The organism is Lentzea flava, assembly GCF_014648475.1.
Classification (GTDB): domain Bacteria; phylum Actinomycetota; class Actinomycetes; order Mycobacteriales; family Pseudonocardiaceae; genus Lentzea; species Lentzea flava.
Window position 1 is genome coordinate 1 of the sequence record NZ_BMRE01000048.1, and the last position, 57,671, is coordinate 57,671.

At 69.3% G+C, this 57,671-nt stretch carries 49 protein-coding genes (1 of these 49 running past the window's edge); 25 read left to right on the top strand and 24 right to left on the bottom strand.

Annotated elements, in window-relative coordinates; all coding sequences use genetic code 11:
* Together IEZ09_RS36085 and IEZ09_RS36090 are read right to left on the bottom strand one after the other, a co-directional pair.
* Window positions 1–709: DUF222 domain-containing protein (locus IEZ09_RS36085; protein ID WP_189258312.1), on the bottom strand; the 709-nt coding region annotated here is incomplete at its 3' end.
* Window positions 710–854: 145 nt separating this feature from the next.
* Window positions 855–2,024: a glycosyltransferase gene (locus tag IEZ09_RS36090; protein ID WP_229813282.1), complete on the bottom strand. Its 1,170-nt coding sequence runs from the start codon at window positions 2,022–2,024 to the stop codon at window positions 855–857.
* A 167-nt stretch (window positions 2,025–2,191) separates the two neighbouring features.
* Between IEZ09_RS36090 and IEZ09_RS36095 the strand changes: the two genes are divergently transcribed.
* Window positions 2,192–2,941, top strand: coding sequence for a PIG-L family deacetylase (locus tag IEZ09_RS36095; protein WP_189258314.1), 750 nt, complete (start codon window positions 2,192–2,194; stop codon window positions 2,939–2,941).
* A gap of 53 nt (window positions 2,942–2,994) precedes the next feature.
* On the opposite strand, the gene IEZ09_RS36100 is transcribed toward IEZ09_RS36095, so the two are convergent.
* From IEZ09_RS36100 to IEZ09_RS36115, 4 genes are all read right to left on the bottom strand, one after another.
* On the bottom strand, window positions 2,995–3,594 hold the full coding sequence (locus tag IEZ09_RS36100; protein ID WP_189258315.1) for an LPXTG cell wall anchor domain-containing protein: 600 nt from the start codon (window positions 3,592–3,594) through the stop codon (window positions 2,995–2,997).
* Window positions 3,595–3,727: 133 nt separating this feature from the next.
* Complete coding sequence (locus tag IEZ09_RS36105; protein ID WP_189258316.1) at window positions 3,728–6,586, bottom strand: bifunctional RecB family nuclease/DEAD/DEAH box helicase; 2,859 nt, start codon at window positions 6,584–6,586, stop codon at window positions 3,728–3,730.
* Between the two features lie 92 nt (window positions 6,587–6,678).
* Window positions 6,679–7,341, bottom strand: coding sequence for a non-homologous end joining protein Ku (gene ku, locus IEZ09_RS36110; RefSeq protein WP_189258317.1), 663 nt, complete (start codon window positions 7,339–7,341; stop codon window positions 6,679–6,681).
* 106 nt (window positions 7,342–7,447) lie between these two features.
* Window positions 7,448–8,833 (bottom strand): SDR family NAD(P)-dependent oxidoreductase, encoded by a 1,386-nt coding sequence (locus IEZ09_RS36115; protein ID WP_189258318.1) that lies wholly within the window; start codon window positions 8,831–8,833, stop codon window positions 7,448–7,450.
* 36 nt (window positions 8,834–8,869) lie between these two features.
* Between IEZ09_RS36115 and IEZ09_RS36120 the strand changes: the two genes are divergently transcribed.
* Genes IEZ09_RS36120 through IEZ09_RS36135 form a run of 4 tightly spaced genes read left to right on the top strand, consistent with a single transcriptional unit; the run spans window position 8,870 to window position 11,403 of the window.
* Window positions 8,870–9,589 (top strand): HAD family hydrolase, encoded by a 720-nt coding sequence (locus tag IEZ09_RS36120; RefSeq protein WP_189258319.1) that lies wholly within the window; start codon window positions 8,870–8,872, stop codon window positions 9,587–9,589.
* Window positions 9,586–9,744, top strand: a complete 159-nt coding sequence (locus IEZ09_RS36125; protein ID WP_189258320.1) for a hypothetical protein — start codon at window positions 9,586–9,588, stop codon at window positions 9,742–9,744. Before IEZ09_RS36120 ends, IEZ09_RS36125 begins: the two co-directional genes overlap by 4 nt.
* Before the next feature lie 43 nt (window positions 9,745–9,787).
* Window positions 9,788–10,990 (top strand): TRP family putative cation channel, encoded by a 1,203-nt coding sequence (locus tag IEZ09_RS36130; RefSeq protein WP_189258321.1) that lies wholly within the window; start codon window positions 9,788–9,790, stop codon window positions 10,988–10,990.
* Entirely contained in the window at window positions 10,987–11,403 is a 417-nt protein-coding gene (locus IEZ09_RS36135) for an SLATT domain-containing protein (RefSeq protein WP_189258322.1), read from the top strand. The genes IEZ09_RS36130 and IEZ09_RS36135 overlap by 4 nt, the downstream gene beginning before the upstream one ends.
* A 290-nt stretch (window positions 11,404–11,693) precedes the next feature.
* Here IEZ09_RS36135 and IEZ09_RS36140 read toward each other — a convergent pair whose 3' ends face one another.
* Window positions 11,694–12,386 (bottom strand): DUF2306 domain-containing protein, encoded by a 693-nt coding sequence (locus tag IEZ09_RS36140; RefSeq protein WP_189258323.1) that lies wholly within the window; start codon window positions 12,384–12,386, stop codon window positions 11,694–11,696.
* A 90-nt stretch (window positions 12,387–12,476) separates the two neighbouring features.
* Between IEZ09_RS36140 and IEZ09_RS36145 the strand changes: the two genes are divergently transcribed.
* The 9 genes from IEZ09_RS36145 (at window position 12,477) to IEZ09_RS36185 (ending at window position 25,220) form a co-directional block, all read left to right on the top strand.
* Complete coding sequence (locus IEZ09_RS36145; protein WP_189258324.1) at window positions 12,477–12,692, top strand: RNA-binding S4 domain-containing protein; 216 nt, start codon at window positions 12,477–12,479, stop codon at window positions 12,690–12,692.
* Between the two features lie 365 nt (window positions 12,693–13,057).
* Complete coding sequence (locus IEZ09_RS36150) at window positions 13,058–14,551, top strand: sugar transferase (protein ID WP_189258325.1); 1,494 nt, start codon at window positions 13,058–13,060, stop codon at window positions 14,549–14,551.
* Window positions 14,551–15,588 carry a Gfo/Idh/MocA family protein gene (locus IEZ09_RS36155; RefSeq protein ID WP_189258326.1) on the top strand — a complete coding sequence of 346 codons (1,038 nt, stop codon included), beginning with the start codon at window positions 14,551–14,553 and terminating at the stop codon, window positions 15,586–15,588. Before IEZ09_RS36150 ends, IEZ09_RS36155 begins: the two co-directional genes overlap by 1 nt.
* Window positions 15,588–16,577 carry an NAD-dependent epimerase/dehydratase family protein gene (locus IEZ09_RS36160; protein WP_189258327.1) on the top strand — a complete coding sequence of 330 codons (990 nt, stop codon included), beginning with the start codon at window positions 15,588–15,590 and terminating at the stop codon, window positions 16,575–16,577. The genes IEZ09_RS36155 and IEZ09_RS36160 overlap by 1 nt, the downstream gene beginning before the upstream one ends.
* A gap of 275 nt (window positions 16,578–16,852) precedes the next feature.
* Complete coding sequence (locus IEZ09_RS36165) at window positions 16,853–17,998, top strand: DegT/DnrJ/EryC1/StrS family aminotransferase (RefSeq protein ID WP_229813276.1); 1,146 nt, start codon at window positions 16,853–16,855, stop codon at window positions 17,996–17,998.
* Window positions 17,999–18,209: 211 nt separating this feature from the next.
* Window positions 18,210–22,928 (top strand): DUF4082 domain-containing protein, encoded by a 4,719-nt coding sequence (locus tag IEZ09_RS36170; RefSeq protein WP_229813277.1) that lies wholly within the window; start codon window positions 18,210–18,212, stop codon window positions 22,926–22,928.
* A complete protein-coding gene (locus IEZ09_RS36175) occupies window positions 22,925–23,572 on the top strand; it encodes a NeuD/PglB/VioB family sugar acetyltransferase (RefSeq protein ID WP_189258329.1) in 648 nt (215 codons plus the stop codon). The genes IEZ09_RS36170 and IEZ09_RS36175 overlap by 4 nt, the downstream gene beginning before the upstream one ends.
* On the top strand, window positions 23,569–24,648 hold the full coding sequence (locus tag IEZ09_RS36180; protein ID WP_189258330.1) for a DegT/DnrJ/EryC1/StrS family aminotransferase: 1,080 nt from the start codon (window positions 23,569–23,571) through the stop codon (window positions 24,646–24,648). Before IEZ09_RS36175 ends, IEZ09_RS36180 begins: the two co-directional genes overlap by 4 nt.
* Window positions 24,645–25,220 carry an acyltransferase gene (locus IEZ09_RS36185; RefSeq protein ID WP_189258331.1) on the top strand — a complete coding sequence of 192 codons (576 nt, stop codon included), beginning with the start codon at window positions 24,645–24,647 and terminating at the stop codon, window positions 25,218–25,220. The genes IEZ09_RS36180 and IEZ09_RS36185 overlap by 4 nt, the downstream gene beginning before the upstream one ends.
* A gap of 44 nt (window positions 25,221–25,264) precedes the next feature.
* Here the strand turns inward: IEZ09_RS36185 and IEZ09_RS36190 are convergent, their stop codons facing one another.
* The 3 genes from IEZ09_RS36190 to IEZ09_RS36200 are packed head-to-tail and all read right to left on the bottom strand — an operon-like array spanning window position 25,265 to window position 28,188.
* Window positions 25,265–25,999 (bottom strand): maleylpyruvate isomerase family mycothiol-dependent enzyme, encoded by a 735-nt coding sequence (locus IEZ09_RS36190; protein ID WP_189258332.1) that lies wholly within the window; start codon window positions 25,997–25,999, stop codon window positions 25,265–25,267.
* A 51-nt stretch (window positions 26,000–26,050) separates the two neighbouring features.
* Entirely contained in the window at window positions 26,051–27,373 is a 1,323-nt protein-coding gene (locus IEZ09_RS36195; RefSeq protein ID WP_189258333.1) for an O-antigen ligase family protein, read from the bottom strand.
* The gene (locus IEZ09_RS36200) at window positions 27,352–28,188 is read right to left on the bottom strand and encodes a YveK family protein (RefSeq protein ID WP_189258334.1); all 837 of its coding nucleotides are present in this window, start codon (window positions 28,186–28,188) and stop codon (window positions 27,352–27,354) included. Before IEZ09_RS36200 ends, IEZ09_RS36195 begins: the two co-directional genes overlap by 22 nt.
* 137 nt (window positions 28,189–28,325) lie before the next feature.
* Here IEZ09_RS36200 and IEZ09_RS36205 point away from each other — a divergent pair, with 137 nt between their 5' ends.
* The gene (locus IEZ09_RS36205; protein ID WP_189258335.1) at window positions 28,326–29,294 is read left to right on the top strand and encodes a TolB-like translocation protein; all 969 of its coding nucleotides are present in this window, start codon (window positions 28,326–28,328) and stop codon (window positions 29,292–29,294) included.
* On the opposite strand, the gene IEZ09_RS36210 is transcribed toward IEZ09_RS36205, so the two are convergent.
* Genes IEZ09_RS36210 through IEZ09_RS36220 form a run of 3 tightly spaced genes read right to left on the bottom strand, consistent with a single transcriptional unit; the run spans window position 29,287 to window position 32,932 of the window.
* Entirely contained in the window at window positions 29,287–30,480 is a 1,194-nt protein-coding gene (locus tag IEZ09_RS36210) for a rhamnosyltransferase WsaF family glycosyltransferase (RefSeq protein WP_189258336.1), read from the bottom strand. The genes IEZ09_RS36205 and IEZ09_RS36210 overlap by 8 nt on opposite strands.
* On the bottom strand, window positions 30,477–31,910 hold the full coding sequence (locus IEZ09_RS36215) for a lipopolysaccharide biosynthesis protein (protein WP_189258337.1): 1,434 nt from the start codon (window positions 31,908–31,910) through the stop codon (window positions 30,477–30,479). Before IEZ09_RS36215 ends, IEZ09_RS36210 begins: the two co-directional genes overlap by 4 nt.
* On the bottom strand, window positions 31,907–32,932 hold the full coding sequence (locus IEZ09_RS36220) for a glycosyltransferase (RefSeq protein ID WP_229813278.1): 1,026 nt from the start codon (window positions 32,930–32,932) through the stop codon (window positions 31,907–31,909). Before IEZ09_RS36220 ends, IEZ09_RS36215 begins: the two co-directional genes overlap by 4 nt.
* A 109-nt stretch (window positions 32,933–33,041) precedes the next feature.
* Between IEZ09_RS36220 and IEZ09_RS36225 the strand changes: the two genes are divergently transcribed.
* Complete coding sequence (locus tag IEZ09_RS36225) at window positions 33,042–33,884, top strand: glycosyltransferase (protein WP_189258339.1); 843 nt, start codon at window positions 33,042–33,044, stop codon at window positions 33,882–33,884.
* Here the strand turns inward: IEZ09_RS36225 and IEZ09_RS36230 are convergent.
* From IEZ09_RS36230 to IEZ09_RS36240, 3 genes are all read right to left on the bottom strand, one after another.
* The gene (locus tag IEZ09_RS36230; RefSeq protein ID WP_189258340.1) at window positions 33,856–35,082 is read right to left on the bottom strand and encodes an MFS transporter; all 1,227 of its coding nucleotides are present in this window, start codon (window positions 35,080–35,082) and stop codon (window positions 33,856–33,858) included. The genes IEZ09_RS36225 and IEZ09_RS36230 overlap by 29 nt on opposite strands.
* Window positions 35,083–35,188: 106 nt before the next feature.
* Window positions 35,189–37,012 carry an asparagine synthase (glutamine-hydrolyzing) gene (gene asnB, locus IEZ09_RS36235; RefSeq protein WP_189258341.1) on the bottom strand — a complete coding sequence of 608 codons (1,824 nt, stop codon included), beginning with the start codon at window positions 37,010–37,012 and terminating at the stop codon, window positions 35,189–35,191.
* Between the two features lie 2 nt (window positions 37,013–37,014).
* Window positions 37,015–39,024: a glycosyltransferase gene (locus IEZ09_RS36240; RefSeq protein ID WP_189258342.1), complete on the bottom strand. Its 2,010-nt coding sequence runs from the start codon at window positions 39,022–39,024 to the stop codon at window positions 37,015–37,017.
* Window positions 39,025–39,135: 111 nt separating this feature from the next.
* Here IEZ09_RS36240 and IEZ09_RS36245 point away from each other — a divergent pair, with 111 nt between their 5' ends.
* Both IEZ09_RS36245 and IEZ09_RS36250 read left to right on the top strand, forming a co-directional pair.
* Window positions 39,136–40,467, top strand: a complete 1,332-nt coding sequence (locus IEZ09_RS36245; protein WP_189258343.1) for a glycosyltransferase family 4 protein — start codon at window positions 39,136–39,138, stop codon at window positions 40,465–40,467.
* Window positions 40,467–41,762 (top strand): UDP-glucose dehydrogenase family protein, encoded by a 1,296-nt coding sequence (locus tag IEZ09_RS36250; protein WP_189258344.1) that lies wholly within the window; start codon window positions 40,467–40,469, stop codon window positions 41,760–41,762. Before IEZ09_RS36245 ends, IEZ09_RS36250 begins: the two co-directional genes overlap by 1 nt.
* 263 nt (window positions 41,763–42,025) lie before the next feature.
* Here IEZ09_RS36250 and IEZ09_RS36255 read toward each other — a convergent pair whose 3' ends face one another.
* The gene (locus IEZ09_RS36255) at window positions 42,026–42,721 is read right to left on the bottom strand and encodes a PIG-L deacetylase family protein (protein WP_189258345.1); all 696 of its coding nucleotides are present in this window, start codon (window positions 42,719–42,721) and stop codon (window positions 42,026–42,028) included.
* Between the two features lie 35 nt (window positions 42,722–42,756).
* Here IEZ09_RS36255 and IEZ09_RS36260 point away from each other — a divergent pair, with 35 nt between their 5' ends.
* Window positions 42,757–43,212, top strand: a complete 456-nt coding sequence (locus tag IEZ09_RS36260) for an SLATT domain-containing protein (protein ID WP_229813279.1) — start codon at window positions 42,757–42,759, stop codon at window positions 43,210–43,212.
* A gap of 88 nt (window positions 43,213–43,300) precedes the next feature.
* Here IEZ09_RS36260 and IEZ09_RS36265 read toward each other — a convergent pair whose 3' ends face one another.
* From IEZ09_RS36265 to IEZ09_RS36275, 3 genes are all read right to left on the bottom strand, one after another.
* Window positions 43,301–44,404 carry a right-handed parallel beta-helix repeat-containing protein gene (locus tag IEZ09_RS36265; RefSeq protein WP_189258346.1) on the bottom strand — a complete coding sequence of 368 codons (1,104 nt, stop codon included), beginning with the start codon at window positions 44,402–44,404 and terminating at the stop codon, window positions 43,301–43,303.
* A 270-nt stretch (window positions 44,405–44,674) separates the two neighbouring features.
* Window positions 44,675–45,442: an enoyl-CoA hydratase/isomerase family protein gene (locus IEZ09_RS36270; protein WP_189258347.1), complete on the bottom strand. Its 768-nt coding sequence runs from the start codon at window positions 45,440–45,442 to the stop codon at window positions 44,675–44,677.
* Window positions 45,443–45,455: 13 nt separating this feature from the next.
* Window positions 45,456–46,412, bottom strand: coding sequence for a magnesium transporter CorA family protein (locus IEZ09_RS36275; protein WP_189258348.1), 957 nt, complete (start codon window positions 46,410–46,412; stop codon window positions 45,456–45,458).
* A gap of 69 nt (window positions 46,413–46,481) precedes the next feature.
* Here IEZ09_RS36275 and IEZ09_RS36280 point away from each other — a divergent pair, with 69 nt between their 5' ends.
* Entirely contained in the window at window positions 46,482–47,807 is a 1,326-nt protein-coding gene (locus IEZ09_RS36280; RefSeq protein WP_229813280.1) for a serine/threonine-protein kinase, read from the top strand.
* Here IEZ09_RS36280 and IEZ09_RS36285 read toward each other — a convergent pair.
* Together IEZ09_RS36285 and IEZ09_RS36290 are read right to left on the bottom strand one after the other, a co-directional pair.
* A complete protein-coding gene (locus IEZ09_RS36285) occupies window positions 47,792–48,658 on the bottom strand; it encodes a hypothetical protein (protein ID WP_189258349.1) in 867 nt (288 codons plus the stop codon). The two genes, IEZ09_RS36280 and IEZ09_RS36285, sit on opposite strands and share 16 nt — an antisense overlap.
* Window positions 48,651–49,142, bottom strand: coding sequence for an RNA polymerase sigma factor (locus IEZ09_RS36290; RefSeq protein WP_189258350.1), 492 nt, complete (start codon window positions 49,140–49,142; stop codon window positions 48,651–48,653). Before IEZ09_RS36290 ends, IEZ09_RS36285 begins: the two co-directional genes overlap by 8 nt.
* A gap of 84 nt (window positions 49,143–49,226) precedes the next feature.
* On the opposite strand from IEZ09_RS36290, the gene IEZ09_RS36295 reads away from it, so the two are divergent.
* The 5 genes from IEZ09_RS36295 (at window position 49,227) to idi (ending at window position 55,587) form a co-directional block, all read left to right on the top strand.
* A complete protein-coding gene (locus tag IEZ09_RS36295) occupies window positions 49,227–49,721 on the top strand; it encodes a GNAT family N-acetyltransferase (RefSeq protein WP_189258351.1) in 495 nt (164 codons plus the stop codon).
* A gap of 35 nt (window positions 49,722–49,756) precedes the next feature.
* Window positions 49,757–51,049, top strand: a complete 1,293-nt coding sequence (locus IEZ09_RS36300; protein ID WP_189258352.1) for a YVTN family beta-propeller repeat protein — start codon at window positions 49,757–49,759, stop codon at window positions 51,047–51,049.
* A 116-nt stretch (window positions 51,050–51,165) separates the two neighbouring features.
* On the top strand, window positions 51,166–53,706 hold the full coding sequence (locus IEZ09_RS36305; protein WP_189258353.1) for a glycoside hydrolase family 97 N-terminal domain-containing protein: 2,541 nt from the start codon (window positions 51,166–51,168) through the stop codon (window positions 53,704–53,706).
* 144 nt (window positions 53,707–53,850) lie between these two features.
* Window positions 53,851–54,945 carry an endo-1,4-beta-xylanase gene (locus IEZ09_RS36310; RefSeq protein WP_189258354.1) on the top strand — a complete coding sequence of 365 codons (1,095 nt, stop codon included), beginning with the start codon at window positions 53,851–53,853 and terminating at the stop codon, window positions 54,943–54,945.
* A 54-nt stretch (window positions 54,946–54,999) separates the two neighbouring features.
* Window positions 55,000–55,587: an isopentenyl-diphosphate Delta-isomerase gene (gene idi / locus IEZ09_RS36315; RefSeq protein WP_189258368.1), complete on the top strand. Its 588-nt coding sequence runs from the start codon at window positions 55,000–55,002 to the stop codon at window positions 55,585–55,587.
* Here idi and IEZ09_RS36320 read toward each other — a convergent pair.
* Window positions 55,573–56,559, bottom strand: coding sequence for a ribonucleotide-diphosphate reductase subunit beta (locus IEZ09_RS36320; RefSeq protein WP_189258369.1), 987 nt, complete (start codon window positions 56,557–56,559; stop codon window positions 55,573–55,575). The genes idi and IEZ09_RS36320 overlap by 15 nt on opposite strands.
* Before the next feature lie 47 nt (window positions 56,560–56,606).
* Window positions 56,607–57,671: the 3' portion of a ribonucleoside-diphosphate reductase subunit alpha gene (locus tag IEZ09_RS36325; RefSeq protein ID WP_370467778.1), read on the bottom strand. The gene runs 1,296 nt beyond the window's last position; the window shows 1,065 of its 2,361 coding nt (coding positions 1,297–2,361); the start codon falls outside the window, past its right edge — the gene reads right to left on this strand; its stop codon occupies window positions 56,607–56,609.

Consider the following 57,671-nt stretch of genomic DNA (forward strand, 5'->3'; position numbering starts at 1 on the left):
GATCGGCGCGCAGCATCAGGTCGATCAGTTCGGCCAGGGCGTCGCCCTGGCGCTCGTCGCGCGAGCGCGGGTCCGGGCCCTCGGCGGTGGTCGGCCGGGGCTTGGCCAGCGGGTCCAGCAGCGTCACCAGCGTCGCGCCGGTGACCGCGTCCAGGGTCGCCGCGAGCTTCCAGTCCCCGGCCTTGTTCTGCCGCAGCGTCAGCCGGTTGCCATCGGGCGCGGGTTCGGGGTCACGGGGTTCGGGGTCGTTCTGGTAGAGGCCGTAGGCCAGGTCTTTGCCGAACGTGCGCACCGCGGCGGGCTCGTGGTCGCGGGCGCAGTCCACGACCAGGTTCTCGACCTCGGCGGGCAGGTGCTTCATCGCCTCGGCGACCGCGGCGACGTGGTCGAGCGACAGCGCGCCCTCGGCCGCGGCCGCGGCGGTCACTGGAAGGGCCGGGGCGAGTTCGCTGCCGGTCGGGGTGATCTCACTGCTGAGCAGGACGGCCTGCTCGACCCAGCGCCGGGCGGTCGTCGGATCCCAGCGGAGGGCGTGCCGCAACACCTGCGGCAGAGTTTTGTACCCCAGCTCCGCGGCGGCTCCGCGCCGATTCAACTCGGCGATGTCCTGCATCACCGCATATTCGCGCGCCCGGATTTCCGTCACCTTGCCGACGATGCTGCGCAGCAGCTCGTCAGTGGAGAGGAGTGGAAGCCTGGGGTCGCTCACGTGTTCGACTCTACCGCAAGATCACGAGAATATTACGGTCGAAAATGAACACCATCGAGTGAATCGAACCCGACCCCCCGAAGTCAAGCCCCAATCGCAATTGTCGCGAAACGGCGATGACGCAACCAAAGCTCGGTAATCCCACTCACATGCTCACCAGCCGCCTGTTCCGCTGCACGATCCGCTCCAAATACCCAGCCACGGCCCGGACGGACGGCAACCCGAGCACCTCCCGCTGAGCCCTCCGCACCCCACCCCTAATCTCCCCGCTCCCCAGCCCCCGCCGGCAGGCCGCAGCAACCGCACCCGGCGAAAATCCCTGCACCCGAACCCCGAGCCCCAGCTCACTAACCCGATGCGCGTTGTGCATCTGATCGTGCATCACAGGCAGCACCGCAACGGGCACCCCGGCCCGCATGGCCTCACGAATCGAGTTGTACCCGCCGTGCGACACCAGCAAATCCGCAGCCTGCAACAACAACGCCTGCGGCACAGCTTCGACCAGATGCACGTGCGGCGCGGCGGACACCTCAACCGGCAGCCCGCCGGTGAGCACCACCGCCTCGCAGTCCACATCAGACAGACCGGCGATCAGAACTTCCAGATGCGCCAGCGGTGAGTGCCGCAGCACAGCATCCGGGATCGCGTCGAAGTCGAAGAGCCGCAACGCCGACTCGGAAGCGAACACCCCGCCGGACGTGCTGGTCGACGCAACCACGAGCGGGCGCGCGGGATCGAGATCGGCGAGCCACTGCGGCAAGCGCTCCCCGGCGCTGTGGTGTGAGGGTTGCTGATAGGCGAACGCGGCGGGCATGGGTTGGCGCGCAAAGGAATACGCCGGAGGGAGAGCGTCCAGCCGCCCGTACCGATGTGCTGAGTCGAGCGATTCGTGCAGCGGCAGACGAAGTTCCGCACGTCGTTCGTTCAACGCGCACAGCAGCGTCAGGCGGTCCATGTACTGGCCGACACCGGTGGGTGCGGCCACGTGCGGTACGCCTAGCCGTTCTGCCACAAGCATTCCCGCGAACTCGATGCCCGCGCGCAGCACCAGGTGTGGCCGGAAGTCGGCGGCCACGGGCAGCAGGGCTCGCACTGCCGCGGTGATGTGCGGGCCCGCCGCGAACTCGACGATCATCTCGTCGGCGAACGGGTCGTAGTCCGGGGGGAGCGTGAGCACCTCGCCCTGCAGCAGGTCGGCGAGCTGGTCGCACACCTCGGGCAGCACGCCGGCGCAGCGCACCGGTTCCTGGGCGAAGCCGCGCAGGACTGAGACCGGGCCCGCTACCAGTACTTCGTGGCCCAGTTCGGTGAGCATCGTCACGAGGGGGAGCATGGCGCGCGCGTGGGCAGCCGAGAACGCGACTGTGCACAACACGCGCACGACGAACCTCCCCTGCCGCCAAGGGTCCTGGTTCCCCACAGTAGGGAGCGTTGCGGGCGCGGTGGAATGGGGGAGTTCCACTCACGGGTAACGTCGCGGACATGGCGACACTGGTGACGTTCCACGCTCATCCCGACGACGAGTGCATCGTCACGGGTGGTGTGATGCGGAAGGCGTTCGAGGAGGGGCATCGGGTTGTGCTCGTCGTCGCCACCCGCGGGGAGGCCGGTGAGGTACCGGACTTCCTGGAACCGGGTGAGGAGCTGTGGCAGCGGCGGGTGGACGAGACGTACGCGGCGGCCGACCTGCTGGGGGTGGCGCGGGTGGAGTTCCTGGGCTACCTGGACTCCGGGATGATGGGGGACGAGCGCAACGACCGGCCGGGATCGTTCTGGACGGCCGACGTCGAGGAGGCCGCGCGCAAACTGGCCGCGATCCTGGAGGAAGAGGACGCGAAGGCGCTCACGATCTACGACAGCTTCGGCGGTTACGGCCACCCCGACCACATCCAGGTGCACCGCGTGGGCCAGCGCGCCGCGGAGATCGCCGGTACGCCCGCGGTCTACCAGGCGATGGTGAAGGAGTCGGAGTTCCGCGAGGCGATGCGGCGGGCGGGAGAGGCGGAACCGCCGCCGCTGGGCGAGGACGCCGTGCCGGAGTCGGAGCTCAACGTGGGTGTCGACGTCAGCAAGTACCTGGACGTGAAGCGGGCCGCGATGCGCGCGCACGCCTCGCAGATCCCCGAGCAGTCGTTCTTCCTGGCGCTGGACGACGAGACGTTCGCCCACGTCTTCGGCACCGAGTGGTTCATCCGCGAAGGCCACGGACCGGAAACCGCTCTGGACCTCTAGGAGCGCGGGGGCGGTCCGCAGGGCCGCCCCCGGTTCCGTGTTGCTCAGCTGGTTCAGGCGCTGCGGCGGCGGCGCAGGAACAGCAGGGTGCCGGCACCGGCGCCGACGAGACCCAGGCCCGAGAGCAGCAGCCACAGCGGGGACGCGCCGGTCGCCGCGAGCGGCGGTTCCGGCGTGCTGCCACCGGGAGCCGGCGGCGTCACGGAGGACGAGGGCGCCTCCGTCGTCGTGGTGGTGGTCGTGGTCGTGGTCTCCGACGGCGGCGTCGACTGCGTCGGCGGCGCCTGGACGCACGACTTGACCAGCTTCTCCCAGTTGAAGTCGTAGCTCTTCTTCGGCGTGGTGTCGGACGCCTTCACCTCGACGACGAAGTTGTGGTCGACGGAGGCGTCGAGCTTGTCCCACGTCTTCGACCAGCTGTCGCCGAAGTTCCTGGTCGGCTCGAGGACGGTGGTGCCGTCCTTGACGATCACGGTGTTCTTGTCACCGGGCGCGTACTGGGTGAGCTTCACCTTCAGCACGGTCACTTTGGCGTTCTGGTCGCAGTAGGCCTCCACCTTCGGGGTGTGGGCACTGGCCGGGGTGGCCAGGGCCAGGGAGGCCAGAGTCGCGGTGGCGGTCACCGCGAACGCGCCGAGAACTCTACTTGCCAACGGATTTCTCCTGCTCTAGTTGGTGCGTGGCGGATCGAGCACATCAGGTTTCTTGATCACCCGACCGGGTGAACCGCGCCACGCTAGCAACACTGAGCGGTCGAAAGGTCACTGTCCGGCAACACTTGAATCGTCAATCAGGGAATTTCGTCACCCGTTCGAGGAGGCCGAGCATCCCGGCGACCAGTCGCATCTGGTCCACTCCGCGCACGTCGGCGTCCAGCAGCCGCGGCGAGCAGATCATCACCGCGAGCACCTGGGCACGGGAGAGTGCCACGTTCAATCTGTTACGTGACAAAAGAAAGTCCAGGCCACGCGGCAGGTCCACGGTGGACGACGACGTCATGGACATGATGACCGCGGGCGCCTCCTGCCCCTGGAAGCGGTCCACTGTGCCCACTCGCGTTTCGTCGAACCCCGCATCGGCGAGCCGTCGGCGGATCACCCTGACCTGCAGGTTGTAGGGCGCGACCACGAGAATGTCCGCATCGGTCAGTTCGCGCGTTTTGCCGTTGTCCGTCCACGTACGACCGACGATTCGGCGCACCGTGTCCACCACGGCGTCTGCCTCTTCGGTCGACGACGTGATGTTGTGCCGGTGATCGACCTCACGCAGGTAGATGCCGGGCTCGATGCCCTCGATCGAACGGTTGTGAGCGGTTTCGTGCGAATGGAGCAGTCCCGCGTACGACAGCTCCGACACCGGCTTGCACACCGCCGGGTGCATGCGGCGCGTCTCGGCCAGGAAGTAGCCCAGATGGCCGGGGATGACGTCCGCGTCGCCGAGCAGGTGCCCGAGCGCCGACGCGTCCGATCCCGGTGGGTGCACGCCCTGCACGACCTGCGGCAGCTGCTGCGGATCTCCCAGCAGCACGAGGTTCCTGGCGGCGGTGGCCACCGCCACGGCGTCGGCGAGGGCGAACTGGCCGGCCTCGTCGATGATCATCACGTCGAACGGCTGGGCCTTGATCACGGCGTTGGTGAACGTCCACGCGGTGCCGCCGACGAGGTGCCCCTGGGGGTGCTCCTCCCGCCAGCGGGCCAGCGCGCCGTTGTCCTTCGGCTGGTCCCAGGGGCAGTCCTCCTCCGGCTTTCCCTTGGGGCGCTTGGCCATCGGGATGCCGGGGTCGACGCTGGACAGCACGTTCTCCACGGCCTTGTGCGACGTGGACGTCACCGCGACGGTCTTGCCCTGGTCGATCAGGTGCTTCACGAGCTTGGTCGCGAGGTAGGTCTTGCCGGCGCCGGGCGGCCCCTGCACCGCGAGCGTGCCGCCGTCGAGCTGGTCGACGGCCTTGATCACGGCCTGCACGACGTCCGGGTGCTGCGGCAGCGGCTGTGCGGGCGGGGTGCGCAGCAGCAGGTCGATGCCGGGGTTGCGGGGCAGCAGCGGCAGCAGGTGCACGGCCTGTTCGGCGAGCTCCGCGACCGCCTCGTCCTTCGGCGCCGCCGGAACCGGGCTGCCGGGCAGCACCGCGATCGGCAGTTCGGAGTGCTCCTGCGAGGTGCTTTCGGTGAGCACCAGCTCGTACGGGTTGTCGTCCGCCACGACGGCGTTGCGCGTGACGTTGCCGGGGTAGAGCAGCCTGACCTGCTCGTCCTTGCCGAACGGGTGCGGCCGCTCCGGGTCGATCCGCGCGTGCACCTGGCGCTTGTGCGTGCGGACCCGTCCGCTCGGTGGCACCCAGTCCTCGGCCTTGAGCGTGATCGGCACCGCGCAGTTGGAGTCGGTCTCCAGATCGGAGATCGGCGCGCTCGCCTGCCGGAAGAAGTCACCCCACGCGGGGCTCGCCTCCCGCCGGTGGTAGCCGACCGTCGCCGCGAACAACGTGTGCCCCTCGGCGATCAGCGGCTCGGTCAGGGCGGCCATCCGCCGCGCTCGTTCCGCGGCCTTCTCCAACGCGGCCTCGTCGCGCTCCTCCCGGACCGCCGTCTCGATCCCGTGCTCGCGCTTGATCTTCTCCAGCAGATCCCGCACACCCCTGGTGGGAACGTCGTCGTGCAGCAACGGTTTCAGGGCCTGCAGCGTGTACTCCCGAGTGGACACCCGCAGCACCCGGCGGGTGAGCGCGCCCAGGTCGACGCAGCGCCGCACGAGTTCGTCCACTTCGGACTCCCTCGTCGCGGTGCGCGCCGCCCGCCCGGCGAGGTCGTGCGGCGTGAAGTGGTACACGGTGCCCGTGGGCGTGCGGTCGACGAACTCCGCGAACGTGCCCTCCCAGCCGGGCGTGCGGAACGTGTCGCCGTCGACCTCCAGGAAGACGTCGTCCTCGGCCGGTTCCGGCAGGTGCTGCAACGCCTCCGGGGCGACGACCTCGTAGGTCGTGACGCCGGTGCGTTCCTGCTGCACCTGCAACCGGGCCTGCGCGGTCAGCGCGGTGAAGCTCGCGGGCGACAGCGTGGCTGGCCGTTCCTCGGTGGCCGCGAGCGCGTCGATGGTGTCGATGCCGGCGGACACCAGCTTCCGCCGCTGGTCGGCGCGCAGCCCGGCGACGAGCGACAGGTCACGGGCCTCTTCGCGGCCGGTGGCGCAGTGCCGGGCGAAGCGGCAGCCGGTGCACGCCGCCCTGACGTCGCCCCACGACCGCTTCGGCGCTGGTCCTGGGTTCGCGAGCCGCGCCTTGAGGCGGCTCAGCAGGGGAGCGAAGTCGGCGATCCGGAACGAGGTGCGCCTGCCGTCGACCAGCAGGTGCGCCCGCTCGGCACCGACCGCCTGAGCGGCCGCGGTGAGGCTCAGCACGGCCAGCGGAGTGGCCTCCTCCGCGGACGGCTCGTAGCCGGTGGGCGTGCGGATCAACGTTGCCGAGCAGTGGAAAACGCCGTCGAAGAAGACGGCGTTCTCGATGACGTCCACACCCGCGCGCATCTCGTCGGCGGTGCGGGCGGCCAGGACGCGCAGCTCGGCCGGATCACCCTGCCGATCGCCGCGGCCCAGGTAGCTGCGGTGCTCGCACTCGAGCAGGTCGACGAGGTCGGACGGGCTGGCGAGCATGGGAAGTGATGCTAGCCAGCACCCCCGGCGGCACGGGCGAACGACCCGCGTTCATCCCCGTCACGCGGGTCGTCCGCCCGCGCCGCCAGGAGCTACACGTTCGCCTCGACCAGCTTCAGCAGGGCCTCGGCGTGGGTGTTCGGGTAGTCGTGCGGCCGGAACGGCCTGGTCTGCGCCCGCACCAGCGCCGCCGCCGCGGCCAGTTCGCCGGTGCGCACCTCGGTGTCGCGGTGCAGGAACGGGAAGTGCGGTTCGCGGACCTCGTCGGGCCACAGCAGCGTGTGCAGGACGATCACGCCGTGCTGGGGGCGCAGAGCGGCGAGGGTTTCCTTGCCGCGCAACCCGAACTTCACGATCGCCGCGGTCTTGGTGCGTTCCAGGGTCTCGCGCAGCAGCACGTACGAGCGGACCGAGAGGTCGTCCGGTTCGACGTAGTAGCTGCGGTGCAACGCGATCGGGTCGAGGTCGGTCTGCGGCGCGAACTGCTGGACGTCGATGACGCCGTCCTCGGGGGCCGGCAGGTCGCGCGGGTCGATCTGCACGATCCGGCCGTCCTCCAGCTCGTAGCCGCGGCCGATGTCGTCCGGGGTCAGGCGCAGCGAGCACTCGCCGCACACCTGCTGATGCCGGACGCGGCCGCTGTCCTCGCGGTGCACCAGGTGCACCCTGCCGCGGTGTTCCGTCGACGCGGCCACCAGCCGCACCGTCATCGTCGTCATGCCGAACCGAAGTGCTCCCCGCCACACAGTTCTCATGACAAATGGGTACTCGAACACGTGGTCGAATAGTCGCTCTGCGTGACGAAAGGACTCGTTCGGATGCGTCCGACCGGTACCTCGGACACGTGCGGCGGGACATTCCCTACCAGGGCGCCGGTGCGTAGTCCTTCAGGAAGCACCCGTACAGGTCCTCGCCAGCCTCGCCGCGCACGATCGGGTCGTACACGCGCGCGGCCCCGTCCACCAGGTCCAGCGGAGCGTGGAAGCCCTCGTCGGCGAGCCGCATCTTCAACGGGTGCGGGCGCTCGTCGGTGATCCAGCCGGTGTCGACCGCGGTCATCAGAATGCCGTCGGTGGCCAGCATCTCCTCGGCGCTGGTGCGCGTCAACATGTTCAGCGCCGCCTTCGCCATGTTCGTGTGCGGGTGTCCGGAACCCTTGTAGGCGCGGGAGAACTGACCCTCCATCGCGGACACGTTCACCACGTACTTGCGCCGGAACGCGGACTTCGCCATCGCCGGGCGCAGCCGCGAGATGAGCAGGAACGGCGCGGTCGAGTTGCACAGCTGCACTTCCAGCAGCTCCACCGGGTCGACCTCGTCGACGTTCTGCACCCACGAGTTGGTCGCGGCGGTGTCCGGCACCAGGCCGCCCGCGTCGATGTCCTTCGAGCCCGCCATCAGCGCCAGCGTCGTCACCGAGTGCGCCTCTGGCACCGCGGTGCCGGGCAGGGCGAGCTGGCCGTGGCCGCCGAACGAGATCAGCTCGGGCCTGCGGGCGTCCCCGGTCAGCGCCTCGTGCTCGGCGGCGGCGAGCGGCGCGTAGGCACCGGAGGAGCGGCGCACGGTCTGCGCGGCGTTGTTGATCAGGACGTCCAACGGGCCGTGCGCGGCCACCTCGTCGGCCAGCGCCAGCACCTGGGCCGGGTCGCGCAGGTCGATGCCCACGATCTTGAGCCGGTCGATCCAGTCGGCCGCGTCGGGCATCGAGGCGAACCGGCGGGCGGCGTCCTTGGGGAACCGGGTGGTGATCGTGGTGTGCGCGCCGTCACGCAGGAGGCGCAGCGCGATGTACATGCCGATCTTCGCGCGGCCCCCGGTCAGCAGCGCGTTGCGGCCGGTCAGGTCCGTGCGCGCGTCCCGCTTGCTGTGGTTGAACGCGGCGCAGGACGGGCAGAGGTTGTGGTAGAAGGCGTCGACCTCGACGAACCGCTGCCGGCACGTGTAGCAGGAGCGCGCCCGCATCAGCGTGCCCGCCGTGGCGCCCTGGGCGTTCGACACGAGCGGCAGGCCCTGCGTCTCGTCGTCGATGCGGTCCGGCGACCCGGTGGCGGTCAGCGCCGTGACGGCCCTGTCGTTGGCCGTGATGGCGGCCTTGCGCTCGGCCTTCCGGAACTTCTTCGCGGCCTTGAAGATCTTCGCGGTGGCCCGGCGGACGCGCACCGCGTCCTCGTGCTCCGCTGGCAGGTCCTCGACCTGGGCAAGCACGCGCAGGCAGACTTCCAGCTCTGCGGGGTCGATCGAGGTCATGAGCAGGCATTTTACGGGTGGAGGGGTGGTGGTCCGATGACCGGGCCCGAACTGCTGGTGCTGTGGGACATCGACAACACGCTGATCTCGGCCCGCGGCTTCGGCGGGCTGATGTACCGCGAGGCGTTCCGCGCGGCGTTCGGCAGGGAGCTGAACGGTCCTGTCGACCTCGGCGGACGCACCGAGCTGGACATCATCGCCGAGCTGCTCGGGCAGCACGGGATCGAGCACACGGAGGAGGCCGCGCAGCTGCTGGCCAACGCGCTCGCCAACTCGTTCGAGGGCCGCAGGGCCGAACTCCCCGGCCACGGCGAGGTGCTGCCGGGCGCGCTGCGGGCGCTGGAGCACTTCGCGAACGACCCGCGCGTGCACCAGGGCGTGCTGACCGCGAACCTGCCCAGCGTCGCGCGGATCAAGCTGGAGGAGTTCGGCCTCGCGCATCTCGTCGACTGGGACGTGAGCGCGTTCGGGGACGACCACGCCGACCGCGCGGAGCTGGTGACGTTCGCCCGTGCACGCGCACGGCACATCCGGCCTTTCACGGATGACGAGGTGGTGCTCATCGGCGACACCCCGCACGACGTGCACGCCGCGGTGACCTCCGGTGTGCGCCTTGTGGCCGTCGCCACCGGACGCAGCAGCGCCGAGGACCTCCGCGCGGCCGGCGCGAGGGCGGTCCTGGACGACCTCAGCGACCTCGAAGAACTGATCAGGCAGGTGTGGAGGACCGCCGCGCAGGGAAACCGCACGGCATGAACCCCGAAGCACCCGACGCGGACGTGCAGGAGCAGCAGCAGGAAGTCGTGCCGCAGGAGCCACCTGAGACGCCGGACGCGCCGCTGGAGGCGAACGAGGCGGACGCCTACGAGCAGCTGCAGGAAGTTCCGCTGGACGACGAGGACCGGGGCTGAACGGGTCTGGTCTGGCATCCGTCACAGCGTTATCGTGCGCGGCATGCCCACAGCAGGCGGCCCGACAGTCAAACGGCTGTCCCAGCCGGACGCCGACATCAAACCCAAGGCCCTCGGTTTGCCCAGAGGGCGGGCGGTGATCTCGGTCTTCGGCTCCACCCAAGACATCGAGACGGATCTCGCCGCGAAGTTGTTACCGGTGCTCAGATCCGTCGTGGTGACCGCGGCCCGCAACGGCGCGGTGTTCGTCACCGAAGGAACCGACAGAGGCGTTGTCCACTTGCTGGGCATGGCTTTGCAGGCGTGCGAGCAGCGTTGGCCCGTCGTCGTCGGTGTCGCGCCCAGCAGCAAGGTGCACGACCTCACCGAAACCTCCACCAACGGTCAGGTCGCGCTGGAACCCAACCACAGCGTCGCGGTCATCGTGCCCGGTTCGGAGTGGACGGACGCGACACCCGTGCTGTTCCGCACGATCGACGCCGTCCGGCACCGCAAGCCGGTGATCGCTCTCGTCGTCGGAGGCGAGAACGAGAAGGAGGTCGTCGACCACCTCAGCGGCGACAACCCGCTCCTGGTGCTCGCGGGGACGGGTGGCCTCGCGGACCGCATCGCGACCGGTGACCTCACGGGCGATCTCGCGGTGCTCGTGCGCAGCGGGAAGATCTTCATCGTCCACGTCGACGAGGGCGCGGGCAAGGTCGTCACCGCGCTGGAACGGTTGCTGGGCAAGGAGAAGCCCGTCAAGCCGCCGAGGATCTGGCCCAAGGTCCGCTACCGGGCGCCGGAACCGCGGCCGCTGATCGACCCCGGTTTCGTCGTCGCGTACCCGGCGCTGGCGGACGCCATCCACGACGCCAACGCCGTTGTCGCCCCGGCGTTCCACGAGCTCGACGCGCAGGCCGACGTCGAGCAGAACCGCTACCGGCTGATGGCGGTGCTGGCGATCGGCGGCGGGCTGACCACAACGGTGTTCGGCGCGCTGCAGACGTGGCTCAAGGACACGCCGTGGCCAGGAGTCCTCGTCGTGGCCGGCGGTGCGTTCGCGGCGGCCATCACGATCGTGGCGCGCAAGCGGGAGTCGCTCGACAAGTACCTCACCGCGCGATCTCGCGCGGAACGGTTGCGGGCCCTGTACTTCGCCCACCTCGCCGCCCCGGCGCCCGCCACGGAGGAGGAGCGGCAGGACAAGGTGGCCGATCTGGAAGCCGCGGTCAGCGACCGCAAGCACGAGGTGGTCAGGACGTGAGCGACAAGCAGAGGCAGGCGCAGTTCGTCGAGGCGTACCTGCGCCACCGCTTCCAGGACCGCCTGGACCACTTCGAACGCGGCCGCAAGCGGTACTCCAGCGCTCGCACGTGGACGGTCGCGATCTCGGCCGCCCTCTTCATCGCCGCGGCCGCCGCGGCAGCCGTGGGGATGGCGGACGGGCCGCGCAGGGCGTTGTGGGGCTTCGCCGCCACGACGCTGGCCGCACTGGCCACCGCGGTGTCGCTCTACGAGGCCACGTTCGGATTCCGCCGCCTGGCGCGGGAGAACGCCACCACTTCCGTTGCGCTGCAACGTCTCGCGGTGGACGGTCCCACGCCCGACGACGTGGACGACGAAAGGCTCGTCGCATTTGTGACCGAAGTGGAGTCGGTGCTGCGGTACGGCCGGTGACGCGAATTCCTGGCAACAATCGATCAAGATTGCTGCCGGGAAAACGCTTTCTGGCTTTGCCGGACCGGTTAACGCGCTGTGGGTGGTCGATTACGGAAAGCACTAGATCTGGTGTTTCCGGCAACCCGTTGTCATGATGACCTCATCCCCCGATGCGGAAGCAGGCACGACATGACTTGGGCGCGTCCCGCGATCGCCGAGCCGGAAACCGGCACCTTCGCCGAGGCCAAGGCTCTGGAAAAGGAGCACAGCACGATTCAGAACAGCAAGGCGGCACGGACCGTGGCCTGTCACGCCACGGACGCGCTCGACTGCGCTGACCTGCTCGAAATGCTGGGACTCACCGCTGCGGACGGCAAGGTCCGGGCGTAGCCCCGCGACTGGATCCACCACTCGGCCACCAGCAGGTTCACCACGAACGACAGCCAGTTCGCGGTGGCGAAGACCAGCAGTCCCGCGGCTTCGTCGGCCGGGGACACCAGGGCGCCGAGAGCAAGGCCCCACAACCGGCCGGTCACGGCGGCGCCGGTGAGGGCGAAACCGCGGATCATCCAGATGCGGTGTTCGCCGAACCTGCGCTGCCGTGCGGTCCGCAGCCCCTGCACGGCGCTGACGAACCACAGCGCCGACAGCACCGTCAGCGGTCCCGACGTCGCCAGCCCGTAGAGCGACAGCTGGGCGCACACGAGGCCGAGCAGGGACGACGGAAGCACCGCGCCGAAGTAGACGCGGCCCATCACCCGGTGCACCCGCGGATGCCGGGCGCGCAGACCCGGCCAGAACTGCGAGACACCCGTCAGGATCGCCACTGTTCCGGTGAAGACGTGTGCGACCAGCAGGCCGTAGTGAACCGGCCCGTGCAGTGCGGGCCTGGCCTGACTCATGTCCAGCGTGACGTACGCGCTCGCGGCGAAGATCGTTATCGCGACGCAGACCGCTCCGGACACCGCCAACCAGGCGACATACCCCCGAGAAGTTTTCATGCCGCAAGGCTGTCAACGACGTCACTCGATTGCGCTGGTGTGCGCCCCCGAGCAGGCGGTGGGGTGCGCCCTACTGGGATGATGGCGCTCATGCGGACGGTGGAGATCTCCGAAGAGCCGATCAGGCTAGGGCAGTTCCTCAAGCTGGCTGCGCTGGCCGAGGACGGCGTGCACGCCAAGGAGCTGATCGAGGACGGGGAAGTCCACGTCAACGGCTCTGTGGAGCTGCGCCGCGGTGCGCAGCTGCGCGACGGCGACGTGGTGGTCGTCGAGGGTGAGGAAGTGCGCATTTCCGTTCGGCGGTAACACATTGCTCCGTTCGGCGGTAAGCGTATGCACAAACGCAGACGATCTCACCAGGGTCTGAAGACCTCTTCTGAACGATTCCCGCCAGTCATACGTAACCTTTATGTCCCTTGTGGACACGTGGAATCGTCTTGCGGGACTGCGGTTTCCAGACGGTGAGACGCGCGTCACGTCCAGTCTGCGGGCAGCGGAGAAACTTTTTTCCTGAGCCTGTAACGCGGATGCCGGGACGGGCGAATCACCGGTTGCGAGCTTCGGCCGCCGAGCCTGAAAGAGGCGTTGCCGGAGTTCGACGATTCAAGGTCCTCGGGGTGACCTGCGTACGTGCACGTCCGGAATCGCCTGAGCCGGGGAGATCAGAAACGATGAGTGAGCAGGTCCGTGCTGCCCGTGACGTCGACGGGTTGCACTCCACGCTCAATCCGCTGTCCGAACACAGACAGACACACCCACCAGTTGCCCGCTGGGAGAGCCGCTACCGCTACGCCGTGATCACCGCCGACGTGCTGACCGTTGCCCTGGTCGTCGTCGCCGTCGGTGCGATCATGAGCATGCGCCACGCCGCGTTCGGCCCGCTTTCCCTTGTCCTGCTGGATCTGCTCACCGTGGTCGTCGTCGTGGGCTCGCTCGCGATCAACCGCGTGTGGACGCCCGCGGTGCTCGGTCAGGGGGCCGAGGAGTTCCGAAGACTCGGCCGGGGTTTGTTCGGTGCCGTCGTGGCGCTCGGTCTCGGAGCGCTCGCGGTCGACATCCCCGGCGCCCGTCTGTGGGTCTTCGTCGTAGTTCCCGCGATCGCCCTGGTCGCGTTCCCCATGCGCTACCTCCTGCGCCGCCCGCTGCACCGCGGCCGCAGTGAAGGTCGCTTCCTGCTCTCGGTCCTCGCCGCCGGCAACCTGGACACGGTCGAGGACCTCATCCACCGCACCAGGCGCGTCGCCCACCTGGGCTGGCGCGTCGACGCCATCTGCACCATCGACGGCCGCGGCCGCTCGGGCACCGAGGTCGACGGCGTGCCCGTCGTCGGCCAGCTGCGCGAGCTCGCCGACCACGTCCGCCGCGGCGGTTACCGCATCGTCGCCGTGACACCCGACGCCTACTGGACGCCGCGCCGCCTGCAGCAGCTCGCCTGGGCCCTCGAGGGTTCCGGCGCCGAGATGGTCGTCTCGCCCGGTCTGATGGAGGTCGCGGGACCCCGTCTGCACATGAGCGCCGTGCTCGGCATGCCCCTGCTGCGGGTGAGCGAACCGGCTCTGAGCGGCTTCCGCCGTCTCGTCAAGGAAGTCGTCGACCGCGTGGGTGCCTTCCTGCTCCTGATCCTGCTGGCGCCACTGATGTTCGCCGTCGCCGCGTTCGTGATGATCGACAGCCGCGGTCCCGTGTTCTACCGCCAGAAGCGGGTCGGCAAGGGCGGTCAGCCGTTCACGATCATCAAGTTCCGCACCATGGTCACCAACGCCGACGCGTTGCGCGCCAGGCTCGCCGCCGCCAACGAGGGCCACGGCCTGCTGTTCAAGATGAAGAAGGACCCGCGCATCACCAAGGTCGGCTCGTTCCTGCGCCGCTACTCGATCGACGAGCTGCCCCAGCTGTTCAACGTCCTTTCGGGCAGCATGTCGCTCGTCGGCCCCCGCCCGCCGTTGCCGGAGGAGACCGCGAAGTACTCCTCGGACGTGCGGCGCCGCCTTCTCGTGAAGCCCGGTTTGACTGGTTTGTGGCAGGTGAGCGGACGCAGCGATCTCTCGTGGGAGGAGTCGGTGCGCCTCGACCTGCGCTACGTCGAGGACTGGTCGCTCGCCCTCGACGCCGTGATCTTGTGGAAGACCTTCCGCGCCGTCTTCGGCGGCCAGGGGGCCTACTGATGGAGAAGACTCCTGTGATTGGCATCGCCGTCATCGGGGCCGGGTACTGGGGGCCGAACCTCGTTCGCAACGCCCAGGCCACGCCCTCGCTGCGCCTGCGCTACCTGTGCGACCTCGACGTGGAGAAGGCCCGGCGCGTGCTGGGGGAGTACTCGACGGTCCGCGCCACCGCGTCGCTGGACGAGGTGCTCGCCGACCCCGAGGTGCACGCGGTCGCCATCGCGACCCCCGCGGCCACCCACCTGCCCGTCGCCATGGCGGCGCTGGAGGCCGGCAAGCACGTCCTGGTCGAGAAGCCGCTCGCGGCGAACTTCGAAGACGGCCGCAAGCTCGTGGAGACCGCGGAACAGCGCGGCCTCACGCTGATGCTGGACCACACGTTCGCCTACACCTCGGCCGTGCAGCACCTGCGCAAGATCATCCGCGGTGGCGAGATCGGCGACATCCAGTACATCGACTCGGTGCGCATCAACCTCGGCCTGGTGCAGCCGGACGTGGACGTGCTGTGGGACCTCGCCCCGCACGACCTGTCGATCTTCGAGGCGATCCTGCCCGACGACGTCACCCCGGTGGAGGTCGCCGCGCACGGCTCCGACCCGATCGGCGCGGGCGTCGCGTGCGTCGGCCACCTGACGGTGCGGCTGTCCAACGGGGCGATCACGCACGTGCACGTCAACTGGCTGTCGCCGACGAAGATCCGCACGATGGTCATCGGCGGTTCGCAGCGCACGGTCGTCTGGGACGACAACAACCCGGCGCAGCGACTGTCCATTTACGACCGCGGGGTCGACCGTTCGGAGGAGCAGCAGAAGATCTCCTACCGCACCGGCGACATGGTGGCGCCGGCGCTGGTGGAACGCGAGGCGCTGCGCACGATGATGGCGGAGTTCGCCGCCTCCATCACCGAAAAGCGCCCGCCCCTGACCGACGGCCGCGCGGGTCTGCGCGTGCTGGCCGTGCTGGAGGCGGCGTCGGAGTCGCTGCGCTCCGGCGGAGTTTTCGTTCCCGTTCAACAAGTGGAAAGCAAGGTGTCCTGATGTCGGCCCAGAATGATCCGGCGCAGCCGATCACCGGCCAGCGCGCCCTCGTCACCGGTGGCGCGGGCACGATCGGGTCGTCGGTGGTGGACCAGCTCGTCGAGGCGGGCGCGACCGAGGTCGTCGTGCTCGACAACTTCGTGCGCGGCCGCCGGCAGAACCTGGCCTCCGCGCTGGAGTCCGGTGTCGTGCGCATCGTCGAGGGCGACATCAACGACAAGGCGCTCGTCCGCGAGCTGACCGAGGGCATCGACCTCGTCTTCCACCTCGCCGCCATCCGGATCACCCAGTGCGCGGAGGAACCGCGCCTCGCGCTGGAGTGCCTGGTCGACGGCACGTTCACGGTCATCGAGGCCGCCGCGGCCGCCGGCGTGAAGAAGGTCATCGCGTCGTCGTCCGCGTCGGTGTACGGCCTCGCCGAGCAGTTCCCGACCACCGAGCGGCACCACCCGTACAACAACGACACCTTCTACGGCGCCGCGAAGGCGTTCAACGAGGGAATGCTGCGCAGCTTCAAGGCCATGTACGACCTCGACTACGTGGCGCTGCGCTACTTCAACGTGTACGGCCCGCGGATGGACGTCCACGGCCTGTACACCGAGGTGCTCATCCGGTGGATGGAGCGCATCGCCGACGGCAAGTCCCCGCTGATCTTCGGTGACGGGGCGCAGACGATGGACTTCGTGCACGTGCACGACATCGCCCGCGCGAACATCCTCGCCGCCAAGGCCCCGGTGACCGACACGGTGTACAACATCGCGTCCAGCAAGGAGACCTCGCTCAAGGAGCTCGCCCTCGCGTTGCTTGCCGCGATGGACTCCGACCTGCCGCTGGAGCACGGCCCCGAGCGCAAGGTGAACGGCGTGACCCGCCGGCTCGCCGACATCAGCGCCGCGGCCACCGACCTCGGGTGGAAGCCCGAGATCGAGATGGACGGCGGGCTGCGCGACCTCGTCGCGTGGTGGCGCGCCGAGAAGCAGAACGCGTAGCACCGCAAGGCCGCGTCCGCGGTGCCCGCTGGCTCTTCGGGGGTCGGCGGGCACCGCGGCCGCACTCCAGTAGTTGCGGTCGCGGTGCTCGCTGGCTCGTCTGGGTCGGTGTGTTCCGTGGTCGTGCCGCAGAAGTTGCGTCCGCGGTGCCCGCTGGCTCTTCGGGGGTCGGCGGGCACCGCGGCCGCACTCCAGAAGCCGCGGCGCGGCGTCCGCTGACACCCCCAGGTCGGCGTGGCGCCGCGCCGCAACCCCCACAGATCGAGGTACAGCAAGTGATTCCGGTTATGCGGCCGTTGCTCGGCGAAGAAGAAGCGCTCGCCGCCGCCGAGGCCGTGCGGTCCGGGTGGGTGGCGCAGGGCCCGAGGGTCCGGGAGTTCGAAGAGGCGTTCGCCGCGTCCGTCGGCGCCCGGCACGGTGTGGCCGTGTCGTCGTGCACCACCGGGCTGCACCTCGCCGTGCACCTGCTCGGCGTCGGGCCCGGCGATGAGGTGGTCGTGCCGTCGCTGTCGTTCATCGCGACCGCCAACGCGGTGCGCTACACCGGTGCGACGCCCGTCTTCGCCGACGTCGATGCCGCGACCGGCAACCTCACCGCGGCCACGGTGGAACCGGTTCTCACCGCCAGGACGCGTGCCGTGATGGTCGTGCACCAGGCCGGCGTGCCCGCCGACGTCGAGGCCCTCAAGGCGTTGTGCGAGCCGCGCGGCATCCCGGTGATCGAGGACGCGGCGTGCGCCGCCGGCTCGACGTACCAGGGGAAGCCGGTTGGCACGAACGCGGTGCTGGCCGCCTGGTCGTTCCACCCGCGCAAGCTCCTCACCACCGGTGAGGGCGGCATGGTCACCACGGACGACGCCGACTGGGCCGTTCGGCTCAAGCGGTTGCGGGAGCACGGGATGAGCGTGTCCGCTGCCGACCGCCACCACGGCGGGTCCGCGGTCATCGAGCAGTACCTGGAGACCGCGTTCAACTACCGGATGACCGACATCCAGGCCGCCGTCGGCCTGGTGCAGCTGTCCAAACTGGACGCGATCATCGCCCGCCGGCGTGAGCTGGCCGCGCGCTACCACGAGCTGCTCGCCGGTGTTCCCGGTGTCACGGCGGTGCGCGACCCCGAGTACGGGACGACGAACTACCAGTCGTTCTGGGTCTGGCTGCCCGGCGAGGCGCCGGACCGTCAGGAAATCCTTGCGGGCCTTGCCGAACGCGGAGTGTCGGCACGGCGCGGAATCATGGCGTCACACCTCGAACCCGCCTACGAGGGGCACCCCGGCGCGCCGCTGCCGGTGACGGAGGCCTTCACGGCCAGGACGCTGATTCTCCCGCTGTTCCACGACATGACCAACGACGATCAGGACACCGTCGTGTCAGCGTTGTCGGAAACTCTTCACACACCCCATCTGACCGTCCGTGGTTGAAAGATAAAGATTCAGGTTGCACCGGAAGATTTTTGTGTTGCCACGTAACGGTTCCAACGAGATCGCCGACGTTCGGAGTAGCAGCCCTGTGCTGTCCAGCGTAGTGCGCGGATCACACACGGTAACTCCGTCCGAGAGGTGAAACCCCATGGTGGCTCAGCAGTCGCGTCTCGTGCGAGTGCTTGTGATCACGGCGTTAATCGCATCCACGATGTTCGTCCTAGGTGTGTTCAACGCGCCCAGCGCACACGCGGCTCCGTGTGACTTCCCGGTCACCAACAAGGTCGCGTGCGAGAACACCCAGCCCGGTGCCGACAACTGGCAGGCCCAGTACCGCGACGACGCGATCCTCGGCTACACCACGGACATCAGCTACACCCCCGGCCAGACCGTCAACTTCAAGATGCTGACGTCGGCGTCGTCCTACAAGCTCGACATCTACCGGCTCGGCTGGTACGCGGGCAAGGGCGCGCGCTACATGGGCACGGTCAACCGGAACACACCGCAGAACCAGCCACCATGTCTGCGGGACGGACCGACCGCGCTCATCGACTGCGGCAACTGGGCCGTGTCGGTCAGCTGGAACATCCCCGCCACCGCGGTGTCCGGCATCTACTACGCGCGCCTGACGCGCAACGACACCGGCGCGGAGAACGAGATCGTGTTCGTCGTCCGCGACGACACCTCGACGTCCAAGATCTTCTTCCAGACCTCCGACGCCACCTGGGTCGCCTACAACCGCTACGGCGGCAACAGCCTCTACTTCGGTGACGGCCCCGGCCAGGGCGGCTCGTCGTACAAGGTCAGCTACAACCGCCCGTACACCGGCGGCGACGGCGACGAGAACTTCATCTTCAACGCCGAGTACCCGATGCTGAGGTTCCTGGAGCGCAACGGGTACGACGTGAGCTACACGACCGACATGGACTCGGCCCGGCGCGGGCACCTGATCAAGAACCACAAGGTGTTCATGGCCGTCGGCCACGACGAGTACTGGTCGAACGAGCAGTGGAACAACGTCATGGCGGCCCGCGACGCCGGCGTGCACATGGCGTTCCTGACGGGCAACGAGATCTTCTGGAAGACCCGCTGGGAGAAGAGCATCGACTCGTCCCAGACGGACTGGCGCACGCTCGCCTGCTTCAAGGAGACCAAGGGCACCCAGAACGACGGCCTGAACGACTGGACCGGCACGTGGCGCGACCCGCGCTACAGCCCGCCGCAGGACGGTGGCAGGCCGGAGAACGCGTTGCTGGGCAACATGTTCACCGTCAACGGCCGCCGCGACGACTCGCTGCAGGTGCCCGCCGCGTACGGCAAGATGCGGCTCTGGCGCAACACCGACCTGCCGAACCTGGCCTCCGGCACCACGTACACGTTCCAGCCCGGCACCCTGGGCTACGAGTGGAACACCGTGTACGACAACGGTTATCAGCCCGCCGGTGTGGCCCAGATGTCGCGCACCACGGTCAACCTCGACGGCTACTACGGGCTGAAGAACTACGGCGACGAGTACGGCTCGGGCCCCGAGACGCACGCGATCACGTACTACAAGGCGCCTTCCGGTGCGCTGGTGTTCGGCGCGGGCACCGTCCAGTGGGCGTGGGGAGTGGACGACGAGCACGCGTTCCTCACCAACACCCCGACGTCGGACAAGCGGATCAAGCAGGCGACCGTCAACTTCCTCGCGGACATGGGCGTGCAGCCCTACCAGCTGTGGGCGGCCGACCAGCTCGTCATCTCCGGTGCCATCAACGACAACGCGGCGCCGAGCGTGCTCATCACGGACCAGCCGGCGCAGTCCACCGTCGGCCAGCCGTACACGTTCGGCGGCACCGTGATCGACGCGTCCGGCAAGGTCGCGGGCGTCGAGGTGTCGACCGACGGCGGCACCCGCTGGCACTACGCCAACTGGCAGGCGGGCCAGACGACGTGGAGCTACACGTACACGCCGTCGCAGTCCGGCACCGCGTCGCTGAAGGTGCGCGCGGTCGACGACTCGCTGAACCTGTCCACGCCGGTGCAGGCCACGCCGAACGTGGCGGCCCGCACCTGCCCGTGCGGCATGTTCTCCGGCCAGGAGGTCCCGAAGGTCACCTCCGCCAACGACAACTCCCAGCTCGAGCTCGGCGTGAAGTGGCGGGCCGCGAGCAACGGCTACGTCCGCGGCGTGAAGTTCTACAAGGGCACCGGCAACACCGGCACGCACACCGGGTCGCTGTGGTCCGCGAACGGCGACCTGCTCGCCACCGGCACGTTCACCAACGAGTCGCCGACGGGCTGGCAGACGCTGCTCTTCCCGTCGCCGGTCGCGGTGACCGCCAACACGACCTACGTGGTCTCGTACTTCACGCCGACCGGTCACTTCGCGTACGACACCGGCGGGTTCTTCAACCAGCAGGCGTACATGGAGCCGATCACCGGCCTGAAGTCCGGTGTGGACGGACCGAACGGCGTGTTCCGCTTCGGCGCCGGGTTCCCGAACAACTCGTTCGACAACACCAACTACTGGGTCGACGTGGTGTGGGCGCCGGACCCCGGTCCCGACACCCGCGCGCCGATCCAGACCGCGATGTCGCCGGTGTCCAACGCCGGTTCGGTCGCGCTCAACACCACGGTGTCCGGCACGTTCGACGAGAACGTCACGCTGAGCTCGGCCCAGGTCACGGTGACCGGCCCGGCCGGTGCCGTCAGCGGCACGAAGTCGTTGTCCGCCGACGCCCGCACGGTGACGTTCACACCGTCGGCCCCGCTCGCGGCCGCCACGTCCTACACGGTCACGATGAAGGCCGCGGACGCGTCGAACAACATGTCCACGCAGTCGAGCTGGACGTTCACGACCGGATCGCCGCGCCCGGCGAACTGCCCGTGCACGATCTGGGACGACTTCGCGGCACCCGCGGTGGTCGACTCCGGTGACAACACCGCGGTCGAGCTCGGCACCAAGGTCCGCTTCGACGGCAAGGGCGAGGTGCTCGGCGTCCGCTTCTACAAGGGCGCGGGCAACACCGGCACGCACACCGGTTCACTGTGGACCTCGTCGGGCCAGCTGCTGGCCCAGGGCACGTTCAGCGGTGAGACCACGTCCGGCTGGCAGAAGCTGATGTTCACCTCGCCGGTCGCGGTGCAGGCGAACACGACCTACGTCGTCTCGTACTACGCCCCGAACGGCAAGTACTCGGTGAGCTCCGGCTACTTCAACGGCCAGGGCGCGGACTACCAGTCGCTGCACGCGCTCGCCAACGGCGTCGACGGCGGCAACGGCGTCTACCGCTACGGCAGCGGCGGCGGGTTCCCGAACTCGTCGTACAACGCGACCAACTACTGGGTCGACGTCATCTACCGCAACGGCCTGAACGGCGACACCACGCCGCCGTCGCTGACGAACCGCACGCCGGCCGTCGACGCAACGAACGTGGGCCTGCAGAGCACGCTGACGGCGACGTTCAACGAGCCGGTCGACCCCGCGTCGGCGCAGATCTGGCTGACCGACCCCAAGGGCGCCAAGCTGTCCGGCTCGGTGTCGCTGTCCGCGGACCAGAAGACCGTGACGTGGACGCCGTCCGGCAAGCTCGTCGCCGGCACGCGGTACCAGGCGCACGTGGGCATCGCGGACGTCAACGGCGTCGCGATGCCGACGCCCGCGGAGTGGGGCTTCACGACCACGACCACGCCCACCTGTCCGTGTTCGCTGTTCAGCACGGCCACGGTGCCGACCGTGACGTCGTCCGACGACGGCGGCGCGTACGAACTCGGTGTGCGGTTCACGCCGCAGCAGTCCGGCCAGATCACCGGTGTCCGCTTCTACAAGGGCGCGGGCAACACCGGCACGCACACCGGCTCGCTGTGGAACGCGTCCGGTCAGCGGCTCGCGACCGGCACGTTCTCGAACGAGACCGCGACCGGCTGGCAGACGCTGACGTTCTCGCAGCCCGTCGTCGTGAGCGCCGGGCAGACCTACACCGCGTCGTACACGACGACCACCGGCCACTACGCGGTGAACGGCGGGTACTTCTCGACGGGTGCGGTGAACTCGCCGCCGCTGACGGCACCGCAGGAGCAGAACGGCGTGTTCGTGCCCGGCTCCGGCTTCCCGACGATGACGTACGGCTCCGGCAACTACTGGGTCGACGTCGTCTACCAGCCGAACGCGGACAACGCGGCACCGGTGCTGCAGTCGCACACGCCGCTGTCCGGAGCGTCCGAAGTGGACCTGACGTCGGTGGTCACCGCGTCGTTCGACGAGGCCGTCGACCTGAACGGCGCGCAGTTCACGGTCAGCGATCCCGGTGGCGCTCGCATCGCCGGCACGCTGTCGCTGTCGCCGGACGGCAGGATGGTCACGTTCACGCCGGCCGCCAGGCTCGCGGCGTCCACTGTGTACACGGTGTCGGTGAAGATGTCCGACACGTTCGGCAACATGATGGCGAACCCGGTCACGTGGTCGTTCACCTCGGCGACGACGCAGACCTGTCCGTGCTCGCTGTTCAGCGCGGCGACCGTGCCGACGGTGACCTCCGCGGACGACACCGGCGCGTACGAGCTGGGCGTGAAGTTCACGTCCACGGCCAACGGCCAGATCACCGCGGTGAAGTTCTACAAGGGCGCCGGGAACACCGGCACCCACACCGGATCGCTCTGGTCCGCGGACGGCCAGCGCCTGGCCACCGGCACGTTCTCGAACGAGACCGAGTCGGGCTGGCAGACGCTGACGTTCTCGTCGCCGGTGTCGATCACGGCCGGGACCACTTACGTGGCCTCGTACACGACCACCACGGGTCACTACGCGGTGAACGCCGGCTACTTCGGCACGGTGACCTCGCCGCCGCTGGGTGCCACGGCGTCGGCGGGTGTGTTCACCGCCGGGTCCGGGTTCCCGACGACGACCTACAACGGTGGCAACTACTGGGTCGACGTGGTGTTCCAGTGACGCCACAGCCGTTGCTGCTGATCGGGGCAGGTGGACTCGCTCGCGAGGTGCTCGCGGCGGTCCGCCTCCTCCCGGACGTCTGGAACCCCGTCGGGGCGCTGGACGACACCGCCGCCCTGCACGGCACCCTGATCGACGGGGTGCCCGTGCTGGGCGGGATCTCGCAGCTGGCTGAGCACCCGGACGCGGCCGTCGTGTGTTGCGTCGCGAACGCGCGGCGGCCGTTGTCCCGCTTGTCCCTGGTGTCACGGCTGGGGCTGCCGGACGAGCGGTGGGCGACCGTCGTGCACCCGGCGGCCGTCACGTCCGGTGCGACGCTCGGCTGTGGCACGGTTCTGCTGGCGGGTGTCGTGATCACGACCCCGCTGTCGATCGGCAGGCACGTGGTGGCGATGCCGCACGTGCTGATCACCCACGACGACGAGGTGTCGGACGGCGTCACGTTCGCCGGCCGCGCCTCGCTCGGGGGCTCGGTGTTCGTGGGGGAGTCCGCGTACCTGGGACAGGGAGCCATGGTGCGCGAAGGGTGCAAGATCGGCGCCGGTGCCGTCGTCGGCATGGGAGCCGTTGTCCTGCAGGACGTTCCCGCAGGAGAGACGTGGGCCGGTGTGCCGGCCCGCCCGTTGCGTGGGGAGAGCGCGTGATCGAGATTCCGCTGGTGGACCTGCGTGCCCAGCACGAGCAGGTGGCCGACGAGGTGGCCGACGGCTGGGCAGAGGTGCTCAAGACGACAGCCTTCATCAACGGCCCGCAGGTCGCCCGGTTCGAGTCGGAGTTCGCCGCCTACCAGGAAGTTCCGCACGCGATCGGGGTCGGCAACGGCACCGACGCGATCGAACTCGCGTTGCGTGCGCTCGATGTGGGCCACGGCGACGAGGTCGTGCTGCCCGCCAACACCTTCATCGCCACCGCGGAGGCGGTCGCGCGTTGTGGCGCAACGCCGGTGCTGGTGGACTGCGTCGACGACACGTTGCTGATCGACGCCTCCCAGGTGTCCTCTGTGGTCACTTCGCGCACCAAGGCCGTTGTGCCGGTGCACCTCTACGGCCAGGCCGCGCCCGTCGAGCTGATCACCGGTGTGCCGGTCGTCGAGGACGCCGCGCAGGCTCAGGGCGCGCGTCGCAACGGCGTGTCCGTCGGCGGCCTCGGTGTCGCCGCCGCGACCTCGTTCTACCCCGGCAAGAACCTCGGCGCGTACGGCGACGGCGGCGCGGTGCTCACCACGTCCGACGCCATCGCGGAGTCGGTGAAGCTCCTGCGCGAGCACGGTTCGCCGCGCAAGTACGAGCACCCGGTGCTCGGCTTCAACAGCCGCCTCGACACGCTGCAGGCCGTGGTGCTGTCGGCGAAGCTGCGCCGCCTGGAGGGCTGGAACCAGGCCCGCCGCGCGGCCGCGGCCAGGTACACCGAGATGCTGGCGGACGTCGAGCGCGTGCGCGTTCCCGTGGTGCTGGACGGCAACCTGCCGGTGTGGCACCTCTACGTCGTGCGCGTGCCGGACCGCGACCGCGTGCTGTCCTCCCTGCACGCCGCCGGCATCGGGGCGGGCATCCACTACCCGACACCGCTGCACAGGACGGGCGCGTTCGGTCACCTGGACGGCTCGTTCCCGGTCGCCGAGCAGTCCGCCGCGGAGCTGCTGTCGCTACCGTTGTTCCCGGAGATCACCGAGTCGCAGCAGACTCGCGTGGTGGAGGCACTGACGGAGGCCCTGAAGTGACTGACGCGGCGAAGAGCGGTGTGCGGGTGCACCCGCACGGGCTGTGCGAATCCTCCGATGTCGGCGACGGCACCCGCGTGTGGGCTTTCGCGCACGTGCTGCCCGGCGCCCGCATCGGCCGTGACTGCAACATCTGCGACGGCGCGTTCGTCGAGTCGCGCGTGGTGCTGGGCGACAACGTCACGGTGAAGAACGGCACGCTGGTGTTCGATGGCGTGACCTGCGAGGACGACGTGTTCCTCGGCCCGAACGTGTTGTTCACCAACGACCTCAGGCCGCGCGCCCACGTCAAGAAGACCGGCGACGCCCTGGAGACCACCCTGGTCCGCCGCGGCGCGACGCTCGGCGCGGGCACGGTGGTCGTGTGCGGCACGGAGATCGGCGAGCACGCGTTCGCCGCGGCCGGTTCGGTGATCACCCGCTCGGTGCCCGCGCACGCGTTCGTGGCGGGCAACCCGGCGGTCGTGAAGGGCTGGGTCTGCGCGTGCGGTGCGCGGCTCTCAGACGACCTCTCCTGCCCGGAATGCGGTACCGGGCACGAGAAGGCCCCGGACGGCCTGAAAGCCGTCTAGCGCACGTGTGAGGCCGCCGAAGCCCGGCTTCGGCGGCCTTCTCGCTATTCGGGTTCCCACTCCACGAGCCGGTCCAGCACCCGCAGGTCGCCGTCCAGCTTCAACGACTCCCCCTGCGTGCGGCCGTAGAACCACAACAGGAACTCGCGGGCCGGGCCGTGCACGGTGGCGTCGGGCTCGTCCTCGGCCACGGCGCCGTGCCGGGCACCGTCGGCGTCGAGCCAGATCCGCCACGAGCGGCCCTCGGTGACGTGGTAGTCGAGGACAGCGGGTTCGTGCGGCCAGGCGCTCGTCGTGGCGACGCAGGTGGACAGGAACTCGTCGACGCCGTCGAGCGCGATCTCGTCCGGCAGCGGCCGCGGATCGCCCGCGGTGAGCTGCGCGTCGTAGGTGTGCATCGTGATCTCCTGGAGCTGGCGCCGGGCGGCGGCACCGCTGGTCTGCGGTGACTGAGAATCACCCCAGGGCGTCCAGCACCCGCGGTCCGGACCGGCCTCCTCCAGCGCGGTCAGCAGCTCTCGCGTGGACTCGGCCATCCACGCCACCGCGGCAGTGCGCTCCCGCGGGGCGACGGCGGGAGTCCTGTCCGGGGGAGCGGAGGCGGGCCCCGCGGCGACGATGGCGGCCCACTTGCGGCGTCCGTCGCCCAGGTGCTGCACGAGGTCGTACAGCGTCCACTCGGGACAGCTGGGCACCTGCGCGTCGAGGTCGGACGCGGCGACGGCGGCGCAGAAGGCGGCGGTGCGCTCGTCGATCAGCCGCAGGAGATCGGGAAACATCAGTTGCACCGCGGCTGTCTACCACCTCGATCGGCGGCGCGACAGCGAATTTCAGCCGGCCCTGACCGGAGCCGCCCTGACAGCGGCCTGCTGTTTGGCGATCCGCAGCAGCGCGCCGGAGGCGCCGATCAGCAGGAACGACATCCCGGTCGCCACGCTGAAGCTGAGGATGTCGAACGTCGCGGCGCCCAGCGCGGACGTCAGCATCGCGCCCACCAGGCAGACCGCGAGCCCCCGCACGTTCTCGTCCTTCGACAGCGCGCGGGCCCGCAGCGCCGCGAAGATGCCGCCGAGGAACAGCAGCACGTAGGCGATCAGGCCCAGGTAGCCGTTCTCGATCATCGTCAGCAGGTACTGGTTGTCGAGGATCGTGTACTTCGACGGCAGGAACGTGCCGAACCCGCGGCCCAGCCACGGGTGCTTGGCGATCTCGAGCCACGCGCCGTCGTAGTCCTTGGTGCGGCCCTGGAACGACGGGTCGTCCTCGATGTTGGAGAACATCGACGTGACCGTGCCGAGCAGGCCGGGTACGACGGCCGCCGCACCGCCCAGGAACACCGCGCCCACACCGAGCAGCGGCAGGCCGCGTCTGCGGGGGAGCAGCACGCCCAGCACGACGCCCGTCACCACCAGGCCGATGATCGCGGTGCGGGACAGCGACAGGATCGCCATCAGGCTGAGCAGCGACAGCGCGCACCACCAGCGGCCCTGCGGCTCGCCGCGGTCGCGGGCCTGGAACACGAAGTGCGCGGCGAACGGCACGCCCAGCACGCACACCAGGCCGAACTCGATGGGGTGGTTCACGGTGCCGGCCGGCCGGAAGAAGATCGACCGCGACTCCAGCGCCGAGTAGCCGTTGTCCTGCACGCGCAGGCCGGGCAGCGTCACGTACGACGCCAGGTCGAGGCCCAGGCCGAACTGGATCAGGCCGATGAACGCGCCGAACGTCAGGCAGCCCACCATGACCCGCAGCAGGCGGCTGAGCCGTTCACCGCTGCGGACCGCGTCGCACACGAACACCGCGAGCGCCGCCATCGCCACGATCCTGATCAAGGCCGAGTCCGACACCGACAGCTCGTCGGGCGGCAGGTAGCGGCGCGTGGCGACGGCGTACGTCGTGAGGTGCAGGATCACGTACACCGCGAGCAGCGTGCGGACCGCGTTGCGCCCCTTGGCCATCGCGAGGTGGTCGACGAGGTGCGCGGCGAACCACAGCACCGCGAGGCACAGCGCCACGAACAACGCCGGCGGCAGCGTGATCGGGACGAACGCGATGGTGAACCTGGCCGGGACGACGAGCAGCGCCAGGACGTAGAAGATCAGCAGGGTGGCGCCGTCGGCACGCTGCTCGGTCAGTCGTCTTTGGTCGGCCATGCCGGGTCTGGTGGCTTGGGCGCGGGGATGATGACCGTCTTCTGGTGCGCGTTGGGGATGCCCTGGTTCGGCGGCCGGTGCGGGGGCGGCGGCGCGCCGTTGCCCTGCGGCTGTGGCTGCGGCCGCACCGGGGGCGGGGGCGGCGGGGCGGTGTCCTTCTCGGACGGTGCCGTGCCCTCCTTGCGGCGCTTGGCCTTCAGCAGGATCGAGTCGGCGGCGAACGTCGAGGCGATCGTGAGCAGCAGCAACACGACCGTCGCCGCGCCCACGTACCGGACCTTGCCGCCGATCTTGGCCGAGGCCGTCGTCGGCTTCACCAGGATCTGCGCCGTGATGAACGTCTGCTCGGGAGCGTTCAGCGCCTTCTGCTGCGACGCGAGCTCCGCCACCGTCTTGTCGAGCACCTTGCCCACCAGGCCCTCGGCCGCTTCCGCCGAGTCGGCCTCGGTCGAGATGAACAGCAGCGGGCCGCCGACCGGGCCGGTGTTCGCGGTGTACGTCGCCGTGGAGCCCTTGCCCGCCAGCTCCTCCGCTGTCTTCGGGTCGCCGAGGATCTGCGTCAGGATCTGCGCGGTGGTCGTGAGGCTGCCGTCGAACTGCAGCAGCGGGTTGACCTTGACCACGTCCTCCGGCTTGGTCTTCTCCGAGTACCGCCCACCGGCCGCGGGGGAGGTGAGGACCAGCACGCCGCTCGACTCGTACCGCGTGGGCACGGTGATGTAGACGTACAGGGCGAGGACACCGGTGAGCAGCACTGCGGGCAGGGCGATGTACCACCGCCGCCGCAGCACTCGTACGGTTCCCCAGAAATCCATCAAAAACCCCGATCCGCGGCTCGGTCTTGCGAACGCAATGTTCGTAGGGTATCGCCTGCCTGGAAAATCGTGGTGAGCTGCGAACTGTTACAGGCCGTAGCCACGAGACGATGAAGGGGAGGAATCCAGGAGGCAGCATGCGTGTACGACGACTGACCGTGACCGTCGCGGCCATTCTCGTGGTCATCGGCGGGACAGCGGCTTACGTCGTCACGGCCGCCACCAACGCGAACGAACCGGCGGCGGGCGCCGAGCACGTCTCGCAGGCCAAGACCGGCGACCTGCTGTTCGTCGACCTCGCCGGTGGGCAGAACCGCGTCGAGAAGCTCGCCGGCGGCGGTGCCCGCACCCCGACCGACCTCGCCTGCCAGCGCTTCTACGCCGCCGGTGGCACGAGCGTGTGCCTCAAACTCGCCGGTCCCGGCCCGGTCTACGGCGCCGAGATCAGCCGCGACGGCAAGATCGTGAAGACCGTCGCGCTGCCCGGCGTCCCGAGCCGCGCGAAGGTGTCGAAGTCCGGGAACGTGGTGTCCTGGACCAGTTTCGTCACCGGCGACTCGTACTCGGTGCCCGGCGGGTTCTCCACCAGGACCGGTTTCTTCGACGTCCGGACCGGCGAGACCGTCGAGTCGCTCGAGCACTTCGCCGCCACGGTGGAGGGTGCCCCGCTCACCGCGCGTGACGTCAACTACTGGGGCCTGACCGTCGGTTCCGACGACAACGCCTTCTACGCGACGCTGGCCAGCGGTGGCTTCACCTGGCTGGTCAAGGGTGATCTCGCCGCCGAGACCGTCACGTCGCTGCGCCGCGACGCCGAGTGCCCGTCGCTGTCGCCGGACGGCACGAAGGTCGCCTACAAGAAGCGCATCGGCCGCCTCGGCCCGTGGGACCTCGCGGTGCTCGACCTCGCCACGAACACGGAGAAGCGGCTGCCCGGCACTGCGGGCGTCGACGACCAGGCGACGTGGCTGAGCGAGACCGAGCTCGCGTTCGCCGCGGTGCCCAAGGACGCCAAGCTTCCCGCCGTTCACGTCGCGCCCGCCGACGGCTCGCAGCCCGCGAAGGTCCTCATCCCGGAGGCCACGTCGCCGTCGCCCGTCAGGTAGCGAGTTCGCGGCGGAGCACCTTTTCGAGCTCATGGCCTGCCGCATCCCAGGAACGTCCCTCCACACTGGACGCGGCCGCACGGGCGATCGCGTCGAAGTCCGGCGATGTGACCACTTCGGACAAAGCACGCGCCAGCGAGTGCGGGGTGGGTGCCGCGTACCGGACGTGGTCGTTGTCCAGGACTACGCGGTTGAAGTGCGCGTCGTTCACCACGGGGATGCATCCGGCCGCGAGCATCTCGTGCGGCACCAGAGAGACGTTGGTCATCGACAGCGACAACCCGGCGAAGCACCGGTTGTAGATGGCGTTGAGTTCGTCCGGCGTGACCAGGCCGTGGTCGTGGAACTGCGGGCCGAGCCGCCCGATCTTCTCCCCGTAGACGTGGATCTTCAGGTCGGGGTGCTTCTCCGCGAACACCTCCAGCGCCAGCACGCCGAGCTCGAACGCCCGGCGCGGTGCCTTGCGCCGGGCGTAGAAGACGATGCCGTCGCGCTTGTCGTCGCCGAGCCTGTACCTGTCCGCGTCGCAGCCGAAGTCGAAGTGGTCGGCGGGCATGCCGTGCTCGTCGCGGACCTTGTCGGCGAGGAACCGCCCGGCCGTGAAGCCGTGCATGCCCATCCGGTAGGTGTTCTCCGCCAGCGCGTACAGGCCACCGGCCGGGTAGAACCACGGTTCGTAGTCCTGCACGAGATAGAACCTCTTGCCCGCGCACGGGTCGTTGAACGCCGGATACGCGGTGATCCACGCCGTCGCGAACACCGCGTGGGCGTCCGCCATGCCCTCGGTGACGTCGTGGATCGAGCCCTGGAAGAACGGGAACGCCGCGCGCACCACGGGTTCCAGGTCGGCGACGGCGTTGCCGAACGTCTCGTACAGGTACAGCCGGCACTCGTGGCCGAGCGACTCCAGGTGCCGGATGAGCCGGAACATCGTGGTGTGGCCACCGGAGCCCTTGGACGGGGGAGTGGTCACCCAGTTGATCGTGAGCTTGCCGTCCGGCGGGATCGGCGGGATCACCACGGGCCTGCGCGCCTCGACGTCGGCCTTGCGGACGTCCTCCAGGCGCACGGGCAGGTCCTCGCCCTCGGCGCCCAGCCTGCGCGTGGCGGCGGTGAGCACGCGGATGCCGAGCTGCCGCGCGCCCTGCTCGCGGACGATCTTCGTGACCTGTCTGAGTCGTCTCACGCGTCGGCTCTCTTCCGCAGCACGCCAAGGACTTCGTGTCTCATCGGGAACACCACGAGCGCGTAGGCGAGGCACGAGAGCGTGCCGCCGACGAGGATCTGCGGCAGCTCGCCGTCGATCACGTGCCGGACCGCGAGCACCACCGCGACCATCAGCACACCACCGAGGAACGGCCGCAACAGCCGCGCGCCCAACGCACCGGCGCGCACCCCGTACGGCTTGAACGCGACCAGGTACGCGGGCGTGATGATCAGCACCGCGACGATCACGTGCGCCGCCGCGACCCCGCGGATGCCGTCGAGCTTCGCGCCGAGCGCCAGCAACGGCACCAGCGCGCCCAGCCACACCACGTGGATCACCAGGATCGCCCGCGACCGCCCGGCCGAGGCCAGGTAGTCGTAGCCGAGCTCCAGCGCGACCCGGACCGCGCCGAGCAGCACCAGCAACGCGAGCGCGGCCGCCGCGGGTGCCCAGCGCTCGCCGTAGACCACCCGGATCAACGGTTCGGCCAGGGCGGCCAGCAGCACGCACGCGGGCACCGTCACGAGCGCCAGGAGCCCCAGCGCGCGGCCGAACGACTTCTGGAACAACTCGGGGTCCTCACGCACCTTGGAGAACGCGGCCAAAGAGACTGACCGCACCGGCGCGGAGAACGCCGACACCGGCCAGCTCGCCAGGTTGAACGCCAGCAGGTAGAAGCCCAGCGGCACGGTCCCGAGCAGCGAGCCGACCACGATGTAGTCGACGTTCATCACGCCGAAGATCAGCAGGCTCGACCCGGCGAGCGGCAGGCCGAACGCGAGCAGCGCGCGGGCCTGCACCGGGTCCCAGCCCGGCCGGAACCTGTCCTTGGTGAGCCAGAACATGATGATCGCCGCGGACAGGTTCTGCGCGATCCGCTGCCACGCGAGGCTCCACGCGCCGAAACCCATCAGCGCGAGCACGACGGCGACCGCCGTACCGCACACGAACGCGGCGGTGTCGGCGTAGAACTTGTGGTCCTGCCGGAAGTTCCGCTGCATCATCGCGCCCGGCACCGCCGTGGCGCCCGCGATGACGAGCGCGACCGACATCAGCTGGATCACACCGGTCGCTTCCGGTGTGTCCATCGCGCCGGCGAACCACGGCGCACCGATCACGCAGATCAACGCCAGCACCGTGCCCGACGCGAGCGACAGCGTCGTGACGGTCGGCGCCATCTCCTCGACCGGGCCGCTGGTGCGCACCAGCGCGGCGCTCACGCCGAGTTCCGACACGCTCAGCACGATGTTGAGCACGACCAGCGCGACCGCGAAGACACCGAACTGCTCGGGCGCGATCAGCCGGGCGAGCAGGATGCTGAAGCCGACGGCGGCCAGCCGTTGCAGCAGCGAGTTGATCGCGCTCCACCGGATGGCGCTGGAGACCGAGCCTTCGAGCTGCTGGGTCACCACTCGCCCCGCCACTTCCAGCGCTGCGTGCCGACCCACAGCTTCGCCCGCTTGTAGGCGTGCGGTGCGAGGAACAACTGCGTACGGCTCAGGAACGCGGGGCTGAACTTCTGGCGCCGCAGCAACGCCCTGTACTCCGGCAGCTCCTCGAGCGCCGGGTAGGTCTCGCGGGCGAAGTCGAGCAGCTCCTTCTCGGTGCCGTCGAGCTGGTCGCGGTCGTGCAGCCGGACCGCGCGCCACAGCGCGTCACCCGCGATGGCCTTGCGCGCCAACGGCTTGAGTCTCGCGGGCAGGCCGGGGTTCTCCTCCAGCACGAGGTCGAACACGTCACGGCGCTGTTCGAGGTCGGCGAACACCGACTTGAACGTCGTGCGCATCATCGAGTTCTCGTGCACCCGGTAGTACGCGGCGGGCTTGCCGCTCACGTAGCCGATGTCGGACACGGCCGCGATCCGCAGCCACATCTCGAGGTCGCCCGCGTGCGGCAGGTCGGCCCGGTAGCCGCCGACCTTCTGCTGGATCTTGGTGCGCACCACGACCTCGGGCGAGGAGATCACGTTGCGGCTGCTGCGGAAGCGGTTCTCGATCCACTGCTCACCGCGCCAGACCCTCGACGTCGTCGGCAGCTGGGTGACCTTCGGCAACGCGTCGTGGTCGCTGTAGTACACGACCCGCCCGTAGACCATGCCCACGTCCGGGTTCTGCTCGAAGACCGCGGCCGCGCGCTGCAACGCTCCCGGCGCCAGCAGGTCGTCCGCGGACAGCAGCACCGTGTAGTCGGCGCTCGCCCACTCCAGCAGGCCCTCGTTGTAGGTGGCGATGTGCCCCTTGTTCACCTCGTGCCTGCGGCCCTCGACGCGTTTGTCGGCGGCCATCAGCTCGGCCATCACCTCGGGGGTGTTGTCCGACGACGTGTCGTCGATCACAAGCACCCGCACGTCCACACCGGGCTGGTCGAGGACGCTGCGGACACAGGCCGGCAGGAAGTGGGCGTAGTTGTAACAGGGGATCACGACGTCCACTGTGGGAAGCGTTGGCACAACCTGGTTATCGGTCTGGCGGCGTTTTCGTTAGCGCCGCAACGTTTTGGGCCCTTCGGACGATGTAGTGGTGACCGGAGTAAGGGGAGTCATGGACCACGTCATCCTGACGCGCTTCAACCTGCCGTCGAAGGGCGCCGAAAGTTACGTCCGGGCAAAGGAAGGATGGCTGACCGAGCGCGTTGCGCTGTTCGAGCGCTACTGCCTGCCATCCGTCCTCGCGCAGACGGACAAACGGACGCGGTGGCTCATCTATTTCGACCCCGAATCACCGAAGTGGCTCAAGGACAAAATCGCCGGACACGGTGACGCGTACACGCCCGTTTACCGCGCGGAGGTCTCGCGGGAGGAACTCAGATCGGACATCCGGTCGCTGTACTCCCGGACCGGCGACGAGCTCATCACCACGAACCTGGACAACGACGACGGCCTGGCCGTCGACTTCGTGGAACGGCTCTGCGCGGCACCCCGCCCGACCACCACGGCGGCGTACTACCTGGTCAACGGCCTGATCAAGGCGCCGGGCGGGCTGTACCACCGGGTGGACCGGCACAACGCGTTCGTCTCGGTCCGCGAGAGCTGGGACGAGCCCGTCACGTGCTGGGCGCACTGGCACAACCACATGCACCTGCACTTCCCGGTCGTGGAGCTGGGCGGCGCGCCGGGCTGGCTGCAGGTCGTGCACGGCGGCAACGTCTCGAACCGCACCCGCGGCCGGCTGGTCTCGCCGCAGCCGTACCGGGGCTCGTTCGGCACCGCTCTGGACGACGTGCCCGAGCCCGGCCTGAAGGCCGTGGCGCAGGACCGGCTGGTGGCTCAGCCGATCCGGTTCGTGCGCGACTCCGGCCGGGTGGCGGCGAAGAACGCGGCGATGAAGGTGCTCGGCAAGGGCGGCTTCGAGGCGATCAAGCAGAAGCTGGCTGCTCGCGGTTGATGCCATAACTCACGACGAGCGTGACGGTGAGTGCCGCCAGCGCCACCGTCACGCCGGTCGTGAAGCTCGTGTACTGCAGCAGCAGTCCAAAAGCGACGGACGAAACGAGACGGCCCAGCGCCTGCCCGGTCTGCACGACGGAAAGCCCGGACGCCCGCAGCGACTCCGGCGCCGTCTCGCTCACCTTGGCCGAGAGCACACCGTCCGTGGCCGCGTAGAACAACCCGTGCAGCACCAGCGCCACCACCGCGATGACCATCCCGCCTTCCGGGATGAACAGCAGCGCGTACACACCGAGCAGCAATGCGTGCCCGGCCAGGAACATCCGCCAGCGGCCGACCCGGTCCGCGAGCTTCCCGAGCGGCGCGGCGGCCGCGAGGAAGACGACCGCCGTGCCGAGCGGGAGCAGGGGCAGGTAGCCGAGCGAGATGCTCGTGGCCTTCTGCACCAGCACGTAGACGAACGCGTCCGACACCGTCGCGAGCCCCAGCAGGCCGGCGGAGATCGTGGTCCGGCGGAACCCCTGGTCGGTGAGCAGGTTGAGACCCGCCCGGAACGACGGCCGCGGCCCCTTCGGCTGCTCCTTCGCCGGGGTCTCGCGCACGAACGAGATCAGCACGATCAGGCCGATGACCGCGAACGCCGCGGACACCGCGAAGATCGGCCCCGGCACCATGCCGATCTGGGCGAGCAGCAGGAACGTCACCAGCGGCCCGAGCAGGGCACCGAACGTGTCCATGCTGCGGTGCACGCCGAACGCCGCGCCCAGCCGGTCCTCCGGCGTGGCCAGCGAGATCATCGCGTCCCGCGGCGCCGTCCGGATGCCCTTGCCCGCCCGGTCCGCGGCCATCAGCGCGCCGATGCCGAACGGTGAGGCGCCCACCAGCGGGAAGAACACCTTGGTGGCGGCCGACAGCCCGTACCCGGCCGCCGCGACGGCCTTGGGCTTGCGGAACCTGTCCGAGATGCCGCCGCCGACCAGCCGCAGCACCGCCGTGGCGCCGGTGTAGATGCCGTCCAGCAGACCGAACTGCGCGTAGCCCAGCTGGAGCGTGAAGAGCAGGTACACCGGCAGGAACGCGGTGATCATCTCCGCCGAGACGTCGGTCAGCAGGCTGACCGTGCCGAGTGCGAAGACCGTGCTCGGCAACCTCTTGCGGAAGTCTGTTTTGGACGGACGCGACGAGGCGACGTACACCCTCTACCACCCCGCCCCTGCGTTGGCTGCGATGAAGGGCTCCTTCATCAACCTGAGGTGGATGAAGGAGCCCTTCATCGCGAACATCGGGAGGATCATGGGTGTCCTACCAGCTCAGAGTCTGGTGCCACACCTCGAGCGACAGCAGCGTCCAGATGCGCGGCTGCTCGTTGCGGTCACCCGAGTCGTGGTCGTCGAGCAGCGCGCGGACGGCCGCCCGGTCGAAGGTCTTGCCCACGAACGACGTGGGGCCGGTCAGCAGGTCGTAGGCCATGTCCCGCAACCCGTCGCGGAACCAGGCGTCCAGCGGCACCTTGAAGCCCGACTTCGGCCGGTCCACGACATCGGCGGGCAGGTGCTGGCGCGCGACCTCCTTCACGACCCACTTGGTCGTGCCGCCGCGCACCTTCACGCTGCTGGGCAACGAGAACGCGAGCTCCGCCACCCGGTGGTCGAGGAACGGCGGCCGCAGCTCCAGCGACGCGGCCATCGACATGCGGTCGCCGCGTTCCAGGAGGTTGTCGGCGAGCCAGGTGTGCGAGTCGGCGTAGAGCATGCGGCGCAACGCGTCGCCGCGCCCGTTCTCATAGGGCGCCAGCACGGACCGCGTCGCAGGCCCACCCAGCAACGCGGCCCGTTCGGCCACGGTGAAGGGCGCGAACCAGCCCCGCATGCGTTCCGCGTACGTGGGTTCGGCGATCGCGCGCACCGCGATGCCCAGCCGCGCCTTCGACGCCGGTAGAGCCTTCTCGAAGCGCCGCAGGGCCGCGGACGGCAGCACGCCCGCGTACCGGGTGGCCGCGGCGAAGCGGTACTTCGGGTAGCCACCGAACAGTTCATCGCTGCCCTCACCGGACAGCACGACCTTCACGTCCCGGCGCGCGAGCTCGGCGAGCCGGAACACCGCCACGTCGGCGGGCTCGGACAGCGGCGCGTCACGGTGCCAGGACAGCTTCGCCCAGCTGTCGCGGAAGTCGTCGGCCGTCACGACCACGCTGTGGTGCTCGCTGCCGACGATCCCGGCGACCTTCTCGGCCCAGTGCAGCTCGTCGACGCGCGGGTCGCCGAAGCCCGCGGAGAACGTGTGCAGCGGGGCGCCGTCGCGTTCACGGGCCACCAGCGCGGTGATCAACGACGAGTCCACGCCGCCGGACAGGTACGCGCCGACCGGCACGTCCGCGACCAGCGCGTCCCGCACCGACGCCGTCAGCGCCTCGTCGACCAGCCGGACGGCCTCCTCCGGCGTCACCGAAAGGATCTGCGACTCGCGCGGCAGCTCCCAGTACGGCTCGGTCCGCACGGTCCCGTCGGCCGACACCACGAGGTGGTGGCCCTGCGGCACCTTCCGCACGCCGCGCAGCAGCGTGTGGGGCGCGGGCACCGAGCGGTGCGCCAGGTAGTCGTGCAGCGACTCGTGGTCGACGTCGGCGGAGCCGATCGCGGGCAGCAACGCCTTGATCTCGGACGCGAAGGCGAAGAATGACGAGTCCGCGTAGTAGTACAGCGGCAGGATGCCCAGCCGGTCGCGGAACAGGTGTGTCTCAGCGGTCTTCGCGTCGTGGATCGCGTACGCGAACTGGCCGCGCAGCTTCGTCACCGCCGACGGCCCGTGCTGCTCGTACAGCGCCAGCAGCACTTCCGTGTCGCCCTGCGTGCGGAACGGGTACGACAGCTCGGAGCGCAGCTGCCGGTAGTTCAGGATCTCGCCGTTGAACGCGATCTGCGTCGTGCCCGACGCGCCCGCCATCGGCTGCGGCGACCCGGCCAGGTCGATGATCGAGAGCCGGGTGTGGGCGAAGCCGATCGCACCCTCCGACCAGAAGCCGCTGTCGTCCGGCCCGCGGTGGTGCAGCCGCTTCGCCATCTCGGCGAGCAGCTCACGGGAGACGGGCGCGCCGTCGAACCGTCTGACGCCTGCGATACCGCACATGGTCAGCGACCCTCCGCGATCTGCATGAGCTCACGGGCACGGGAGTCCCACGACGCGGTGAGCACGGCCGCACGCCGCTCGGCGGGGGTCTTCAGGCCGCCGTCCTTGAGCGTCAGCCGGATCTGGTCGATGAAGTCGGCCTCGCCCTTCGCGATCCTGATGACGTCGGAGTAGCGCTCGACCTCGGGGAAGTCCGTGGACACCACGGCCAGGCCCAGGGCCAGGTACTCCTTCATCTTGATCGGGTTGGCGTGCTTGATCCAGTCGTTGTCGAGCCAGGGCATGAGCGCCACGTCGAAACCGGAGCCGTAGCCGGGGATCTGCTCGTACGACCGGAAGTCCAGCCAGTGCACGTTGGGATATTTGGCGTAACGCTCCATCGAGCAGGTGGCGTCACCGATCAGCACGACCGACGCCTCGGGGAACTCCTGCGCGACCTTCTCGATCAGGTCGAAGTCGACCAGGTAGTCGTCGAGGCTGCCGAAGAACCCGATGCGCGGCCCGGGAATCGACGCGAGGTCGGCGGGCAGCTCGTCGCGGCGGGTGAAGTGGTCGACGTCCACGCCGTGGTCGAGGAAGTGCGCGCGCTCACCGGTCAGCGCCGACTCCTCCTCCTGCAACGCGCGGCTGACGTAGAGCACGGTGTCCGAATTGGACAGCAGCTGGTTCTCCAGCGCGGCGATCGTGCCCTGGTCGGCCTCGGGGAACGCCGAGTGGCGGTCCGACCGGTTGAAGATCAGGCCCTTGTGCCGCATCGGCTCCACCACGTCCCACGCCGTGGGAATCGTCGCGACGACGACCGGTGTGCCCATCCGCAGGAACAGGCAGACGAGCCGGACCTGCGTGCGCACCAGCACCGAGTTGAGCTTGCGCAGCCACGGCTTGCCGTAGAACGGCAGGGGAGCGGGCGTCATGACGTAGAAGTTCGGCGTCTCGGGGATCGGCCGGCGCACGAGCATCGCGACGCTCTTGGCCTTGCGCAGGATCCGGCGCAGGAACTGCGTGCTCTTGCCCGGCGACGGCATCCGCAGGCCGATGCTGTTGACCAGCAACACCTTGCGGTGCTTCGCGACCCGGCGCAGCAGCTGGAAGTCGGAGTGCGCCCGGTTGTGGTACCACCAGTCCTGCGCCGAGAAGCACAGGTAGCTCGGGCCCTCCGACGCCACTTCCTCCGGCCAGGCCCGCATCCGGAACAGGCCCTTCAACGCGGCCCGGTGCTTGGGCGAACGGGCGCGCAAGCCCTCGTTCAGCACCACCGCGAGCCACATGAGGAACGCGGCGAACCTGCCGTGCCGCTCGCGGTGCAGCCGGACCCGGTTCGCGGCGAGCATCGACCACAGCCGCGCGTTCGTGGAGACCTCGCCACCGATGTGCGTGACCACCGCGCGCGGCTCGAACCAGACGCCGCCGGCGCGCAGCATGTACTCGACCTCCTCCGAATAGAGGAAGTAGCGCTCGTCCAGAAGGCCCAGTCTCTCCACGGTTTCCCGCTTGATCATCCACGCGCAGCCGGTGGCCCACTCCGCCGGGCGGGCGTGCTCGTAGGCCTTGAGGTCGGTCACCGTCGCGCCGAGCCCGATCCGGCCTGCGCGGTAGCCGCCGATCAGCGCCTCGGAGACCGCGGTGCGCAGCTTGGGCTCGCGGCGCAGCGAGAAGTGGGTGAGCCCGTCCACGCCGACGATCTTCGGCACGACGATGGGATGCCCCGTCACCGCGCTCAGCGCCTCGACCGCGCCGGGGTGCAGGCGGGCGTCCGCGTTGAGCACCAGGACGTCGTGGCCCTCTGCGGCCTTGATGCCGAGATTCACGCCCGCGGCGAATCCGGCGTTCACCGGGTTGCGGATGATGTGCGCGTCCGGACGAGTGGCGGTCGCCACAGTCACGGTGTCATCGGTGGAAGCGTTGTCGACGACGAACACCTTCACGTCGTCGGGCAGCGAGGTCAGGCATCCCGCGATGACCTGTTCGCTCTGGTAGGTGACGATGACCACCGCGACAGGTGACCGCTCCACAACCGCTCCTCGCTTTTGGGCTTGTGCCCGCTACATCGAGCGTTTCGGAACCTCCGTTACGAGATCGGGGGAACCTGTAACCGTTTTGCCCTCTCGAACGAGAACCAAGGCGTGACGTCATCGCCGCACGTGTTGATCATCGTGCAGAACCTCCCCGTGCCGCTGGACCGCCGGGTGTGGCTGGAATGCCGTGCCCTCACCGCCGCGGGCTACGAGGTGTCGGTGATCTGCCCCAAGGGTCCTGGTGATCCCGCTTACCAACTCCTCGACGGAGTGCACCTGTACAAGTACGCTCCGCCGCCCCAGGCCGAGGGGGCGCTCGGCTACGCGTGGGAGTTCCTGTACTGCTGGGTGCGCACGGCGTTGCTGAGCGTGAAGGTCCGCGCGCGCAGGCGGTTCGACGTCATGCAGGCGTGCAACCCGCCGGACACCTACTGGGCGCTCGCCCTGCTGTGGCGGCTGGGCGGCGTGAAGTTCGTCTTCGACCACCACGACCTCAACCCCGAGGTGTTCCTCTCGCGGTTCGGCGAGCCGAAGGGCGTGGCTGGCAAGCTGCAGTACCGGATCCTGAAGTGGCTGGAGCGCAGGACGTTCCGCACGGCCGACCGGGTGACGTCGACCAACACGTCGTACCAGAAGATCGCGTGGACGCGCGGTTCCGTGCCGCCCGAGCACACCACCGTCGTGCGCTCCGGCCCGGACACCACCGTGATGCGACCTGTCGAGGGCGTGGACGAACTGCGGCGCGGCGGCAAACATCTGGTGGCGTACCTGGGAATCATGGGCCCGCAGGACGGCGTCGACGGTGTCCTCGAAGTGGCCCGCAGGGTGGTCTTCGACCGCGGCCGCACCGACGTCCGGTTCGCGCTGCTGGGCTTCGGCGACTGCCTGGAGGACCTGAAGAAGCAGGCGACGGCGTGGGGCCTCGACCCGTACGTGGAGTTCACCGGACGTGTCGGGCCCGACCAGATCACCCGGTACCTGTCCACGGCCGCCGTCGGTCTCGGCCCGGATCCGTTGTCGCCGTTGAACGACGTGTCCACGATGAACAAGACCATGGAGTACATGGCCTACGCGCTGCCGGTCGTCACGTACCGGCTCACGGAGACCGTGGTGTCCGCCGGCGAGTGCGCCGTCTTCGTCGAGCCTGGTGACGTCGAGGGGTTCACCACGGCTCTGCTGGAGCTGCTGGACGACGCCGAACGCCGCGGACGCCTCGGTTTCGAGGGCCGCCGCCGCTGCGAGGCCGAGCTCGACTGGCGCCCGCAGGCCGAGAACTACGTGGCGGTGTTCGACGGGCTCACCGGCTTCGCCTCGCGCGGCCCGTTCCCGGACGGCAGGCCGGAGCTGGGGGCCGGCACCGACCAGTGGGGCAACAAGATGATCGACGTGAGCGACGACGCCGTGCTCCGCGCGTTCGCCGTGAACCGAACGGGAGAATGATGTTCGTCAGAAGGATCGCGGTCGTCGGCACCGGCTACGTCGGCCTGACCACCGGCGCCTGCCTCGCGTCGCTGGGCCACCGCGTGGTGTGCGCGGACGTCGACGAGACCAAGGTCGAGCGGCTCTCGCGCGGCGAGGTCGACATCCTCGAACCCCGGCTCGCGGAGCTCGTGAGCGAGGGCCTGGCGTCCGGCCGGTTGTCGTTCGTGCTCGGCGCCTCGGCCGCGGTGGCCGACGCCGAGGTCGTCTTCCTCTGCGTGCCGACGCCGATGGGGGTCGGCGGCATCGCGGACCTCCAGGCCGTCGAGTCCGTTGTGGACGAGACGCGCGACCTGCTGCCGTCCGGGTGCGTGATCGTCAACAAGTCCACCGTGCCGGTGGGAACCTCGGTCCGCACCGCCGAGCTGCTGCGCCGCGACGACGTCGCGGTGGTGTCGAACCCCGAGTTCCTGCGCGAGGGTTCCGCCGTCCACGACTTCCTCAACCCGGACCGGATCGTCGTCGGCTGCGACCAGCAGGACGCGGCCGAGCGCGTCGCCGCCCTGTACGCGCGTCTCGGCGCGCCAACGGTTTTGACCGACGCCGCCTCGGCGGAGATGGTCAAGTACGCGGCGAACTGCTTCCTCGCGATGAAGCTCTCGTACGTCAACGCGGTGGCGGAGCTGTGCGAGCGGCTCGGCGCGAACATCACCGACGTCACCGAGGGCATGGGCTACGACAAGCGCATCGGTCAGGCGTTCCTCAACCCCGGTCCCGGCTGGGGCGGTTCGTGCCTGCCCAAGGACACCCACGCGATGCTCCAGGTCGCGGACGCGGCCGACTTCGAGTTCCGCCTGCTGCGCGCCACGATCGACACCAACGAGCGCCAGCGCCAGCGGATGGTCGAGAAGGTCCGCCTCGCCGTCACCGGCAAGCGCGGCGGCTCGCTGTCCCACGTGCGCCTCGGGTTGCTGGGCCTCACGTTCAAGGCGGGCACGGACGACCTGCGCGACTCGCCGGCACTGGCCGTAGCGGCGCTGCTGAAGCAGGCCGGTGCCGACCTCGTCGGCTACGACCCGGCGCTGACCGGCGGCACGGACCTCGGTTCGGTGTCCGTTGTGGACGATCCGTACCAGGCGGCCAAGGACGTCGACGCGCTCGTCGTGCTGACCGAGTGGCCGGACTTCCGCTCGCTGGACTGGGCCCGCCTGGCCGAGACGGTGCGGCAGCCGGTCGTCGTCGACACGCGGAACATCCTGGACCCGGACGTCATTCGCCGTGCGGGCTTCACCTGCACGTCGCTGGGCCGCCGGTAGTCCATTTGAGACAGTCCAGTTAGCTCAATGGGGTGAGTGGGCGCGCGGTGTTCGTGCGCTGGCGCTTTGATCTGGCGGCAACACCCGGCGGGACCAGCCCGCCGGGACTTGCCGGGAGGTTCCCACCGTGGCTGGACTCATGGACATGATCAGCGGTCTCGTGCACCAGGCGAGCGGTCTCCTCGCTCAGGCGAGCGAGCTCGCGAACGGCCTGCTGTCCGCGCTGCCGCTCTGAGGCCGTGCCGCGGTGGCGAGCCTCCCGCTCACCACCGCGGCAGATCCGGCCCGTGGTTGGTGATGCCAGCGAAGAGATCGGTCTCCGGCAGCGGCGCCCCGGTGGTGTCGAGCGCGCGGAAGTACTGTTCCTGCAAGGCGAACGGCCCGTGCACCTGCTGGCTCGCGTGGCACAGCAACGCCTTGCGCTTCACGTCGGCGACCTCGCTGATGTCGATCGTCGTCGACCCCTCCCTGGCCGTCAGGTAGAGCTTGACGGGGATGCCGGTGCGGTAGACCGCGAGCTTGGCCACCCGGATCACGTGCATGTGGTCGCGGTGCGAGCTGTAGTGCGTCACGACGACCTGCGGCTGGTAGTGCTCGATCAGCGCGGCGAGCCGGCCGGCCGCGGTCTCCACCGGGATCGTGCAGAGCCCGCCCTCCGGAACCTCGCCGCCGGGTCCGGAGTCGTGGTAGCCCAGCAGTTCCAGGTCCGAGATGCCCAGCGTGTCGCACGCCGCCTGCAGTTCGGCCCTGCGATGCGCCGCCACGGCCTTGGGGTGGTGGCCGACCTCGCCGGGCACGGCTCCGTTCGGAGCGTCGTCGAACTCGCCGTTGGTGCACGTCACCACCACGGTTCTGGCGCCCTGTCTGGCGTAGCGGGCAAGCACGCCCCCGGTCGACGTCGACTCGTCGCCGGGGTGGGCGTGCACGGCCAGCAGGGTTCTCGGTCCGCCGAACTCCACGCGGGGGACCGTACCCGGTAACTATTGTGCGGCCCGTGACCGACTTGCCGTCCGGCCTGAAGCCGCTCGAACTCGCCCACCACCTCCGCGCCCAGATCGAACGGGGCCACACCTACGCGCGCTCCCGCAAACACCGGTTCCGCTGGAAGTCGGTGACGGTCCGGATGACGACGCTGGTCCTTTCGGCGGCGTCGACGATCATCCTCGGGCTGCAGAACCTGGATCCGTGGACGGGCACGGCGTTCTCGCTCGTGGCGGTGGTGACGGTGGTGTCCGCTTTGGAGCCGTTCTTCGCCTGGCGGTCGCTGTGGGTGCTGATGGAGGACGCCAGCTACCGGTTCCACCGGCTGGAGGACGACCTGAGGTACTACATCGCCGCCACACCCGCCGACGAGGTCGATCCCGAGCGGGTGCGGGAGATGTTCGAGCGGTACCAGGAGATCTGGGACTCGCTCAGCTCGCGGTGGATGAAGTACCGCGACAACGCCTAGACCCGCCCGCGCACGCGCTCGCGCACGCGCTCGCGATGAACGGCGCATTTGTTCACCTCAGGTGGACGAATGCGCCGTTCATCGGTTGTTACGGCGTGCCCGCCGGCTTGCCCTTCGCGTCCGGGGCGTTGGGGTCGAGGATGTAGTTCTCCTGCCACACCGCCCACTTGTAGCCGACGTCGTTGGCGGTCACGTAGGCCGCGCCCCAGCCGCTGCCGCTGAAGCGGTTGTTGATGGCCTTCATGTTGCGGCCGTACCGGTTGCCGTGGCTCGACTCCAGGCCGAGCTGGTAGCCGCCGCCCTCCAGCAGGTTGCCCTCGACGGTGACGTTGTCGATGTCATCGCCGTAGGTCTGGATGAACAGCGCGCCGGTGTCCTGGCCGGTGGAGCAGTCGATGCGGTTGTTGCGGAACGTCAGCGTGCGTCCGGCGTTGCGGTCCAGCGGGAAGTCGCGGACGGTGGCGCCGTCGTTGTGCGCGTCACCGGCCGTGCGCAGGCCGCGGACGTAGTTGCCCTCGGCGAGGCCGCTGAGGGTGGCGCCGGTGTTGTAGAAGCAGATGCCGGAGCCCATGCCGGTGATGTAGTTGCGCTGCAGGGTGCCGACGCCGAGGAACGCGCACGACTTCGCGATCGTGGAGGCGGACAGCTTCGAGCCGTCGATGTTCGAGTCGCGGATGGTCACCGGGGCGCCGGTGACCTGGCAGGAGTTGCTGCCGCACGGGCCGTTCGTCGTGACCAGCGGGGCGGCCTCGTCGAGCCGGGTGGGGCGGATGCAGGACTTCTCGACGGTGATGTTGCCCGCGAAGAGGACGAGGGGCTGCTCGATGCGCTTGCCGGAGATGACCGTGCCCGCGCCGGGGTTCGCCGGTCCGGTGTAGACGGGCAGGGAGTCGCAGTTCAGGCCGACGGCGGCCAGGCCGGTGTTGGCCTGGGTCAGCTTCCAGCCCGGCGCCCCGGCCGGGGCGGGCGTGCCGGGGTTGTTCGGAGGCTTCACGGGGCCGTTGGTGGCGGACTGGGGCGCCGACGTGGGAGCCGCGGAGCTGCTGCTGGGGGCGGCGGAGCTCTCCGACGTGCTGGGCGAGGTGGCGCTCGTGCTCTCGGCCACCGGCTTCGGGTCGCCCGCCTCGGCCGCGGAACAGGCGGCCAAGGCGACGACGCCGGTGGTCAGCAGCACGGCCAATCTCAGTCTCACGCTGGTTCTACCTCCACGCGCGTTCACGACGGGGGACCGTGAACTCGCTGATTGTGTCGTCGGCCGGTGCGGAATGTTCACGGAACTCGTGCGACCGAGTTCGCGCAGGGGCCGTTGAACGGACTGCACATTGCACGGGCCGACCGGAGGAGTCAAGCGGATCTCGTTGTGCCGCAAGGTCATCTTCCGGGCGGACGGGAATAGCTCGCCGGGGTGAGCTGGCAGATCACGGTTTTATCTCCGAGTCATTCGGTTCTTTGATGTGTGAGATCAACGACCGAGGAATGTCGCGCGGCCGGGACCGTCGGTGAGGAAGCTGTGCACCGCGCGTGGCAGGTCCTGCGTCTCGAACAACGCGGACGCGATCGTCGTCACGTGGGCGTCGGCCTCCGGAACGCCGCCGTGTTCGAAATGCGCGAGCACCTGTTTGGTCGCGGCGTGCGCCCGCGTCGGCCCGACGGCGAGCGAGAGGGCGAACTGCTCGGCGGCCAGCGCGAAGCCCTCGTCCGGGAAGATCCGGTTCACGACGTTCCAGCGCTCCAGCGTCGCCGCGTCGTAGAGGTCGCCGGTCATCACGAACTCCTTCGCCCGGCCCACGCCCGCGCGGGCGGCCAGCCGCTGCGTGCCGCCCATCGTCGGCGTCAGGCCCACGACCTTCTCCACGAGGCCGAAACGCGCGCTCTCGGCCGCGACGATCAGGTCGCACGCCACCGCGAGCTCGAACGCCCAGGTCAAGCACAACGCGTGGGCGGCGAAGACGGTCGGGATCGGCAGCGCGGCGAGCCGTTGCGGCAGCAGGAGCATGCGGTCGAACAACGCCTGCGCGTCCTCGCGGTACTCCTGGGCGGCGAACAGCGACACGTCGACCCCTCCGGACACGACCTTGCCGGTCGCGTTGACCAGCAACGCCCGCGCGTCGCCCAGCTCGTCGAGGGCGTCGTGGAACTCGGCGTCGAGGTCGAGCGCGTAGAGGTTGAGCGGCGGCGCGTCGATCGTGATGATCGCGAGCTCGTTCTGCCTGGTCAGGTGGATCTTCATCGTGCGGGAACCCTCACAGCCAATCGCGGCGCTTGAACATGGCGTACAGGACGTAGGAAAGCAGGAAGATCCCCAGCGTGGACGCCCAGAAGCCCCACGGCTGCTCGAATCCGGGGTACGGCACGTTCATGCCGTAGTAGCCGGAGATCGCGGTCGGCACCGCGATGATCGCGGCCCAGCTGGTGACCTTCTTCATGATCGAGTTGAGCCGGTTGCCCTGGACCGCCACCTCGGCCTCGCGCAGGTTCGTGACCAGCTCGCGCATCGACTCGGTGAGCTCGGCGGTGAACAGCGCGTGGTCGGAGACGTCGAGGTAGTACGGCATCATCACGTCGTCGACGAGGTCGTGCTCGCGGTGCACCAGCGACCCCAGCACCTCGCGCATCGGCAGCGCGACCCGCCGCAGCTGCACCAGCGCGCGCCGCAGCTGCAGCGCTTTGCGGCCCACGTGCGGCTTCTCCTCGTAGATCCGGTCCTCGAGCGCCTCGATGTCGTCGTCGAGCGCCTCGGCCGCGGCGTAGTGGCCGTCCACGACGTCGTCGAGCAGCCCGTGCAGCAGGAACCCGACGCCGGAGGTGGCCAGGGCCGGCGCGCTGTCCCACCGGCGCCGCACGCCCGCGATGTCGTACGACTCGTTCTCCCGGACGGTCACCAGCGCGTTGCGGGTGACGAACACGTCGACCTCGCACGTGCTGATCTCGTGCTCGGCGTACCGGACGGCGTGGACGGAGAGGAACAGGTGGGTGGGGTAGCGGTCGACCTTGGGGCGCTGGCGCCCGGCGAACGCGTCCTCGATCGCGAGCTCGTGCAGGCCCAGCTCGTCGCGCAGCAGACCTATCTCGTCCTGGGACGGCGCGCAGAGGTCGAACCACACGACCGCGGAGGGATCTTGGAGGTGCCGCGCGACGTCGGAAACCGGGAAGTCCCGGTCCACGAGTTCGCCGTTGCGGTACAAGCGGGTCCGACCCATGGGTGACAACGATACGTAGATCTACTCAGATGTGAGGTTCCAGCCCGAGTTCCCGCTACCCTCGATCCGGTGAAGGTGGACCAACCACAACGCATAGGCGACTACCTGCTGCTGGGCAGGCTTGGTCGTGGTGCCATGGGAACGGTCTACCTGGGACAAGGCTCCGACGGGCGCCAGGTCGCCGTGAAGGTCGCCCGCGCGGAGCTCGCCGACGACCCGCGCTTCCGCGAGCGGTTCCGCCGCGAGGTGCAGATGGCCCGCGCGGTCGGGTCGGCGGGCACCGCGGCGGTCGTGGACGCCGACACGCGCGCGCCCCGCCCGTGGATGGCGACGGAGTACGTGCCCGGCCCGACGCTGCAGGAGGCGATCGAACGGCACGGCCCGCTGCCAGAGCACCACCTGCGCAGGCTGGCCGAGGGCCTCGCCGAGGCGCTGACGGCGATCCACCGCGCCGGTCTGATCCACCGCGACCTCAAGCCGTCCAACGTGCTGCTCGGCGCCGACGGCCCGCGCGTGATCGACTTCGGCATCTCGCGCGCCATGGAGCACACCGCGCTGACCGAGACCGGCATGGTCTTCGGCACCCCGGGCTTCCTGTCGCCGGAGCAGATCACCGGCCAGGAGGTCGGCACCCCGTCGGACGTCTTCGCGCTGGGCGCCGTGCTCGTCTACGCGGCCACCGGCAAGGGCCCGTTCGGCGAGGGCCCGACCGCCACGCTGCTCTACCGCGCCGCCCACGGCGAACCGGACCTCGACGGCGTGCCGAAGACGCTGCGCCCGCTGGTGCAGAAGTGCATGCACCGCGACCCGGCCAAGCGCCCGGACCCGGCGGAGGTGACGCGCCTGCTCGCCCAGGTCGTGTCGCCGAAGCCGCCGACCACCAAGCTGCCCGCGCCGATGACGCCCGCCGCCGCGACGTTCTCGACGTCGCGGATCGTGCCGTTTCTGTGGGGCCTGACGAACCTCGCCGCCGGCCTGCTCGCCGCGGCGATCGCCGACCCGGCGGCCAGGGCCAACGGCGCCACGCAGCTGCTGGCGCTGGCCGCGTTCTGCGTGCTGGTCGTGCGCGCGGTGCGGTTCTTCAGCGCCGCCGCCCGCCGCAAGGTCGTCATCGAGATCAGCCGCGAGGGCATCGCGACGACCCGCAACGGCAAGTTCCACCAGTACTGGTGGTACGAGCTCGCACGGGTGCGCGTCGTGCCGCACAAGAAACGGCCGTGGGTCGTCGTGTGGCTGAAAGACCCGGCGCCGCGCCGCTTCTTCGGTGCGCATCACGGCGGGGTGCGCGTGTTCCCGATCGCCCACGAGCGGACCAGACGGCGGCGCGAGCGGGAGATCGCCGAGCTGCGCGCCGCCCTGGCCTGGTACCTGCCGCGCTCCTACGACGGGCGCTGATCGGTCCACTCGTAGGTGATGGTCATCGACTGCGGTGGCATCCCCTTCGGCAACTGACTGCTCGCGGTCGCGACCTCCTCCGTGCCGGTCACCCGGCCCGTGGCGGGATCGATGACGAACTGGAGGAGGTTGCCGTCGACCGACAGCCTCCCGTTGTCCCAGCGGATCTCGGGAGACTCGGCGAGCACGCGGTACAGCGCGGCCTTCTCCTCGTTCGTCGTGAACGGCGAGAGCAACGCCGGCGACGCGGCCAGCAGCTTCTGCTTCGGGTCGGCGGGCAGCGGCTTGGAGACGCTCTCCTCCTTGCACGGGGTGGCCGCGCAGAACGAGGTCCACAGCTGCGGAAAGCTGATCGTGCTCAGCTTCTGCTCCGGTCGCGGCTGCGCGCCGGAGATCGGCTGCCGCTGCCCGGTCTCCCTGCGGAAGATGAACACCGTCTCGCCCTTCGCGGTGGGCAGCCACACGTCGTACTCGAGCTCGACCAGAGTCCAGCCGACCTGGTCGAGGCCGAACGACGCGGCGGTCGCCACCTCCCGCAACCGGTAGGTGATGTGCTGGTACCTGGCGGTCGGCTGCTCGGCCAGCTCCAGCAGGGTGGCGGCCTCGGCCAGCGACGTGGCCGGGGTGCTGGGCATCGTGGCGGGGGCGTCCCGGTGGGCCGGCCGCAGGAACACCACCAATCCGGTGATCATGATCACGGCGACCGCGGCGGCCGCGATGCCTGCCCAGCGCGGGGAACGGCGCACCGGCTTCTCCGCGAACAGCTGCTCGCGCAGCCGGGCGAGCCGCACGTCGTCGGCGCCCCGGACCGGGTACAGCTCGGCGAGGTCGTCGTCCAGCACGTCACGCATGTTCCACTTCCTTCAGCTTGGCGCGCAGGCGGTGCAGGCGCGACCTCGCGGTGCCGGGGTTCAGGCCGAGGGCTTCCGCCGCCTCCTGCACGCTCAGCCCGGCCAGCGAGACGAGCAGCAGCAGGTCGCGGTCACCCTCCTGCATCTTCGCGAGCGCGCCGGCGATCCGCCGCAGGTGCGAGCGGGCGTCGATCCGCGTCACCACGGTGTGCTCCAGCGTCTCGGCGACACCGAGGTCGACGCCGTAGCGTTCGGCGGTGCGCAACAGCCGGGTCTCGCGTTTGGCGTGGCCGCGCAACAGGTTCGTCGCGATGCCGTAGAGCCAGCCGACGACGCTGCCCTTCTCGGCGTCGTAGGTGTCCTCGCCGCGCATGGCCGCCAGGAACGTCTCGCTGACCAGGTCGTCGGCGACGTCGACGCCCACCCGTCGCGCCAGATAGCGGTGCAGCGGCTGGGCGTGCTCGTCGAACAGCTCCGCGAACATCACGCCCCCAGTTGGCTTCTCGCGGCACGGGTGTTGCAGTGACGTGGGTCACAATTCGGTGGACGATCTCCTGATGATGGTCGTATGACCAACTGGACCGTGACCGTCACCGATGCCGCGCGCTCGCCGCTCAACCGCGAGTACAACGCGGAGATGATCAGCCGCTACTGGGGGCGGCCCACGAACGACGCCGAGATCGACGCCTACGAACGCGACGAGCAGGACCACGACGTGCCGGTGTTCCTCGTGATCTCCCGCGACGGTGAGGAGGCGGGATGCCTCGGAATGCGGTTTCTCGGCGACGGGATCGGCGAGCTCACCCGGATGTTCGTGCGGACCCCGTTCCGCGGGCAGGGCGCCGCATCGGTGCTGCTGAAGGCGATGGAGGCGGAAGCACTCGCACGCGGCGTGACGACGTTGCGGCTCGACACCCGCAAGGATCTCGTCGAGGCGCGGAACCTCTACGCCAAACACGGATTCGTGGAGATCGACCGCTACAACGACGCCGAGTACGCCGATCACTGGTTCGAGAAGAGCCTGAAGAGGCTAACGCCCGCTGATCCGGTCGCGATGTCCTGATGGGTCGGGATGACGCGCGCCAGGAGGCATTGAACATGCGGTTGCGTCCACTGGTGGCGGCCTTCGCCGTCACCGCGGCACTGGTGGTGACTCCGGCCTCGGCGGCTCCCGCCGGTCGGGTGCTGGGGTACGTCGCCAACAACGGCGGCGGTGTGTCGGTGATCGACACGGCCACGAACGCGGTGTCCGAGACGATCGCCGACAGCGGCGGAAGCTCGCCGTACATGGCAGCGGTCGCGTTCGACGGAACTCGCGGCTATGTCACGAATTCCGTGCAGAACACGCTCACTGTCATCGACACGCCGACCAACACGGTCGACAAGTCCGTTCCCGTCGGGAAGCACCCGGCGGGCGTCGCGGTCGCCCCCGGCGGCGGCTTCGTCTACGTCACGAACTACGACGACGGAACGGTGTCCGTGGTCGACACGGCCACGCTGACGGTCACCGCGACCGTCACCGTCGGTCAGAACCCGGACGGCGTGGTGGTCACCAGGGACGGCACGGCCGTCTACGTGACGCACGACGTCGTCGGCCCGAGCAAGGTCTCGGTCATCGACACCACGGCCAACGCGGTCGTCGCCACGATCAACGTGGGCAGCACGTCCACCGCGATCGCGGCCTCCGCCGACGGCACCCGGATGTACGTGGTGAACAAGGGTTCCGACGACATCTCCGCCATCGACGTCGCCACGCGCACCGTGGTCGGCACCGCGAAGGTCGGCTTCGTGCCGCACGGCATCGCGTTGTCGCCCAACGGAACCCGCGCGTACGTGACGAACAGCGAGTTCGACTCGGTGTCCGTCGTGGACCTGACGGTGATGGCGGAACAGCAGAAGATCGTCGTCGGTGACCGCCCGATCAGCGTCGCCCTGACGCCGGACGGTGCGAGCGCCTACGTCACGAACTTCAACAGCAACACGGTCTCGATCATCGACACGGCGTCCAACACGGTCACCGGCACCATCGGGGTCGGCCAGCGCCCGGTGGGCATCGCGATCAACTTCGTGCCGCCCGCCGCGTCGAAGCTCGTGGCGGGGACCGCCCAGCTGCAGGTGCGGCTCCTCGGTTTCACGGTCCGCTCGCTCGGCGCGACGCTGACCGAGAAGCACACCGGGGCGCCGGTCGCGGGCAGGACGATCGTGTTCCGCACGGTCAAGGGCAACCCGCTGTGCACCGCCACGACCAACTCCTACGGCAAGGCCACGTGTGACGCCCAGGTGTCCCTGCTGGTCGGGCTGTCCACCCTGCTGCAGGGCTTCACGGCCTCGTTCGCGGGCGACAACGAGCACGGTGGCGCTTCGGCGCACGGTTCCATCACCCTGCTCTAGTCATTGGAGTTGTCACGGTTGTTACATCCCTTGACTCGGGCGAAATGCCCGGCATAGCGTCCGGGTCAAGGGATGTCCTCCGGTGACCGCCGCCCCGGATCACGAGGGGAGTGTCCGTGGCGGTGCGAGTGTTGGCGCTGGTCGCCCTGGTCGCCGGGCTGGTGGTGGTGCCGCCCGCGCAGGCTGGGTCGAGTGGTCCGCGGGCGATCGTCAGCACGTCTGGCGGAACCGTCACCCTGGCGGTGACGTACGGGGGCAAGACGGTCGTGCAGCCGTCGCCGGTCGGGATCACGACCGAGCGCGCTGACCTGTCATCCGGTTTGACACCCGCGGGCAAGTCGAAGCGGGCGATCTTCGAGCGCTACCGCACGACGTCGGGCAAGAAGCTCGACCGGACCGTGCGCGCCACCGAGACGACCTACCGGTTCACGTCCGGCGTCAACGAGTTGCACCTCGTGGTGCGCGAATCCGCCGACGGCGTCGCCTACCGCTACGAGCTGCCGCAGGACACCGGCGCGGTCACGGGTGAGGCCTCCGCGTTCGTGCTGCCCGCGGACTCGGCGGCATGGCTCGCGAAGTTCCGCCGCGACTACGAGAACCCGTTCCTGCGGTACACCACCGGGACCGCCGAGCAGGCCGAGTACATGCACCCCGCGCTGTTCGAGACCGGCGGCACGTACGCGCTGATCACCGAGTCCGATGTGGACGGCCGCTACTCCGGCGGCCACCTCGTGCACACCGGCGCCGGCAGGTTCGCCGTGAAGCTGTGGGACGAGAAGGTCGCGGTGTCCGGTGCCCTGAAAACGCCGTGGCGCACCGTGATCGTGGGCTCGCTGGCGACCGTCACCGAGTCGACGCTCGTGGACGACCTCGCCCCGGCGTCCCGCGTGCGGGACACGTCGTGGATCAAGCCAGGTCCGGCGATCTGGTCGTGGCTCGCCGGAGGCCGGACGGTGCAGCAGGATCTGGCCAGGCAGAAGGAGTTCGTCGACTACGCGGCCGCGCGCGGCTGGCCGTACGTCGTGGTCGACGCGGGCTGGTACGACGACCCGAACTGGCGGCAGACGAGCTTCATCCCCGAGCTCGTGCGCTACGCGCAGGCCCGCCGGGTCGGCATCCACACGTGGGTGCGGTTCAGCAGCGTCGACACGCCCGCGAAGCGCGCGGACTTCCTGCCGTGGCTGCGGAAGTGGGGCGTGCAGGGCCTGAAGATCGACTTCATGGACTCCGACGGCCAGGAGCGGTACCGCTGGTACGACGAGATCCTGCCGGAGACCGCCCGGATGCACTTCCTGATCAACTTCCACGGTGCCGCGCTGCCGCACGGCATCCACCGCACATGGCCGCACGTCATGACGACCGAGGCCGTGCACGGCGCGGAAAAGTCCAGCGGTGTCACCACCTCGCACCTCACCGCGTTGCCGTTCACCCGCAACGTGGTGGGAGGCATGGACTTCACGCCAGGCGGCTTCCACCGCACCCGTGCCAACACCGACGCCGGTGAGCTCGCGCTGTCGGTGCTGTACGAGTCGGGCGTCCAGAACCTCGCCGGACGGCCGGACGCCTACGACGCCCGCCCGCTGGCGCGCTGGTACCTCGAGCAGACGCCGGCCGCGTGGGACGAGACGCGACTGCTGTCCGGTCGTCCCGGTGAGAGCGCGGTGCTGGCACGGCGCAGCGACGACCGGTGGTTCGTCGGCGGCGCGATCGCGGGCGAGGCCCGTTCGCTGGACCTGCCCGCGCTCGGCAAGGGCCGCTGGCTGATCGAGGTCGTGCGCGACGGCGCGGCCGGTCTGGTCAGGGAAACCCATGTCACCTCGGAGAAACTGACCATCCCGGTGGCGAAGGACGGCGGGTTCGCCGCACTGGTGTGCCGTCCGGTCCGCGACACCTGCGCGCGGCCGACGTACGGCCTCCCGGCCACGACCGTGGCCGTCACTCCCGGCCAGGTGTCGGTGCAGCCGGGACAGACGTTCGAGATGAACGGTACTTTCACCAACACGTCCGCCCAGCCGCTCTACGACGTGACGTTCGCACCGCGCGTGCCCTCGGGCTGGAGCACTTCGGCCGCGGTGCGCGCGTTCCGGCTGGCGCCGGGGGAGTCGCTGAGCGGGACGTGGACGGTGAAGGTGGGCGCCGATCCCGTCGTGGGGCTGACCGACGTACCCGCTGTCGCGCAGTTCCGGCCGTACCGCTTCGGATCCGGCGTCGAGGCGGAGAAGGCGACGCTTGCCCACGTGTGGAAGCCGTTGCCCGCTGGACAGTCCTATGTGGAGGGCAACGATCGTTCCGTCGAGGGGAGGACCCTGACGACCGGCGGAGTGCGGTTCGGCAAGGGCATCGGCACGACGCCCGCGGACAAGGTGTTCGAGCTGGGGACGTGCACGGGGTTCGACGCCACCGTCGGTGTGGACGACGAGGTCGACGGCCGCGTGGACCGCGCCGCGGGTGCCGGCGGGTCGGTGGTGTTCGTCGTGATCGGTGACGGGCGGGTGCTGCACGAGAGCCCGCTGCGCAGGTCCGTCGACCCGGCGTTGCCGATCAGCGTGGACGTGAGCGGCGTGCGGTCGTTGACGTTGCGCGTGACCGACGGCGGCGACGGCACCAGCCTCGACAACGCGGTGTGGGGTGACGCACGGCTGACCTGTCGAACGTGAGTCGTCGAACCGTTCGACGGCGTCTTCGATTCATCGACGCGGTTTCGACGCTGTGCCAACGGTTTCCGGCGCTTGACGCTGCCGAGACGAGCGCCATATGGTGCCGAAGGTTCTCGGTTCCAGCCGTCGCGAAAACGAGGTCTGATGAAGCCGGCTCGCCTGATCCTCACGTTGTTCACCGCTGTGACGTTGTCGGCGCCGGTGGCCTCGGCCGCACCGGAGACGGGCGGCCACCACCAGACCCTGCGCTGGGCGGCGCCGAAGGGATTCCACATCGGCAGCGCGGTCGCCGGTGGCGGTCACCACGAGAACCAGCCGTACCCGGACCCCTTCACCTCCGACCGGCCGTACCGGCGGGTGCTGGCCGCCGAGTTCAGCTCGGTGTCGCCGGAGAACCAGATGAAGTGGGAGTACATCCACCCCGAGCGCGGCCGGTACAACTTCGGCACGGCGGACGCGATCGTGCGGTTCGCCCAGCAGAACCGGCAGGTCGTCCGCGGCCACACCCTGTTGTGGCACAGCCAGAACCCGGAGTGGCTGGAGAAGGGCACGTTCACCAAGGACGAGCTGCGCGCGATCCTGCGCGAGCACATCACCACCGTGGTCGGACGGTACCGGGGCCGGATCCAGCAGTGGGACGTGGCCAACGAGATCTTCACCGACACGGGCGCGCTGCGGACCGCGGACAACATCTGGATCCGCGAGCTCGGCCCCGGCATCGTCGCGGACGCGTTCCGGTGGGCGCACCAGGCCGACCCGAAGGCGAAGCTGTTCTTCAACGACTACAACGTCGAAAGCGTCAACGCGAAGAGCGACGCCTACTACGCGCTGATCAAGGACCTGCGCGCCGCCGGCGTGCCCGTGCACGGCTTCTCCGCCCAGGGGCACCTCAGCCTCGACTACGGCTTCCCCGACGACCTGGAGCGCAACCTGAAGCGGTTCGCTGGGCTCGGCCTGCAGACCGCGCTCACCGAGGTCGACGTGCGGATGACGTTGCCCGCGAGCGGCGTGCCGACCGAGGCCCAGCTCCGTCAGCAGGCCGACTACTACCAGCGCATGCTCACCGCCTGCCTGAACGTCAGCTCCTGCCGGTCGTTCACCATCTGGGGCTTCGTCGACAAGTACTCGTGGGTGCCGGTCTTCTTCCAGGGGCAGGGCGCGGCCACGGTGATGTGGGACGACTTCAGCCGCAAGCCCGCCTACGACGCCTTGAGGTCCACCCTGGCCGCACGCAGGTGACCGGTCCCGGCTTCCGGATTCGGCCGGACGTGTGATTACGTTGAGCCTGTGACTGTGGAACAGGTGGTCCTCCTGGCCGAGGACGGTTCGGCCATCGGCGTCGAGGACAAGGCCGTCGTGCACCACGCGGACACCCCGCTGCACCTGGCGTTTTCCAGCTACGTCTTCGACTCGGCCGGGCGCATCGTCCTCACCCGCCGCGCGCTGCACAAGAAGACGTTCCCCGGCGTGTGGACGAACACCTGCTGCGGTCACCCGCTGCCGGACGAGGACATGGCCCAGGCCGTGCTGCGGCGCCTGCGGGACGAGCTCGGCATGACGTGCTCCGAGCCCGAACTGCTGCTGCCGCGCTTCCGCTACCGGGCCGAGATGGGCGGCGTCGTCGAGAACGAGATGTGCCCGGTGTTCCGGGTGGTCTGCGACGACGAGCCCGTCCCCAACCCGGCCGAGGTCGACTCGGCCGAGCGCGTGCCGTGGGCTGAGTTCGCCCGGTCCGTGCTGGACGGCACCCGTGAGATCTCGCCGTGGGCGAAGCTGCAGGTCGCCGAGCTGGTGAAGCTCGGGCCCGATCCGCTGGCCTGGCCTGTCGCGGACCGGGCCGGGCTGCCCAGCGCGGTCAGGCTGGGCTCACCACTGCAGTGAGCCACCGTTCTGGTACTCGATGACGCGGGTCTCGAAGAAGTTCTTCTCCTTCTTCAGGTCCATCATCTCCGACATCCACGGGAACGGGTTCTCGGTCTGCTCCCACACCGGCTCCAGGCCGAGCTGGGCGCAGCGGCGGTTCGTGATGAACCGCATGTACCGCTCGCACAGCTCGGCGTTGAGGCCGAGGATGCCGTTGGGCATCGTGTCCCTGCCGTAGGCGATCTCCAGCTCGCAGCCCTCGGCGAGCATCGTGCGCACCTCCTCGCGGAACACGTCGTTCCACAGGTGCGGATTCTCGATCTTGATCTGGTTGATCGCGTCGATGCCGAAGTTCAGGTGGATCGACTCGTCGCGCAGGATGTACTGGTACTGCTCGGCGATGCCGACCATCTTGTTGCGGCGGCCCAGCGACAGGATCTGCGCGAAGCCCGTGTAGAACCACATGCCCTCGAACACCACGTAGAACGCCACGAGGTCCTTGAGGAACGCCTGGTCGCGGTCCGGCGTGCCGGTGGAGAACTCCGGGTCCTCCAGGTGCTGGGTGTACTGCAGCGCCCAGGCGGCCTTGTCCGTGATGGACGGGATCTCCCGGTACATGTTGAACAGCTCGCCCTCGTCCAGGCCGAGCGAGGTGCAGATGTACTGGAACGTGTGCGTGTGCACGGCCTCCTCGAAGGCCTGGCGCAGCAGGTACTGGCGGCACTCCGGGTTGGTCAGGTGCCGGTACACCGCGAGCACGATGTTGTTGGCCACCAACGACTCCGAGGTCGCGAAGAAGCCGAGGTTCCGCTTGATCATGCGGCGTTCCTCGTCGGTCAAGCCGTCTTTCGACTTCCACAGGCTGATGTCGGCCTGCATAGAGACCTCGGTCGGCATCCAGTGGTTGTTGCAGCCGTTGAGGTACTTCTCCCACGCCCAGTGGTACTTGAGCGGCAGCAGCTGGTTGACGTCGGCGCGACAGTTGATCATCGCCTTGTCGTCGACGTTCACGCGGGCGGCGCCTGCTTCGATGTTGGTCACTGGCAAGCCTCACAATCGGGTTCGGTGACGGAGCAGGCGACGGGGGAGACGGCGTTGAGCTTGCCGTCGGTGCCCTGAAGGGTGGACTTCTCCACGTGCGTGGCGCTCTGCGTGCGCAGGTAGTACGTGGTCTTCAGCCCGCGCACCCACGCCAGCTGGTAGAGCTCGTCGAGCTTGCGGCCGCTGGGTGCGGCCAGGTAGAGGTTCAGCGACTGCGCCTGGTCGATCCACTTCTGCCGGCGCGCGCCCGCCTCGATCAACCAGGAGCTGTCGACCTCGAACGCCGTGGCGTACAAGGCCTTCAGGTACGGCGGCACCCTGTCGATCGCGCCGAGGCTGCCGTCGTGCAGCTTCAGGTCCGAGATCATCTGCTCGTCCCACAGCCCGCGCTGCTTCAGCGCACGCACCAGATCCGGGTTGATGACGGTGAAGTCACCGGACATGTTCGACTTCACGTACAGGTTGCGGTACAGCGGCTCGATCGACTGGGTGACACCGGTGATGTTCGCGATGGTCGCGGTCGGCGCGATCGCCATGACGTTCGAGTTCCGCATGCCCTTGCGGACCTTCGCGCGGATGCGGTCCCAGTCCATCGTGGACTCGCGGTCCTGCTCCAGCTCCCCGGCGTTCCGGTTCCGCGCGAGGATCCCGATGGAGTCGATCGGCAGAATGCCCTGGCTCCACAACGATCCCTCGAACGACCGGTACGCGCCGCGCTCGGTCGCGAGGTCGGCGGACGCCTCGATCGCGTAGTAGCTGATCTCCTCCATGGAGCGGTCCGCGAACTCGACGGCCTCCTGGCTGGCCATCGGCGTGCCGAGCGTGAACAGCGCGTCCTGGAAGCCCATCAGCCCAAGACCGACAGGGCGGTGCTTGAAGTTGGAGTTCCGCGCCTCGGGAATCGTGTAGTAGTTCACGTCGATGACGTTGTCGAGCATCCGCACGGCCGTCCGCACGGTCCTCTCCAGCCGCGCGTGGTCGATGCCCTGCTCGGTGACGTGCCGCGCGAGGTTGACGCTGCCGAGGTTGCAGACCGCGACCTCGTCGACCGCGGTGTTCAG

Bases quoted from the DNA above. Each gene is read 5' to 3' on its own strand.
- IEZ09_RS36275 (WP_189258348.1), bottom strand. From the start codon at position 46,412: ATGGGTCGGACCCGCTTGTACCGCAACGGCGAACTCGTGGACCGGGAC.
- IEZ09_RS36300 (WP_189258352.1), top strand. From the start codon at position 49,757: ATGCGGTTGCGTCCACTGGTGGCGGCCTTCGCCGTCACCGCGGCACTG.
- IEZ09_RS36310 (WP_189258354.1), top strand. From the start codon at position 53,851: ATGAAGCCGGCTCGCCTGATCCTCACGTTGTTCACCGCTGTGACGTTG.
- IEZ09_RS36205 (WP_189258335.1), top strand. From the start codon at position 28,326: ATGCGTGTACGACGACTGACCGTGACCGTCGCGGCCATTCTCGTGGTC.
- IEZ09_RS36160 (WP_189258327.1), top strand. From the start codon at position 15,588: ATGTCGGCCCAGAATGATCCGGCGCAGCCGATCACCGGCCAGCGCGCC.
- IEZ09_RS36270 (WP_189258347.1), bottom strand. From the start codon at position 45,442: ATGAAGATCCACCTGACCAGGCAGAACGAGCTCGCGATCATCACGATC.
- IEZ09_RS36285 (WP_189258349.1), bottom strand. From the start codon at position 48,658: ATGCGTGACGTGCTGGACGACGACCTCGCCGAGCTGTACCCGGTCCGG.
- IEZ09_RS36200 (WP_189258334.1), bottom strand. From the start codon at position 28,188: ATGGATTTCTGGGGAACCGTACGAGTGCTGCGGCGGCGGTGGTACATC.
- IEZ09_RS36320 (WP_189258369.1), bottom strand. From the start codon at position 56,559: ATGATCAACTGTCGCGCCGACGTCAACCAGCTGCTGCCGCTCAAGTAC.
- asnB (WP_189258341.1), bottom strand. From the start codon at position 37,012: ATGTGCGGTATCGCAGGCGTCAGACGGTTCGACGGCGCGCCCGTCTCC.
- IEZ09_RS36125 (WP_189258320.1), top strand. From the start codon at position 9,586: ATGAACCCCGAAGCACCCGACGCGGACGTGCAGGAGCAGCAGCAGGAA.
- IEZ09_RS36195 (WP_189258333.1), bottom strand. From the start codon at position 27,373: ATGGCCGACCAAAGACGACTGACCGAGCAGCGTGCCGACGGCGCCACC.
- IEZ09_RS36090 (WP_229813282.1), bottom strand. From the start codon at position 2,024: ATGCTCACCGAACTGGGCCACGAAGTACTGGTAGCGGGCCCGGTCTCA.
- IEZ09_RS36150 (WP_189258325.1), top strand. From the start codon at position 13,058: ATGAGTGAGCAGGTCCGTGCTGCCCGTGACGTCGACGGGTTGCACTCC.
- IEZ09_RS36140 (WP_189258323.1), bottom strand. From the start codon at position 12,386: ATGAAAACTTCTCGGGGGTATGTCGCCTGGTTGGCGGTGTCCGGAGCG.
- IEZ09_RS36295 (WP_189258351.1), top strand. From the start codon at position 49,227: ATGACCAACTGGACCGTGACCGTCACCGATGCCGCGCGCTCGCCGCTC.
- ku (WP_189258317.1), bottom strand. From the start codon at position 7,341: ATGAGAACTGTGTGGCGGGGAGCACTTCGGTTCGGCATGACGACGATG.
- IEZ09_RS36120 (WP_189258319.1), top strand. From the start codon at position 8,870: ATGACCGGGCCCGAACTGCTGGTGCTGTGGGACATCGACAACACGCTG.
- IEZ09_RS36105 (WP_189258316.1), bottom strand. From the start codon at position 6,586: ATGCTCGCCAGCCCGTCCGACCTCGTCGACCTGCTCGAGTGCGAGCAC.
- IEZ09_RS36130 (WP_189258321.1), top strand. From the start codon at position 9,788: ATGCCCACAGCAGGCGGCCCGACAGTCAAACGGCTGTCCCAGCCGGAC.
- IEZ09_RS36290 (WP_189258350.1), bottom strand. From the start codon at position 49,142: ATGTTCGCGGAGCTGTTCGACGAGCACGCCCAGCCGCTGCACCGCTAT.
- IEZ09_RS36095 (WP_189258314.1), top strand. From the start codon at position 2,192: ATGGCGACACTGGTGACGTTCCACGCTCATCCCGACGACGAGTGCATC.
- IEZ09_RS36250 (WP_189258344.1), top strand. From the start codon at position 40,467: ATGTTCGTCAGAAGGATCGCGGTCGTCGGCACCGGCTACGTCGGCCTG.
- IEZ09_RS36115 (WP_189258318.1), bottom strand. From the start codon at position 8,833: ATGACCTCGATCGACCCCGCAGAGCTGGAAGTCTGCCTGCGCGTGCTT.
- IEZ09_RS36145 (WP_189258324.1), top strand. From the start codon at position 12,477: ATGCGGACGGTGGAGATCTCCGAAGAGCCGATCAGGCTAGGGCAGTTC.
- IEZ09_RS36225 (WP_189258339.1), top strand. From the start codon at position 33,042: ATGGACCACGTCATCCTGACGCGCTTCAACCTGCCGTCGAAGGGCGCC.
- IEZ09_RS36170 (WP_229813277.1), top strand. From the start codon at position 18,210: ATGTTCGTCCTAGGTGTGTTCAACGCGCCCAGCGCACACGCGGCTCCG.
- IEZ09_RS36155 (WP_189258326.1), top strand. From the start codon at position 14,551: ATGGAGAAGACTCCTGTGATTGGCATCGCCGTCATCGGGGCCGGGTAC.
- IEZ09_RS36190 (WP_189258332.1), bottom strand. From the start codon at position 25,999: ATGTTTCCCGATCTCCTGCGGCTGATCGACGAGCGCACCGCCGCCTTC.